48 protein-coding genes and 1 pseudogene are annotated in these 56,056 nt (G+C 69.0%); 28 read left to right on the top strand and 21 right to left on the bottom strand.

Annotation, left to right across the window (positions count from 1 at the left end; all coding sequences use genetic code 11):
- Positions 1-176 precede the first annotated feature (176 nt).
- The 7 genes from ACIP8W_RS28890 (at position 177) to ACIP8W_RS28860 (ending at position 6,362) form a co-directional block, all read left to right on the top strand.
- Positions 177-1,376 carry an MFS transporter gene (locus ACIP8W_RS28890; protein WP_402205322.1) on the top strand — a complete coding sequence of 400 codons (1,200 nt, stop codon included), beginning with the start codon at positions 177-179 and terminating at the stop codon, positions 1,374-1,376.
- Positions 1,345-2,517: an acetoin utilization protein AcuC gene (locus tag ACIP8W_RS28885; protein ID WP_402205321.1), complete on the top strand. Its 1,173-nt coding sequence runs from the start codon at positions 1,345-1,347 to the stop codon at positions 2,515-2,517. Before ACIP8W_RS28890 ends, ACIP8W_RS28885 begins: the two co-directional genes overlap by 32 nt.
- A 111-nt stretch (positions 2,518-2,628) precedes the next feature.
- Positions 2,629-3,444 carry a phosphatase gene (locus tag ACIP8W_RS28880; RefSeq protein ID WP_402151620.1) on the top strand — a complete coding sequence of 272 codons (816 nt, stop codon included), beginning with the start codon at positions 2,629-2,631 and terminating at the stop codon, positions 3,442-3,444.
- Between the two features lie 128 nt (positions 3,445-3,572).
- Positions 3,573-3,785: a helix-turn-helix domain-containing protein gene (locus ACIP8W_RS28875; protein WP_401952102.1), complete on the top strand. Its 213-nt coding sequence runs from the start codon at positions 3,573-3,575 to the stop codon at positions 3,783-3,785.
- A 170-nt stretch (positions 3,786-3,955) separates the two neighbouring features.
- Positions 3,956-4,054 (top strand): 30S ribosomal protein bS22, encoded by a 99-nt coding sequence (locus ACIP8W_RS28870; RefSeq protein ID WP_003948845.1) that lies wholly within the window; start codon positions 3,956-3,958, stop codon positions 4,052-4,054.
- Positions 4,055-4,252: 198 nt separating this feature from the next.
- Positions 4,253-5,299, top strand: coding sequence for an NAD-dependent epimerase/dehydratase family protein (locus ACIP8W_RS28865; protein WP_401952099.1), 1,047 nt, complete (start codon positions 4,253-4,255; stop codon positions 5,297-5,299).
- Positions 5,292-6,362, top strand: a complete 1,071-nt coding sequence (locus tag ACIP8W_RS28860; RefSeq protein ID WP_401952096.1) for a lysophospholipid acyltransferase family protein — start codon at positions 5,292-5,294, stop codon at positions 6,360-6,362. The genes ACIP8W_RS28865 and ACIP8W_RS28860 overlap by 8 nt, the downstream gene beginning before the upstream one ends.
- 140 nt (positions 6,363-6,502) lie before the next feature.
- Here the strand turns inward: ACIP8W_RS28860 and ACIP8W_RS28855 are convergent, their stop codons facing one another.
- The 3 genes from ACIP8W_RS28855 to ACIP8W_RS28845 form a co-directional block, all read right to left on the bottom strand.
- The gene (locus tag ACIP8W_RS28855; protein ID WP_401952093.1) at positions 6,503-7,750 is read right to left on the bottom strand and encodes a DUF5667 domain-containing protein; all 1,248 of its coding nucleotides are present in this window, start codon (positions 7,748-7,750) and stop codon (positions 6,503-6,505) included.
- A gap of 284 nt (positions 7,751-8,034) precedes the next feature.
- Entirely contained in the window at positions 8,035-8,829 is a 795-nt protein-coding gene (locus tag ACIP8W_RS28850) for an ECF subfamily RNA polymerase sigma factor, BldN family (RefSeq protein ID WP_401952091.1), read from the bottom strand.
- Between the two features lie 373 nt (positions 8,830-9,202).
- Positions 9,203-10,186: an HAD family hydrolase gene (locus tag ACIP8W_RS28845; RefSeq protein ID WP_401952088.1), complete on the bottom strand. Its 984-nt coding sequence runs from the start codon at positions 10,184-10,186 to the stop codon at positions 9,203-9,205.
- Positions 10,187-10,344: 158 nt separating this feature from the next.
- Here ACIP8W_RS28845 and ACIP8W_RS28840 point away from each other — a divergent pair, with 158 nt between their 5' ends.
- The 11 genes from ACIP8W_RS28840 to ACIP8W_RS28790 all read left to right on the top strand — a co-directional run bounded on the left by ACIP8W_RS28840 (position 10,345) and on the right by ACIP8W_RS28790 (position 26,346).
- Complete coding sequence (locus ACIP8W_RS28840; RefSeq protein WP_402205317.1) at positions 10,345-10,623, top strand: glutaredoxin family protein; 279 nt, start codon at positions 10,345-10,347, stop codon at positions 10,621-10,623.
- 366 nt (positions 10,624-10,989) lie between these two features.
- Complete coding sequence (locus tag ACIP8W_RS28835; RefSeq protein ID WP_401952083.1) at positions 10,990-11,769, top strand: redox-sensing transcriptional repressor Rex; 780 nt, start codon at positions 10,990-10,992, stop codon at positions 11,767-11,769.
- Positions 11,766-13,121, top strand: coding sequence for a glutamyl-tRNA reductase (locus ACIP8W_RS28830; protein WP_402205315.1), 1,356 nt, complete (start codon positions 11,766-11,768; stop codon positions 13,119-13,121). The genes ACIP8W_RS28835 and ACIP8W_RS28830 overlap by 4 nt, the downstream gene beginning before the upstream one ends.
- Positions 13,118-14,113, top strand: coding sequence for a hydroxymethylbilane synthase (hemC, locus tag ACIP8W_RS28825; RefSeq protein ID WP_401952077.1), 996 nt, complete (start codon positions 13,118-13,120; stop codon positions 14,111-14,113). Before ACIP8W_RS28830 ends, hemC begins: the two co-directional genes overlap by 4 nt.
- Positions 14,110-15,768 (top strand): uroporphyrinogen-III synthase, encoded by a 1,659-nt coding sequence (locus ACIP8W_RS28820; protein ID WP_401952075.1) that lies wholly within the window; start codon positions 14,110-14,112, stop codon positions 15,766-15,768. The genes hemC and ACIP8W_RS28820 overlap by 4 nt, the downstream gene beginning before the upstream one ends.
- 230 nt (positions 15,769-15,998) lie before the next feature.
- Entirely contained in the window at positions 15,999-16,988 is a 990-nt protein-coding gene (gene hemB / locus ACIP8W_RS28815) for a porphobilinogen synthase (RefSeq protein WP_402205312.1), read from the top strand.
- 399 nt (positions 16,989-17,387) lie between these two features.
- The gene (locus tag ACIP8W_RS28810; protein WP_402152831.1) at positions 17,388-18,065 is read left to right on the top strand and encodes a hypothetical protein; all 678 of its coding nucleotides are present in this window, start codon (positions 17,388-17,390) and stop codon (positions 18,063-18,065) included.
- A complete protein-coding gene (locus ACIP8W_RS28805) occupies positions 18,065-20,188 on the top strand; it encodes an N-6 DNA methylase (protein ID WP_402205328.1) in 2,124 nt (707 codons plus the stop codon). The genes ACIP8W_RS28810 and ACIP8W_RS28805 overlap by 1 nt, the downstream gene beginning before the upstream one ends.
- A gap of 61 nt (positions 20,189-20,249) precedes the next feature.
- Complete coding sequence (locus ACIP8W_RS28800; protein ID WP_402205310.1) at positions 20,250-21,863, top strand: type I restriction-modification system subunit M; 1,614 nt, start codon at positions 20,250-20,252, stop codon at positions 21,861-21,863.
- Complete coding sequence (locus ACIP8W_RS28795) at positions 21,863-23,107, top strand: restriction endonuclease subunit S (RefSeq protein WP_402205308.1); 1,245 nt, start codon at positions 21,863-21,865, stop codon at positions 23,105-23,107. Before ACIP8W_RS28800 ends, ACIP8W_RS28795 begins: the two co-directional genes overlap by 1 nt.
- Entirely contained in the window at positions 23,104-26,346 is a 3,243-nt protein-coding gene (locus ACIP8W_RS28790) for a type I restriction endonuclease subunit R (protein ID WP_402205306.1), read from the top strand. The genes ACIP8W_RS28795 and ACIP8W_RS28790 overlap by 4 nt, the downstream gene beginning before the upstream one ends.
- A 42-nt stretch (positions 26,347-26,388) precedes the next feature.
- On the opposite strand, the gene ACIP8W_RS28785 is transcribed toward ACIP8W_RS28790, so the two are convergent.
- A complete protein-coding gene (locus ACIP8W_RS28785) occupies positions 26,389-26,628 on the bottom strand; it encodes a DUF397 domain-containing protein (RefSeq protein WP_402205304.1) in 240 nt (79 codons plus the stop codon).
- On the bottom strand, positions 26,625-27,452 hold the full coding sequence (locus ACIP8W_RS28780; protein ID WP_402205302.1) for a Scr1 family TA system antitoxin-like transcriptional regulator: 828 nt from the start codon (positions 27,450-27,452) through the stop codon (positions 26,625-26,627). The genes ACIP8W_RS28785 and ACIP8W_RS28780 overlap by 4 nt, the downstream gene beginning before the upstream one ends.
- A 112-nt stretch (positions 27,453-27,564) precedes the next feature.
- On the opposite strand from ACIP8W_RS28780, the gene ACIP8W_RS28775 reads away from it, so the two are divergent.
- A complete protein-coding gene (locus ACIP8W_RS28775) occupies positions 27,565-28,020 on the top strand; it encodes an ATP-binding protein (RefSeq protein ID WP_401952064.1) in 456 nt (151 codons plus the stop codon).
- On the opposite strand, the gene ACIP8W_RS28770 is transcribed toward ACIP8W_RS28775, so the two are convergent.
- From ACIP8W_RS28770 to argS, 3 genes are all read right to left on the bottom strand, one after another.
- Positions 27,968-29,182 carry a methyltransferase domain-containing protein gene (locus tag ACIP8W_RS28770; protein ID WP_402205300.1) on the bottom strand — a complete coding sequence of 405 codons (1,215 nt, stop codon included), beginning with the start codon at positions 29,180-29,182 and terminating at the stop codon, positions 27,968-27,970. The two genes, ACIP8W_RS28775 and ACIP8W_RS28770, sit on opposite strands and share 53 nt — an antisense overlap.
- Before the next feature lie 267 nt (positions 29,183-29,449).
- Complete coding sequence (locus ACIP8W_RS28765; RefSeq protein WP_402205299.1) at positions 29,450-30,265, bottom strand: alpha/beta fold hydrolase; 816 nt, start codon at positions 30,263-30,265, stop codon at positions 29,450-29,452.
- A 19-nt stretch (positions 30,266-30,284) separates the two neighbouring features.
- Positions 30,285-32,045, bottom strand: coding sequence for an arginine--tRNA ligase (argS, locus tag ACIP8W_RS28760; protein WP_402205297.1), 1,761 nt, complete (start codon positions 32,043-32,045; stop codon positions 30,285-30,287).
- 187 nt (positions 32,046-32,232) lie between these two features.
- Here argS and lysS point away from each other — a divergent pair, with 187 nt between their 5' ends.
- Together lysS and ACIP8W_RS28750 are read left to right on the top strand one after the other, a co-directional pair.
- Positions 32,233-34,014, top strand: a complete 1,782-nt coding sequence (lysS, locus tag ACIP8W_RS28755) for a lysine--tRNA ligase (protein WP_402153711.1) — start codon at positions 32,233-32,235, stop codon at positions 34,012-34,014.
- 154 nt (positions 34,015-34,168) lie between these two features.
- Positions 34,169-34,375: a hypothetical protein gene (locus ACIP8W_RS28750; protein WP_401952050.1), complete on the top strand. Its 207-nt coding sequence runs from the start codon at positions 34,169-34,171 to the stop codon at positions 34,373-34,375.
- A 375-nt stretch (positions 34,376-34,750) separates the two neighbouring features.
- On the opposite strand, the gene ACIP8W_RS28745 is transcribed toward ACIP8W_RS28750, so the two are convergent.
- Positions 34,751-36,007, bottom strand: coding sequence for a DUF418 domain-containing protein (locus ACIP8W_RS28745; protein WP_402205294.1), 1,257 nt, complete (start codon positions 36,005-36,007; stop codon positions 34,751-34,753).
- 233 nt (positions 36,008-36,240) lie between these two features.
- Between ACIP8W_RS28745 and ACIP8W_RS28740 the strand changes: the two genes are divergently transcribed.
- Complete coding sequence (locus ACIP8W_RS28740; protein WP_402205293.1) at positions 36,241-37,428, top strand: sensor histidine kinase; 1,188 nt, start codon at positions 36,241-36,243, stop codon at positions 37,426-37,428.
- Positions 37,425-38,075 (top strand): response regulator, encoded by a 651-nt coding sequence (locus ACIP8W_RS28735; protein WP_401952042.1) that lies wholly within the window; start codon positions 37,425-37,427, stop codon positions 38,073-38,075. The genes ACIP8W_RS28740 and ACIP8W_RS28735 overlap by 4 nt, the downstream gene beginning before the upstream one ends.
- 105 nt (positions 38,076-38,180) lie before the next feature.
- Here the strand turns inward: ACIP8W_RS28735 and ACIP8W_RS28730 are convergent, their stop codons facing one another.
- Both ACIP8W_RS28730 and ACIP8W_RS28725 read right to left on the bottom strand, forming a co-directional pair.
- Positions 38,181-39,005, bottom strand: a complete 825-nt coding sequence (locus tag ACIP8W_RS28730) for a DUF3558 domain-containing protein (RefSeq protein ID WP_401952039.1) — start codon at positions 39,003-39,005, stop codon at positions 38,181-38,183.
- 129 nt (positions 39,006-39,134) lie between these two features.
- Complete coding sequence (locus ACIP8W_RS28725) at positions 39,135-40,061, bottom strand: DUF3558 domain-containing protein (protein ID WP_402205291.1); 927 nt, start codon at positions 40,059-40,061, stop codon at positions 39,135-39,137.
- Positions 40,062-40,257: 196 nt separating this feature from the next.
- Between ACIP8W_RS28725 and ACIP8W_RS28720 the strand changes: the two genes are divergently transcribed.
- Positions 40,258-41,451, top strand: a complete 1,194-nt coding sequence (locus ACIP8W_RS28720; RefSeq protein WP_402205289.1) for an RtcB family protein — start codon at positions 40,258-40,260, stop codon at positions 41,449-41,451.
- Here ACIP8W_RS28720 and ACIP8W_RS28715 read toward each other — a convergent pair.
- Both ACIP8W_RS28715 and ACIP8W_RS28710 read right to left on the bottom strand, forming a co-directional pair.
- On the bottom strand, positions 41,432-42,004 hold the full coding sequence (locus ACIP8W_RS28715; protein ID WP_402205287.1) for a GNAT family N-acetyltransferase: 573 nt from the start codon (positions 42,002-42,004) through the stop codon (positions 41,432-41,434). The genes ACIP8W_RS28720 and ACIP8W_RS28715 overlap by 20 nt on opposite strands.
- A 173-nt stretch (positions 42,005-42,177) precedes the next feature.
- A complete protein-coding gene (locus ACIP8W_RS28710; protein WP_402205285.1) occupies positions 42,178-43,185 on the bottom strand; it encodes a recombinase family protein in 1,008 nt (335 codons plus the stop codon).
- Between the two features lie 471 nt (positions 43,186-43,656).
- On the opposite strand from ACIP8W_RS28710, the gene ACIP8W_RS28705 reads away from it, so the two are divergent.
- The 3 genes from ACIP8W_RS28705 to ACIP8W_RS28695 are packed head-to-tail and all read left to right on the top strand — an operon-like array spanning position 43,657 to position 46,717.
- Positions 43,657-44,736 (top strand): tyrosine-type recombinase/integrase, encoded by a 1,080-nt coding sequence (locus tag ACIP8W_RS28705; protein ID WP_402154712.1) that lies wholly within the window; start codon positions 43,657-43,659, stop codon positions 44,734-44,736.
- Positions 44,733-45,068, top strand: coding sequence for a helix-turn-helix domain-containing protein (locus ACIP8W_RS28700; protein ID WP_402154714.1), 336 nt, complete (start codon positions 44,733-44,735; stop codon positions 45,066-45,068). Before ACIP8W_RS28705 ends, ACIP8W_RS28700 begins: the two co-directional genes overlap by 4 nt.
- Complete coding sequence (locus ACIP8W_RS28695; protein WP_402205283.1) at positions 45,065-46,717, top strand: hypothetical protein; 1,653 nt, start codon at positions 45,065-45,067, stop codon at positions 46,715-46,717. Before ACIP8W_RS28700 ends, ACIP8W_RS28695 begins: the two co-directional genes overlap by 4 nt.
- On the opposite strand, the gene ACIP8W_RS28690 is transcribed toward ACIP8W_RS28695, so the two are convergent.
- Both ACIP8W_RS28690 and ACIP8W_RS28685 read right to left on the bottom strand, forming a co-directional pair.
- Entirely contained in the window at positions 46,638-47,267 is a 630-nt protein-coding gene (locus ACIP8W_RS28690) for a class I SAM-dependent methyltransferase (protein WP_402205281.1), read from the bottom strand. The genes ACIP8W_RS28695 and ACIP8W_RS28690 overlap by 80 nt on opposite strands.
- A 275-nt stretch (positions 47,268-47,542) precedes the next feature.
- Positions 47,543-48,835, bottom strand: coding sequence for an alpha/beta fold hydrolase (locus tag ACIP8W_RS28685; RefSeq protein WP_402205279.1), 1,293 nt, complete (start codon positions 48,833-48,835; stop codon positions 47,543-47,545).
- A 112-nt stretch (positions 48,836-48,947) separates the two neighbouring features.
- Between ACIP8W_RS28685 and ACIP8W_RS28680 the strand changes: the two genes are divergently transcribed.
- Entirely contained in the window at positions 48,948-49,565 is a 618-nt protein-coding gene (locus ACIP8W_RS28680) for a TetR/AcrR family transcriptional regulator (protein ID WP_402205326.1), read from the top strand.
- A 5-nt stretch (positions 49,566-49,570) separates the two neighbouring features.
- Here the strand turns inward: ACIP8W_RS28680 and ACIP8W_RS28675 are convergent, their stop codons facing one another.
- From ACIP8W_RS28675 to ACIP8W_RS28650, 6 genes and pseudogenes are all read right to left on the bottom strand, one after another.
- Positions 49,571-50,137, bottom strand: coding sequence for a Tn3 family transposase (locus ACIP8W_RS28675; protein ID WP_402205324.1), 567 nt, complete (start codon positions 50,135-50,137; stop codon positions 49,571-49,573).
- Positions 50,138-50,164: 27 nt separating this feature from the next.
- Complete coding sequence (locus tag ACIP8W_RS28670) at positions 50,165-52,492, bottom strand: tyrosine-type recombinase/integrase (protein WP_402205277.1); 2,328 nt, start codon at positions 52,490-52,492, stop codon at positions 50,165-50,167.
- Positions 52,489-53,562: a tyrosine-type recombinase/integrase gene (locus ACIP8W_RS28665; protein WP_402205275.1), complete on the bottom strand. Its 1,074-nt coding sequence runs from the start codon at positions 53,560-53,562 to the stop codon at positions 52,489-52,491. Before ACIP8W_RS28665 ends, ACIP8W_RS28670 begins: the two co-directional genes overlap by 4 nt.
- A gap of 127 nt (positions 53,563-53,689) precedes the next feature.
- Positions 53,690-54,361 (bottom strand): annotated as a pseudogene (locus ACIP8W_RS28660) (Tn3 family transposase); the annotation flags it as partial.
- A gap of 56 nt (positions 54,362-54,417) precedes the next feature.
- The gene (locus tag ACIP8W_RS28655) at positions 54,418-54,828 is read right to left on the bottom strand and encodes a hypothetical protein (RefSeq protein WP_402205273.1); all 411 of its coding nucleotides are present in this window, start codon (positions 54,826-54,828) and stop codon (positions 54,418-54,420) included.
- Positions 54,825-55,901, bottom strand: coding sequence for a hypothetical protein (locus ACIP8W_RS28650; protein WP_402205271.1), 1,077 nt, complete (start codon positions 55,899-55,901; stop codon positions 54,825-54,827). The genes ACIP8W_RS28655 and ACIP8W_RS28650 overlap by 4 nt, the downstream gene beginning before the upstream one ends.
- Between the last annotated feature and the right edge of the window lie 155 nt (positions 55,902-56,056).

Here is a 56,056-nt window from a genome sequence, read left to right as displayed (position 1 = left end):
GTGGGAGAGTAGGACGCCGCCGAACAATTATTGTGGGAATGCCCCGTACCAGGTATCTGGTGCGGGGCATTTCTGCGTTCAGGACCTCTTTCGAGGCCGCGTGCGCGGATCCGGGCGCCGATCCGTTATGTGCTCTATCTATCCATAGGTAGTCGAGCGTCCTACGCTGTGCGGCCATGACAGATGTGCGGTTGCGGCACGGCCGGGTCTCGCTGGCGCTGAGTTTCTTCGTCCAGGGGGTGACCTTTGCCCTGCTGGTGACGCGTATACCCGCGATCCAGGACCGGTACGGGGTGTCCGACGGGCTCCTTCCCGTGTTTCTCGCCGCGGTGCCGGTGCTGGCCGGGGTCGGCAGCGTACTCACCGAGAAGCTGGTCGCGCGGGTACGGCCCGGGGCGGTGCTGCGGTGGGCGCAGCCCGTTGTCCTGCTGGCGCTTCTCGGGGTGGGGGCCGGGGACCGGACCTGGCAGCTGGGGTTCGCGCTGGGGGCGTTCGGGCTCGCGGTCGGTGCGCTGGACGCGTCGATGAACATGCTCGGGGTGAGTCTCCAGCGGGCGTACGGGCACAGCATCATGCTCGGGTTCCACGCGGCGTTCAGCCTGGGCGGGATCGTCGGGGCCTCGCTGGCCTGGGTGGGGGCGCACTGGGATCTGGCGCTGGTGGTGTCGTATCTGCCGGTCGTGGTGGTGCTCTCGCCGGCGGCGCTGCTCGGGAGCCGTTGGTACGTGGACGACGAGAAGGCGGGGCAGGAGACGGGCGGTCCGGGGGCGGGCAGGCCGGTCGCGTTCAAGCTGCTGCTGCCGCTGTGCCTGGTGATGACCTTCGCGTACATCGGTGACTCCACGGTGTCGAACTGGAGCGCCAAGTACCTCCACGACGTGCTGGGGAGTTCGGAGGAGCTGGCGACCGTGCCGTACAACGCCTATATGGTCACGACGCTGCTGGGGCGCGCGGTGGGGGATCCGGGGGTGCGGAGGTTTGGGCCGGTGGCGGTGGTGCGGTGCGGGTCGCTGCTGGCGGCGGCGGGGTTCGCGGTGGTGGCGCTGGCGGCGGGGGCGTGGGTGGGGATCCTGGGGTTCACGATGCTGGGGCTCGGGCTGTGTGTGATCGTTCCGCAGACGTTCGCGGCGGCCGGGAGGCTGTTCCCGGAGGGGAGCGACGTGGCGGTGGCCCGGCTCAATATCTTCAACTATGTGGGGTTTCTGGTCGGTTCGCCGTTGGTGGGGGCACTCGGCGACGCCTGGAGCTACCGGGGCGCGATGCTCGTACCGATGGTGATGGTTCTCGTCACGCTGGTGTATGCCCGCTCGTTCGGCGCGGAGCCGGGCAGATACGGTGGCGGACATGAGCGGCCGCGCACGGTTGATGTGGGATGACGCAGTAACGGGATACGACTTCGGCCGAGGCCACCCGATGGATCCGGTACGGCTGGCGCTGACCATGGGCCTGGTACGGGCCTGCGGGCTCGACGCCGAGGTCGATGTGGTGGCCGCGCCGCCGGCCGGGGAGTCGACGCTGCGGCTGGTCCACCGGCAGGAGTATGTGGACGCGGTCCGGCGGGCCTCGGCCGATCCGCGTGGCGCGGACGGGGCGTACGGGCTGGGTACGGTGGACGATCCGGCGTTCGCCGGGATGCACGAGGCGGCGGCGCTGATCGCCGGGCAGTCGGTCGGCGCGGCCGAGGCGCTGTGGCACGGCGGGAGCGCGCACGCGGTGAACTTCGCGGGCGGGCTGCACCACGCGATGCCGGGGGGCGCGGCCGGGTTCTGCGTGTACAACGACGCGGCGCTGGCCATCGCGCGGCTGCTGGAGCTGGGCGCGGAGCGGGTCGCGTACATCGATGTGGACGTACACCACGGGGACGGTGTCCAGGCGGCGTTCTGGGAGGATCCCCGGGTGTTGACGGTCTCGCTGCACGAGCATCCGCGGACGCTGTTCCCGGGGACCGGGTGGCCCGAGGAGACCGGCCACGGCGCGGGCGAGGGCGGCGCGGTCAATGTGGCGCTGCCCGCCGGTACGGGGGACGAGGGCTGGCTGCGGGCGTTCCACGCGGTGGTGCCCGAGCTGCTGGCGGACTTCCGGCCGCAGGTTCTGGTGACGCAGCACGGCGCGGACACGCACTTCGAGGATCCGCTGGCGCATCTGGCGGTGTCGCTGGACGCGCAGCGGGCGGTGCAGGAGTCCTGTCACGAACTGGCGCACGCGTACGCGGACGGTGGGCGGTGGCTCGCGCTCGGCGGGGGCGGCTACGCGGTGGTGGACGTGGTGCCGAGGTCCTGGACCCATCTGGTGGGTATCGCGGCGCATGCGCCGGTCGATCCGGAGTCGATGGTTCCGCAGTCCTGGCGGGACGAGGTGTACGCGCGGACGCGGCAGCCGGCCCCCGGGCGGATGACGGACGGGCGGACGCCGTCCTGGCAGCCGTGGGAGGCCGGTTACGACCCGGCGAACCGGCTGGACCAGGCGGTGCTGGCGGCGCGGCGGGCGGTGTTCCCGCTACGGGGGCTGCTGCCGTAACGCTTCGGCTCCCTGTGGGCCGTGGCGGGCGCGTACTGGTCGTTACGCCAACCGTGCGGTGTATCCCGGGTTCTGTTCCCGGCGGGGCTCGGAGGCGGAAGCATCGGCGGGGTGTTGAGCACCGGAGCGCTGCGGGCGCATCTGCTGGCGGCCAGGCTGGCCGGGCCCGTGGCCACGTCGCGGGAGGCGAGTCTGCGGAGTTACCGCCTCTTCGCGGCCAGGGATCCACGGGTGATGATCGGACTCGATCCCGAATGGGCATGGAACGAACAGGACTTGCTCCGGCTGATGGCCGACAAGTGCGGGGTCTCCGGTGATTCCGGTCAGGTGTCGGGCTCCGATGTCATCGACCCCGAGCGGACGATGGACGCGCTCGACGCGTTCGCGGGACGGCTGCGCGCCGTTGTGGCGCGACGGGCTCCTGTGCTGTTCGGCACGGGGCATCCGCACCGGCTGCTCGGGTTCTACGCCGATCTGGCAGACGCTTTGTCGGCGGCGGGATGCCTTGTTCTCACCCCTGCGCAGGGGAGATGTATCGACATGACGACCCGGTTCGGGGTACGTACGTGCCATCTCGACTACGTACGGGGAGTCGCGCTGGTGCGGGAACCCGGCGCGCGGCAAGCGGGGAATGGGACCGGCGCACACACCCACTCACCCCTGCCGGTGAGAGTGGCCCTGGACGGTCTGGTGGAGGCCGGCGGGCCACTGCCCGAGCTGGTCGTGGGGGACCACGGATGGGTCTGCGGCGCAGGTCAGCTGGGTATTGAGGCCATCGGGCTGGCTGATACGAACGACCCCGCGCTCTTCGTGGGGGAGGCGGAGGGGCGGGTGTCCGTGGCGGTTCCGCTCGACGACGGCGCCCGGTCCGCCCACTACCGGCCGCTGACGCGCTATGTACTCAATCGGGCGTGTCTGTCACAGTAGGTGGCCGGAGGTTGCTCCTCTTCCCCACTCGTATCACCCGCCCCTACTCTGGGATGTGAGCGCACAGCGACGAAGAGTTACCGGAGGGGAAGCCGGTGGCCGTCGGGTGCGGAAGGTACAGGTGGATCATGGTTGCTGGCAGCGAGAGGCCTCTCAACGAGGTCAAGTTCCTTACCGTGGCGGAGGTCGCCTCGGTGATGCGAGTGTCGAAGATGACCGTGTACCGATTGGTGCACAGCGGTCATCTGCCGGCGATCCGGGTGGGCAGGTCCTTCCGGGTTCCGGAGCAAGCGGTTCACGAGTACCTCCGCGAATCTTTTGTGGGGGTCGAGTCGGCATAGTGCTGTGACCGGCGGTATTCGCCCCTCCGAGGGGCGGATGCCGTGGGTCGGGGCACCGGGGACTTCCCTCGGATTACGTCCCTCACTCGGCGGCGGGTAGGCTAGGCCGACGTAGGTCGTGTGGGCCCAGACGCCCCGCACCGAGTGAAGAGAAGTGAGCGAGGGTAGTCGTGGGCTCTGTTATCAAGAAGCGGCGTAAGCGGATGGCCAAGAAGAAGCACCGCAAGCTGCTCAAGCGCACCCGCGTTCAGCGTCGCAACAAGAAGTAAGCGGCAGCTGTTCGTGTATTTCGTGGCCCTTCCACCGAACATGGTGGGAGGGCCACGGTGCATTGTGGCCGGTGCTTTTCGCCCTGCGGGGACAGGACGCGTACGGTCGTCGGAGCGCGATGCGGACCCGATACGGTGACGCGTACGGAGCCTTTTCCAGAGGGAGGCTCCAGAGGCTGCCAGAGGAAGGCGCTGATCTTGGGCAAGGTTGTGCTCGTTACTGGAGCGGCCCGGCAGCTCGGAGGCCGTTTCGTACGGCGCGTGCAACGCGACTCCGGTGTGGACAGGGTGATCGCGGTGGACGCGGTCGCCCCCGACCATCCGCTGGGCGACGCGGAATTCGTCCGGGCGGACATCCGCAGACCGGCCATAGCACGCGTACTGGCCGAGCACGGCGTCGACACCGTCGTGCATCTGGATGTGACGGCGACGCCCCTGGGCGCCGGTGGCCGCGCCTCGGCCAAGGAAGCCAATGTCATCGGCACGATGCAGCTGCTCGGGGCGTGCCAGAAGACACCGTCCGTCAAGCGGCTGGTGGTCAAGTCCAGCACCGGTGTGTACGGCGCGGCCTCCCGCGATCCGGCGGTCTTCACCGAGACCACCTCGCCCAAGTCGCTGCCGAGCGGTGGCTTCGCGAAGGACGCGGTGGAGGTCGAGGGGTACGTACGCGGGTTCGCTCGCCGCAGGCCGGATGTGGCGGTCTGTGTGCTGCGCTTCGCCAACATCCTGGGGCCGGGGGCGGATTCCCCGCTCGCCGAGTATCTGTCGCTGCCCGTCCTGCCAACGGTCCTCGGCTATGACCCGAGGCTCCAGTTCGTCCACGAGGACGATGTCCTCGACGTTCTGATGATCGCCTCGGACGAGCCCCGGCGCGGGACGCTCAACAGCGGGACGTTCAATGTCGCGGGCGACGGGGTGCTGCTGCTCTCGCAGTGCGCCCGGCGGCTGGGGCGGCCCACGATGCCGCTCGTGCTGCCCGCCGTCACCTGGGTGGGCACGGCGCTGCGGGCGGTCGGGATGACGGACTTCGCACCGGAGCAGATCAGGCTGCTGACCCACGGCCGGGTCGTCAGTACGGACCAGATGCGCGAGACCCTGGGCTTCGTGCCCTCGTACACGACCGCGGAGGCATTCGCGGACTTCGCGGGCAGCCGGGGTGCCGGGCTGTTCCCGCCCGAGACCGTGGCCCGCACGGTCGACCGGCTCTCCACTCTCGTCAGCAAGGAGCGCATCCGTCATGGCTGATGCCAAGGTCATCCCCTTCGGCGATGAACCGAGGTCCAGACGCGGGCCCGCCGCCGGCCGTCGGCAGCAGGTCAAGGAGGGTGGCGCGAAGCGCCCGCCGGGCCGCAAGCCGGGCCCGCTGACGCCCGTACCGGAGCCGCATGTGCCGGACGGGGAGACCGCGGGGGTACGGGAGCGGCCGGACCCCGCGCCGGGCGCCCCGGCGGCCGGGCGGGGCGACGGGGGCGGCTGGGAGCGGCGGATCGCGGGCGGGCTGGCGTTTCTGCGCCGCCGGGTCACCGGGAACTACGAGGTCGACGAGTTCGGGTACGACGAGGAGCTCACCGACCAGGTCCTGATGTCGCTGATCCGGCCGATCTACGAGAACTACTTCCGGGTCGAGGTGAAGGGCATCGAGAACATCCCGTCGGACGGCGGGGCGCTCGTGGTGGCCAACCACTCGGGGACGCTGCCGTTGGACGGGCTGATGATGCAGGTCGCCGTCCACGACAACCATCCGGCGGACCGGCATCTGCGGCTGCTGGCGGCCGATCTGGTGTTCATGCTGCCGGTGGTCAACGAGCTGGCGCGGAAGGCCGGGCACACGCTGGCGTGCGCGGAGGACGCGGAACGGCTGCTGCTGAGCGGTGAGGTCGTCGGGGTGATGCCGGAAGGGTTCAAGGGCCTCGGCAAGCCGTTCGGCGAGCGCTACAAGCTTCAGCGGTTCGGCCGGGGCGGTTTCGTCTCGACGGCGCTGCGGGCGGGGGTGCCGATCGTGCCGTGCTCGATCGTGGGCGCGGAAGAGATCTATCCGATGATCGGCAACTCGCGGACGCTGGCGCGGCTGCTGGGGGTTCCGTACTTCCCGATCACACCGACGTTTCCCTGGCTGGGGCCGCTGGGGGCGCTGCCGCTGCCGACGAAGTGGACGATCCAGTTCGGCGAGCCGATCCCCACGGACGGCTATCCGCCGGAGGCGGCGGAGGATCCGATGCTGATGTTCAATCTGACGGATCAGGTGCGGGAGCAGATCCAGCACACGCTCTACAAGCTGCTGGTGCAGCGGCGGTCGGTGTTCTTCTGAGACGTTCCGCCGTGTTCCGCGGTGCTCTTCCGCGCTCATCCGCGGTTGGGTTCTTCTGGGGCCGGTTCGTTTGGGGCCGAGGGTGGCTGGGGGCCGGACGGGCTTCGGCCTGTCCGGCCCCAGGGGTGGTGCGGCGTCCGTCAGTCCGCGTCCTCGGCCTTCAGGCCCAGGCCGGGCAGCAGGTCCGGGAGGAGCGGGGGGATGGTGATGTTCGGGGCCGGGCGTTCGGGGGTCTCCTTGCTGTTGCCATTGCTCTCGGACGGCGACGGGGTGGCGCTGCCGTCCGGTGGGTCGAGCAGCCTGCCCGTGGCCCCGCCGAGCAGGCCGTCCTCGGACGTGCTGTCCGAGTCCTGACCGGACGGCTTCGGGCTGTCGCTGGTGTGCGAACCGCTGCTGCCCGTGCTCTTCTCGCTCGCGCCGGGGGCGACGGGCGCCGGGGACTCCTGGGTGTGGCCGGGGCCGGTGGAGTCCTGGGTGGCACCTGGCCGGGTGGTCTTCTGGTGTTTCTCCGGCAGGCGCGGCAGCAGGGACTGGAGCGGGGCGATCTCTTCGTCTATGGCTTCGAAGACCGAGTTGACCTCCTGGCCGACATCCGTCAGCTGGACGGGGAGCCGGTCACGGAGCCCGTTCCACGCCTGGCGGTGCGAGGCCGAGAACGAGGAGAGGGTCGCGATCGGGCCGATCGCGCCGTCCCGTTCGTATGCCTGATGGAGCAGCCGGTGGCCCTCCGTCGCGTCGTGCTTCATTCCGCTCAGCGTGCGCCGGATCTCGCCCAGGGACTCGTGGTCGAGGGGGCCCGAGCGGCCGCGCTCCATCAGTCGGCGGGCTTCGCTGAGCCGGGTCGACGCGTGGTCGAGGTAGAGCTCGCCCCGGTCGGACTCGTCACCCGCCAGATTGAGCTTGATGTCCTCCATGCCGCGCTTCAGCCCGTACAGCGAATCACCCGGCAGGGCGTCGGAGCTGGCAGCGGCCACTCCGCCGAAGGCGCCCGCCGCCACACCCACTGTGAGCCCGCCGGCCGCGAGGCTCTTGGACCAGCGGGATCTGGGGCGCAGCTTCCGGAGCGGGGAGGCCCGGTGCGCGCCCCGGCCGGAGGTCCGCTGCTCGGGCACCGTAGGGCCCGAGGACACCCCCCCGGCAGCCGTGCCTTCCAGCAGCATGGCCTCCATGGCTGCCACGAGCTGTGCTCGCTGCACCATTTTGACCTCGGGGTCCAGCGTGGGTTTCGGTAGTTCACCGAGACCGCTCGCCAGGGCCAACAGCCGCCCCTGTTCGGCCGGTTCGGCCGACTCGGCGGGCTGTTCCGCCGCCGCGCCCTGGACCGTCTGGTCGTCCAGGGCCTGGGCGAAGGCGTTCGCCCGCCGGTGTGCCGAAACGTTCGCGATCACTGGCGGCACCTCCTCTCGTCATGACGATCGACTCCCCTGGGGGTCCGGAAGGTTGCACGCCGTGAGCGCCTCCACACGATTGAGTGAGTGGCTGCGGGCATGGCGTGACCGCAGGGAGCCTGCATCCCGCACAACGAGCGGCGCGGCACTTGGGTTACGCGCGAAGGATGATCGGACCAGTGCGTCATCGAGGCGTCACCGACTGTGAGTTGAGTCCGCGACGGAGGCGGGCCGGGTAGGGGCGTGCGGGGGTGGTGGGCGGCAGCGCGGGGCGGGGGTGCCGGTCAGCGGGCGTCTTCCGGGAGCAGCCTGGCCAGTGTGCGTACGGCCCGGTACTGCAAGGTCTTGATCGCTCCTTCGTTCTTGCCCATGACCCGGGCGGTCTCGGCGACCGAGAGGCCCTGGAGGAAGCGCAGTGTGACGCACTCCTGCTGCTGGGGGTTGAGTTTCCGTACGGCTTCGAGGAGCGCCGCGTTCGAGAGGGACTCCAGGACGGAGTCCTCCGGGCTGCGCTCGACCTCGTTGGCATCGAGCATTTCGCCCGTGGTCACTTCGAGCCGGAATCGGCTCGACTTGAAGTGGTCGGCGACCAGGTTCCGGGCGATGGTGACCAGCCAGGCGCCGAAGTCGCGCCCCTGATAGGTGAAGGTGGAGATCCGGCGCAGAGCGCGCAGGAACGTCTCGCTGGTCAGATCCTCCGCGGTCGCCTTTCCGCCCACGCGGTAGTAGATGTAGCGGTAGACGGTGTCGCTGTACTGGTCGTACAGCCGGCCGAACGCTTCGGCCTCACCGGCCTGGGCGCGCTCGACGAGTTCCATCATGCGGGCGCTGTCGCTGTCGGCGGTGGGCCGACGGGCGGTGGTCGAGGCGCCGGTGCTGCTCCGGCTTCCCCGTCTGCCGACCGCCGCACCGCCGTTCGCCAGGGCATAACAAGGACCGATAGGGCCGCTCACGGCAGGGGCCGGTGCGGCGAAGGCGGGGACGGCGTACGCGGTGGGGACGAAGCCGCGCAAGTGGTCGAGGACCGTTGCGCGCAGCGTAGCCAGGCCCGAGGCGTCAACCCCGACGTGTGGGTACACGGGACTCCCAGAGGCAGAGCTTCCATCACGTGCAGTGCGGGACCATTCACTCGTCGTAGCGACGGGTGGGTCCGGTATGCGTCTGAGGAGAATAACGCTTCGTACAGGCAGTGCTACACCCAGTTGCTCAAATCATCGATTACGTCGCTTCCGTGGCGTCTAAGCGACGTATCTAGTCGCACATCGTGACCGTTTGCTGATCGGATTGCGTCAAGATCTGCCTGCTCTCTGCTTGCTCCCGGGAGAGGGGCGAGCGCGGGCGGATCCGTCCGCGGACGAATGTCCGGTCATGTGTGCGGGCGCGCGTGCGTACGGCCCACGGGTGAGGTCCGTGGGCCGTCGCTGACGGGGTGGGTGTGCCGGGGGGCCGGTTCTAGCGGCGGCGGCGGTGCAGGGCCACGGCGGCGGCCGTACCGCCCGCGATGGCGCCGACTCCGGCGGCGGCGGGGATGCCGACCTTGGCGGCCTTGCGGGCGGTCCGGTAGTCGCGCAGCCGCCATTCGAGCCGGCGCGCGTGCTTGCGGAGCTTGTTGTCGGGGTTGATCGCGTACGGGTGCCCGACCAGGGAGAGCATCGGGATGTCGTTGTGGGAGTCGCTGTACGCGGCGCAGCGCTCCAGCTCGAAGCCCTCGGCGGCGGCCAGGGCCCGTACGGCCTCGGCCTTGGCCGGGCCGTGCAGGGGTTCGCCGACGAGTTTGCCCGTATAGACGCCGTCGACCGATTCGGCGACGGTGCCCAGGGCGCCGGTCAGGCCGAGCCTGCGGGCGATGATCGAGGCGGTCTCGACGGGCGCGGCCGTCACCAGCCAGACCTGCTGGCCCGCGTCCAGGTGGGCCTGGGCGAGGGCGCGGGTGCCCGGCCAGATGCGGTCGGCCATGTACTCGTCGTAGATCTCCTCGCCGATGGACATCAGCTCGGAGACACGGTGCCCCTTGACGATGGACAGCGCGCTGTCGCGGGCGTCCTGCATGTGTTCGGGGTCCTCGGTGCCCGCCAGCCTGAACCAGGCCTGTTGCCAGGCGAATCGGGCCAGCTCGCGGCGTTGGAAGAACTTCCGCTTGTACAGGCCCCGGCCGAGGTGGAAGATCGAGGCGCCCTGCATCACGGTGTTGTCGAGATCGAAGAAGGCGGCGGCGCGGGTGTCCCCGAAGACGGGGAAGTCCGGCACCTCGTCCTTCTTGCCGCGCTTCCCGCCCGTGGCGCCGGAGCCCTGCGGGCCCCGCGCTGCGTGGGTTTCCTGGGCTTCCTGGGCTTCCTGCGTGGACTTGAGTCCCGCTTCCGCTGCGGCCTCGCCCGCGAGCACGCTCCGTGCCGTGGCGGGGCGATTGCGACGTGTGAGCCATCCGAGTGCGGCCATATCGTGAGCATAGCCAGTCCGTTCGGCACGTTCCGACGGATGGGGGAGCGGCGGAGTGAAGTCTCTGCGGCCGATGTGTTAATGCGGTGATCGTTTGTACGGGCGGAGCTGTGGACAACCCGCCGCCCGGAGCGCGGCCCCGGGCGCAGAATGAGCCCATGAGTCCTCTGTTGTGGCGTACGACGAAGAAGAAGGCCGGCGAGCGCGTGGTGACGCTTGTCTCCAAGCCGGGATGCCATCTCTGTGACGACGCGCGCGCCGTCGTCGAGACGGTGTGCGCGGAGACCGGGGCGTCCTGGGTGGAAAAGGACATTTCCAAGGATGAGGAGCTGTACCGCGCGTACTGGGAGCAGATCCCGGTGGTGCTGATCGACGGCGAGCAGCACACGTTCTGGCGGGTGGACCCCGATCGGCTCCGACGGGAACTGGGGGGATGACCGAAAAGGCGGCTACCATCGTGGGCGCTTTGCTGGGTTCCCTCCGGTGATCATGATCCGCGCCGCGCCTGTGGCGCGCGGACCGCTGCCGGAAGTTCCGGGATCGGTCCCGGAAGAGCCCGGGAGGCGGTCCCGGGGGCGTATTCGTGAGGAGTGTGTACGGCTTTGCCCCCTTTGTGTGTGCAACGGGCTGAACCGGCCATCGGTTCCGTGATGGCCGGATCGAAGCGCGTGACCCCGGTCACTTTGCTCGGACAAAGCGGACACTATCTTTGTGCACGCGTTCACAAAGACATAGCCTGCATTCGACGGGGCGGTCCTGGGACACACGGCCGCCTACAGCCCCGCTCATCCCGCAGGAGCACCGTGGCAACTGGCCGAACTCACCGACCGGCGACCCGTAGCCGAGGAATCCCCGAGGCCACCGTCGCCCGGCTTCCGCTGTACCTGCGGGCGCTGACCGCTCTGTCCGAGCGTTCCGTGCCCACGGTCTCCTCCGAGGAACTCGCGACCGCCGCGGGCGTCAACTCGGCGAAGCTGCGCAAGGACTTCTCCTACCTGGGCTCCTACGGGACCCGAGGCGTGGGCTACGACGTCGAGTACCTCGTCTACCAGATCTCCCGCGAGCTGGGTCTGACGCAGGACTGGCCGGTCGTGATCGTCGGTATCGGTAACCTCGGCGCCGCGCTCGCCAACTACGGCGGGTTCGCCTCCAGGGGCTTCCGGGTCGCCGCGCTGATAGACGCCGACCCCGCGATGGCGGGCAAGCCGGTCGCCGGGATGCCTGTCCAGCACACCGACGAGCTGGAGAAGATCATCGAGGACAACGGTGTCTCGATCGGGGTCATCGCGACCCCGGCGGGCGCCGCCCAGCAGGTCTGCGAGCGGCTGGTCGCCGCCGGGGTGACCTCGATCCTGAACTTCGCGCCGACCGTGCTCTCCGTGCCCGACGGCGTGGACGTGCGCAAGGTCGACCTCTCCATCGAGCTCCAGATCCTCGCCTTCCACGAGCAGCGCAAGGCGGGCGAGGGCGCGGCCGCGGAGGCCGCCCTGGCGCAGACCGCCGACCGCGCGGCGGCCGTGGACGCCGCGGCCACCGGCCGGAAGGGCCCCGACGGGGACATCCCCGCGGTGATGCCGGCATGAGCCTCCTGGTCGTCGGACTGAGTCACCGCAGCGCGCCGGTGAGCGTGCTGGAGCGCGCGTCGCTCCCCAGGGACGCGCAGACCAAGCTGTTGCAGGACACGCTCGCCGCGGAGCCCGCGGCCGAGGCCGCGGTCCTCGCCACCTGCAACCGCATCGAGCTGTACGCCGACGTCGACAAGTTCCACGCCGGGGTCGCCGAGCTGTCCACGCTGCTCGCCCAGCACAGCGGGGTCGGCCTCGACGAGCTGACCCCCCACCTCTACGTGCACTACGAGGACCGGGCCGTCCACCATCTCTTCGCGGTGGCCTGCGGTCTGGACTCGATGGTCATCGGCGAGGGCCAGATCCTCGGGCAGATCAAGGACGCGCTCGCCCTCGGCCAGGAGCTGCACACCGCCGGACGGCTGCTCAACGACCTCTTCCAGCAGGCGCTGCGGGTCGGCAAGCGGGCCCACAGCGAGACCGGGATCGACCGGGCCGGGCAGTCGCTCGTCACCTTCGGACTGGAGCAGTTCGCCGCCGGCCGGGCCGTCGAAGCCTGGATCAAGGAGAAGCGCGCGCTGGTGATCGGCGCGGGCTCGATGTCCTCGCTGGCCGCCGCGACCCTCGCGCGCGCCGGGGCCGGGGAGATCGTCGTCGCCAACCGCACGCCCGCGCGCGCCGAGCGGCTCGTACAGATCCTGAGCCAGCCGGGTCCCGCCCGGGTGGACGCCCGCGCCGTCGACATGGCCGCCGTCCCCGGTGAGCTGGCCCGCGCCGATATCGTCGTGTCCTGTACGGGCGCGACCGGCCTGGTGCTGACCGTCGACGCGGTCGCGGCGGCGCTCCCGGACCGTACCGCTCCGCTGGTGCTGCTCGACCTCGCCATGCCCCGGGACATCGACGCCGCCGTGCACGGCCTCGCCGGTGTCAGGTTCATGGACATCGAGTCGCTGGCGAAAGCCGCCGCCGACGCGCCCATGGCCGCCGACGTCGATCAGGTCCGTACCATCGTCTGCGACGAGGTGGCGGCCTTCGGCGCCGCCCAGCGCGCCGCTCACATCACGCCGACCGTGGTCGCGCTGCGCGCCATGGCCGCCGAAGTGGTGAGCAGCGAGGTCACGCGCCTCGAAGGCAGGCTCCCGGATCTGGACGAGAGGCAGCGCGCCGAGGTCACCAGGACCGTGCGCCGCGTTGTCGACAAACTCCTGCACGCGCCCACCGTGCGGGTCAAGCAGCTGGCCAGCGAGCCCGGCGGCGCCGGGTACGCGGACGCGCTGCGCGAACTCTTCGACCTCGACCCGCAGACGGTCGCCGCCGTCAGCCGGGCCGACCTGAATGACACCGACGGTGTAGGCAGAGGGCGAGTATGACCGAGAAGGCACTGAGGCCCGAGCGGGCTTCGAGGCCCGAGCGGGCCTTGAGGCTCGGGACCAGACGCAGCGCGCTGGCCATGGCCCAGTCGGAGCTGGTGGCCGGGGCGGTGCGTGAGCTGACCGGCCGGCCCGTCGAGCTGGTCGAGGTCACCACGTACGGCGACACCTCCCGTGAGCACCTCGCGCAGATCGGCGGCACCGGCGTCTTCGCCTCCGCGCTGCGCGACGCGCTGCTGGACGGCGGGGTCGACTTCGCCGTGCACTCGCTCAAGGACCTGCCGACCGCCCCGCACGACGGGCTGACGCTGGCCGCCGTGCCGCGCCGGGAGGACCCGCGCGACGCGCTGGTCGCCCGCGACGGGCTGACCTTCGAGCAGCTGCCCGCCGGAGCCCGCGTCGGCACCGGCTCGCCGCGCCGGACGGCCCTGCTCAACGCGTACGCACGCAGCCACGGGCTGACCATCGAAACCGTACCGATCCGGGGGAACATCGACACCCGGATCGGCTATGTCCACAGTGGGGAGCTCGACGCCGTCGTGCTCGCCGCCGCCGGGCTGCACCGCATTGGCAGGACGGACGAGGTGACCGACTTCCTGTCGGTCGACACCGTGCTGCCCGCCCCCGGCCAGGGGGCCCTCGCTGTCGAGTGCGCCGCGGTCAACGTGGACCTCGCCGCTGTGCTCGCGGAGCTCGACGACCCGTACACCCGGGTCGCCGTGACCGCCGAGCGTTCCCTGCTCGCCGCCCTGGAGGCCGGTTGCAGCGCACCTGTGGGTGCGTTGGCCGACCTGCTGGCCGACGGACAGGTTGTCACCGAAATGCGCCTGCGCGGCGTCGTCGGCACGACCGACGGCTCGACGCTGGTGCAGCTGTCCACCACTGGTCCCGTACCCACGTCGCACAGTGACGCGTCCGCGCTCGGGCGCGAACTCGCGTCCGAGATGCTCGCCAAGGGTGCGGCCGGTCTTATGGGGGAGCGAGCACTTTGAGCCCCACCACCTCTGACCTTCCGGCCTGCTCCGCATCGGGGTACGTCACCTTCCTAGGTGCCGGACCCGGAGATCCGGGTCTGCTGACACTACGCGCCGTCGAGGCGCTCGCGAGGGCGGATGTACTGATCGCCGAGCCTGATGTGCTCGAAGTCGTACGCGGCCACGCCAGGGCGGGAGTGAGCACCCCTGCGCTGACGGTTGTTGACGATGTGTCAGCAGCCGCCGGGATCCCCGCGATCCGGGATGCGGCCAATATTGTCATGGAGGCCGCGCGCGGCGGCAGGCGGGTGGTCCGTGCTGTCATGGGCGACCCCGGGCTGGACTGTGACGCGGGTACGGAGATGCTCGCCTGCGCCACCGCCGGCATCCCCTTCGAGGTCGTCCCCGGCGTCGCCGCCGCGGTCGGTGTACCGGCGTACGCCGGAGTGCCGCTGCGCGACGCCCAGGGCACGGACATCCGTATCGTCGACGCCAGGACCGCCGGTGAGCGGTGCTGGGCCGAGGTCGGCGCCAGCGACGGCACGGTCGTCGTCTCCGCGACCCTGGAGACGATCGGCGCGGCCGCCGGTGAGCTGGTGGCCGCGGGCCGCAAGCCGGACACCCCGATGACGGTCACCGTCGCCGGTACGACCACCCGGCAGCGCACCTGGAACGCCACGCTCGGCACCCTGGCGCAGATCTTCAAGCAGACCAAGGTGCTGCCCTCCCCGGAGGGACACCGGCCCGTCATAGCCGTGGTCGGTGAGCGCAGCGCCGCCGCCCAGCGCGACCAGCTCGCGTGGTTCGAGTCCAAGCCGCTCTTCGGCTGGAAGGTCCTCGTCCCGCGCACCAAGGAGCAGGCCGCGTCGCTCTCCGACCAGCTCAGGTCGTACGGCGCGGTCCCGCACGAGGTCCCGACCATCGCGGTCGAGCCGCCGCGCACGCCCCAGCAGATGGAGCGCGCGGTCAAGGGCCTGGTCACCGGACGCTACGAGTGGATCGCGTTCACCTCGGTCAACGCGGTGAAGGCGGTGCGGGAGAAGTTCGAGGAGTACGGGCTCGACGCGCGCGCCTTCGCCGGGATCAAGGTCGCCGCGGTGGGCGAGCAGACCGCCGCCTCCCTGGTCGACTTCGGCGTGAAGCCCGATCTCGTACCGTCGGGGGAGCAGTCCGCGGCCGGGCTGCTGGAGGACTGGCCGCCGTACGACCCGGTCTTCGACCCGATCGACCGGGTGTTCCTGCCGCGCGCCGACATCGCCACCGAGACGCTGGTGGCGGGCCTGATCGAGCTGGGCTGGGAGGTCGACGACGTCACCGCGTACCGCACCGTGCGCGCCTCGCCGCCGCCGGCCGACACCCGGGAGGCGATCAAGGGGGGCGGCTTCGACGCCGTGCTCTTCACCTCCTCCTCGACCGTGCGGAACCTCGTCGGGATCGCGGGCAAGCCGCACAACGTGACGGTGATCGCGTGCATCGGCCCCGCCACGGCGAAGACCGCCGAGGAGCACGGGCTGCGGGTCGATGTCCTGGCACCGGAGCCGTCCGTGCACAAGCTGGCGGAGGCGCTGGCCGCGTTCGGATCGCAGCGCAGGGAAGTGGCGAAGGAGGCCGGTGAAACGGTCACTCGCCCGAGCGAGCGCCGTCCCGGCAGCCGCAGACGGCGTACGACCTGAGCCGCTGTACATATTGACGACCGTGCGGTCCGGCCACTTCGGTGACCGGGCCGCACGGCCGTTTACGCGGCTTCGCCGGTGGTCCCGCCGTGCTCCTGCCGCCACGCTCTTCCCACCGCGCTCTTACCGGTCTCGGTGTCGGTAAGGCGGCGGGACGGGCGGGGCTATCGTCGAAAGCGGTCCGCCGGGACCCAGGCCCCGGCAGAAGCACACCCAAGAGGCGAGAGACGATGACTGTGTACGGATCCTTCCCCGGCGCGCGCCCCCGGCGGCTGCGGGTCAACCCGGTGGTACGGCGGATGGTGGCCGAGACCCGGCTGCACCCGGCGGACCTGATCCTCCCCGCGTTCGTACGGGAGGGCATCGGCGCGCCCGTCCCCATCTCCGCGATGCCCGGGGTCCAGCAGCACACGCTGGACACGCTGCGCGCGGCGGCGGTCGAGGCGGCCGGGGCCGGGGTCTCCGGGATCATGCTCTTCGGCGTCCCCGAGGAGTCCGCGAAGGACGCGGCGGGCACGGCGGGCACCGACCCGGACGGCATCCTCCAGGTCGCGCTGCGCGCGGTGCGGGCCGAGGTGGGCGACGAGCTGGTCGTCATGTCCGACCTGTGCCTCGACGAGTTCACCGATCACGGCCACTGCGGTGTGCTCGACGCGGAGGGACGGGTCGACAACGACGCGACCCTGGAGCGGTACGCCGAGATGGCCCAGGTCCAGGCCGACGCGGGCGCCCATGTGGTGGGCCCCAGCGGCATGATGGACGGCCAGATCGGGGTCGTCCGGGACGCGCTCGACACCATCGGCCGGGAGGACGTGTCGATCCTCGCGTACACCGCGAAATACTCCTCGGCGTTCTACGGGCCCTTCCGGGAGGCCGTCGGCTCCTCGCTCAAGGGCGACCGCAAGACCTATCAGCAGGACCCGGCCAACGTCCGCGAGTCCCTGCGCGAGCTGGCGCTCGACCTCGAAGAGGGCGCCGACATGGTCATGGTGAAGCCCGCGCTGCCGTACCTGGACGTGCTGGCGCGGATCGCCGCCGAGACGGACGTGCCGGTCGCGGCGTACCAGATCTCCGGTGAGTACGCGATGGTCGAGGCGGCGGCGGAGAAGGGCTGGATCGACCGGGACGCGGCGATCCTGGAGACGCTGACGGGCATCAAGCGCGCGGGCGCCAACATGATCCTGACGTACTGGGCGACCGAGGTCGCGCAGACTTTGTGACCTTGTGAATAATAATCCCTCATCACATGTGGACATGGCGCCCCGTCGGCTCCGCCCCTTGCGGCGTGCAGGCGGGGCGTGTGTTTGTGGAGGAGGCCCAGAGTTTTCAAATAGGCGTTCTATCGCCTTGGTATCCGAGAAGGGTGCTTCTCAGGATCTATCCTTGCGCTAAAAGATCTGCTTCTACTAGAGTCTGAATCAGCCGAAGAAGCTGGGCGCGCTTCGTGAAGACCAAGCCGCTGAACGAAGGTGCTCCCGTGTCCGCCTGAATCGGGCGGGCGGACACGGGAGCGATCTTTCAAGCTGTGCCCCGGGCTGTGTGATTGTCGCAGTGACAGGACTCCAAGGCTTACGACGCGAAGCGTAACACGCTCGTGCACGACGGAAAAGGCGGCAGTGATGGCGGGGGACGAGACGAAGATCCTGGTCGAGGCGATCTCGGCTGCGCGGTTCCAGCCGTACGTAGACGACTGCGAGGGGGACCAGGCTGCGGCTCTGCGGCTCTACGCCTGGGACGGTGAGATCTCCCGGGCGTTCCAGGGTTCCCTCCGTGATCTTGAGGTGAGCTTACGTAACCGGCTCCACCGGCAGCTTGTCGGCCGGTACGGGCGGGAGGACTGGTGGAACTCTCCCCGGGTCCGGCTCAGTTACGCGAGCGAAGACCAGGTCCGCAGCGCCGAGGAGTCCCTGCACGGTCGGTACGGAGACGACTTCGGGCCGGACGACATGGTCGCGAAGCTGATGTTCGGCTTCTGGGTCGGGCTGCTCGGCAGGAGCCACAACTATGAGTTCCAGTTCTGGAGCCCGGCGCTGCGCCACTGTTTCCGTGGCTATACCGGACGACGGGCGCCGCTTCAGGAGCGGTTCGAAACTGTCCGTCTGCTGCGCAACCGCATAGCTCACCATGAGCGGATCTGCCACCGTCGCCGTCTGGACGAAGACTTCAGGGCCGTTGTCACTCTGATGAGCTATCTCTCTCCGGAGATGGCCGCGCTGCACGACAAGTACAGCCAGGTTCCGCAGGTTCTGGCGCGCAGGGCGAGGGTGCTTTCCGGAGAGGAGGAGATCAGGCTGTGATGGAGGAGAAGGGGGAACGGCGACCGGACCGGGTGACGCTGGGCGAGATCAAGGAACTCGCCGAGGTCGGCCGGCCGACGGTCAGTAACTGGCGTCGCAGGCATGCCTCCTTCCCGAGGCCGGTCGGAGGCACCGAGAGCAAGCCGCTGTTCGACGCCGAGGCGATCGCCGAATGGCTCGACGCGCGGCCGGTACCGGACGGTAAGTACGACGAGAACGGTCGGCCGGAGACGTACGGAGACCGGTTCCGCCAGGCTTTGAGGATGCGGCGGCTGGTCGCTCTCAAGCACGAGGGCGAGTCCGCGGGGCGGCTGATCAGGGGAGCCATGGCGACCATCGCGATGGCGGGTGAGGGAGACAACTGGGTACCGGAACTCCTGCCTGATGAGTTGCGCGAGGACATCCGTGGTGCGGACCCGCGGGTAGTGCAGGCAGCACGTGACTTGGTCGGCGAACGGGGGGCGCCAGGGGCAGCCGATGAGGTACTCAAACTTGCCGAGCGTCTGGAGTCCGACCTGGCCATGGATACGACACCACCGGTCCTGGCGGAACTGATCGGTTCCCTGGCCGGTTCGGTCATGGCGGGTCCCGGCCAGCCCTCGGTGATCAACCTCTGCGCGGGTCTGGGCGAGTTGTTGTTCGCCCTTGATGACATCTCGGGCCGCACGGAGATGGTGGCCGTGGAGCCTGATCTGCTACGGCGCACGCTTCTGCTGTACCGGCTCTTCGCGTACGAAAGCACAGGGGTGGACCTCTGCGCGCACCCGGAGGAGCTGGACACCCTTCGGCCTTCGGAACAGGGGGGGGCCGCGTCCGACGCTCCCTGGGGGTTTCCCTCGGCCGACATCGTTCTCGCCGATCCGCCGTACGCCTCCGGGGAACGCGACCGTGACGAGGACGGGCCGCTGAGCTGGGCGCTCGAAGCCGTACGGCGTCTGAGGCCCGGCGGGCGCGGATATGTCGTCGTACCGTCCTGGACCCTGACCCGGCCACGGACCACCGTCGTCACCGCAGCCGTACGCATGCGGGAGGAGTTGCTGGCGCAGGACGCGGTGTCGGCGATCGTGCAGCTGCCACGCCGGATCCATCCGTTCCGTACGGGAGCGGAACACGCGCTGCTCGTTCTGCGGTGCGATCCAGCCCCGGAGGACAAGGGGCGTGTGCTGCTGGTCGACGCGGACCGGATCGCGCGGCGGGTGGGCGGCGCGTGGATCGCGTACGTCACCGAACTGCTGCGCGGCGGACGGCCGCCGGTGGCGGAGGAAGCCGGGTACGTACCGGTGGCGGCGTCGGGGCCACGTGCCGACGCCCTCCTCGACGGGCGCTCGGTGCTGCCCGCGCACCGGCTCGCCCCTCCGGAGAAGGGGCTGGACCACTTCGAGGCGGTCGGCGACGCCCGCCGCGAGGCGTTCGCCGTGCTGCCGCAGCTGAAGAAGTGGATCGGCGATCTCGGTGTGGGTAAGCGGGCTGGTGGGCTGCGGCACCGGAAGGTGGGCGAGCACATCAAGGCCGGGCAGTTGAAGCACCTGCCCGGCCATCGCATCCGGGAGTCCGACATCGGGGACACCGGGCTGGTGGTCATCGGCCGGGAGGAGATGCTCGGCGCCCTGCCGGTGGGGCGGCGGCGGATCGATCTGGAGGATCTGGCCCAGTATCCGCAGGCGGTGACGACCGAGCGCGGCGATGTCTTCCTGTTCACCGAGCACGGGGTACGAACACGGGTGGACGACGCGGGGGGATGCGTGCTGCTGGCGCCGGTACAGGGGCTGCGGATCGCCGCGTACCGGAAGTATCTGACGGCGCTGGCGAAGGGGGAGCCTGTGCGGCCGGAGAGCCTGTGGATACGGCCGCACCCGCTCGCCCAGCTCCTCTCCGCGCCTCGGAACCAGGGGCGCGTGAGCGGGTCGCTGGTTCCGAGGGTGAGCCTGCGGGACATGGATCTGCCCGAGCTGCCACCCGAGGAGATCGAGGAACTGGAGGCGGTGCTGGCCGAGGCCGACCGCCACAGGACCGAGGTACGCCGTCAGCTCGACGCCCTCGACACACTGGCCGACCGGCTGGCGGCGGGTGTCGCGGACGGGGCGCTTGCCCTGCGGCGACGGCCCCCCGGCCCTGCTGCCTGACCCGTACGAAGTCCGTAGCACGAAGACCGAACAACGAGAACGACGAGAGAGGCGAGGCCCCGTGCCGCCACGGAAGAAGAAGGCGACCGAACCCGAGGACATGAAGTCCATCCTCTGGAAGTCCGCCGACAAGCTGCGTGGCAGCCTGGACGCCGCCGAGTACAAGCACTTCGTGCTGGGCCTCGTCTTCCTCAAGTACGTCTCGGCGGCGATGGCCGAGAAGCGGCAGCAGCTGGAGAGCGAGCTGCGCGAGGAGGGCGGCTGGAAGGAGGCCGACCTCCTCGCCACACTGGAGGAACGCCGCGAGTACACGGGCGCGGGCATCTTCTACGTACCGCCGACCGCGCGATGGGAGAGCATCCTGGAGCGAGCAAAGGGGTCGGTGGACGGCGAGAGCGTGGGGGAGGCCATCGACGGGGCGATGCGCGCGATCGAGAAGTTCAACCCCGCGCTGAAGCAGACCCTGCCGAAGATCTACAGCAGCGGTCGGGTGGACGACCAACTCCTCGCCGAACTGGTCAGGCTGCTCAACCGGCTTGTCTTCCAGGAGCAGTTGGGCGACGACGGCAGGCGCAAGGGCGCGCGGGACCTGATGGGCGAGGTGTACGAGTACTTCCTCGGCCAGTTCGCGCTTCAGGAGGGCCGCAAGGGTGGCGAGTACTTCACACCCGCGAGCGTGGTGAAGCTGCTGGTGGAGATCCTGGAGCCGGAACAGGGCGAGCGGGTGTACGACCCGGCGTGCGGTTCCGGCGGCATGTTCGTCCAGGCGGAGAAGTTCATCGAGTCGCACGGTGGCAACCCGCTCAATGTCGCGGTGTACGGCCAGGAACTCAACCTGACCACCTGGCGGTTGGCCCATATGAACCTCGCCATCCACGGTGTGGAGGCGCAGCTGGGGGACGAGCCCGCTGATACGTTCCGCAACGACCAGCACCCCGAGCTGAAGGCCGACGTGGTGATGGCCAACCCGCCCTTCAACATCTCCGACTGGGGCGGGGAGTTGCTGGGCATGGACAAGCGCTGGATGTACGGCACCCCGCCGGTCGGCAACGCGAACTACGCCTGGCTCCAGCACATGATCAGCAAACTCGCGCCGAGCGGGCGCGCGGGTGTGGTGCTGGCCAACGGCTCGATGAGCAGCAAGCAGTCCGGCGAGGGCGAGATCCGGCGCGCGATGGTCGAGGACGACCTGGTCGCCTGCATGATCGCGCTCCCGGGCCAGTTGTTCCGGTCCACGCAGATCCCGGCGTGCCTGTGGTTCCTGGCGGAGGGCAAGGGCCGGCACTCGGACTGGGTACGGGGGCGCCGGGGCGAGGTGCTGTTTATCGACGCGCGGGAGCTGGGCGTCATGGAGAACCGCACGCTGAAGGTGCTGACGGAGGAGGAGATCGTCGGACGGATCGGCGACACGGTGCGGGCTTGGCGTGGCAAGGAGGGGGCCGGTGCGTACGAGGACGTGCCGGGCTTCTGTGCGAGCGCGCCGCTCGACGTCATCGCCGAGCACGACTTCGTTCTGACGCCGGGGCGGTACGTGGGTACGGCCGAGGCGGTCGTCGACCCGGACGCGGAGCCGGTGGAGGCGAAGATCGCGCGGCTCACGGGGCTGCTGCGGGAGCAGTTCGCGGAGTCGGAGCGGTTGGCGAAGGTTGTGGACGATCAGTTGGGGAGGGTGTGATGAGCTTTTCGACGTGGCGTGAAACCGTCTTCGGTGAGTTGGCTTCTTCGGATCGGTCGGCGTTCTCGATGGGGCCGTTCGGGTCAAAAATTACTAAGGAGAACTATATTAAATCTGGAATCCCTGTGGTGCGCGGCGGAAATTTGTCCGGAGGGATCTTCTTGGACGATGATTTTGTCTACATCTCTCCAGAGAAGGCTGATGATCTTAAATCTGCCAACGTTGAGCCCGGTGATCTGATTTTTACTCACCGAGGAACTATTGGGCAAGTTTCTATGATTCCAAGAAACCCTAGATATTCGCGTTATGTGATCGGTTCAAGTCAGGTCAAGTGTCGATTGGATGAGTCTCTTTCGATTCCCGAATTCTATTACTACTGGTTCCAGTCGCATCAGGGGCAGAGAAGTATTTTGGCGCATGTGTCGACTGTTGGCGTGCCGGGAATTGCTACGCCATTGACCAGTATTCGTGGATTGAAGGTGCCTTGTCCGTCGCGTGGAGAGCAACAGGCCATTGTCGAAGTGCTCGGCGCACTTGACGATAAAATCGCTGCAAATAGGCGAATTATCGTCACTGTTGAAGATCTGTTGCAGTCCAGATTCGCGCAGTGCGGCCTCGATCGCGAAGTGGTGTCCTCCGCTGATTCGGTGATGGTCGAAGAGCTGATCGAGTTCAATCCCAAGGTTCCGAAGCCGCATGTGAGCGAGGCGGTCTACGTTGACATGGCGGCGCTTCCGACTGTGTCGGCTCGGGTGACTCGTTGGGGGGTGAGATCCCCCAGTGGAGGGGCGCGGTTCGTGAATGGTGACACGGTTATGGCTCGTATCACTCCCTGTTTGGAGAACGGGAAGACCGCTTTTGTTGACTTCATGAAGTCGGGTGAAATTGGGTTCGGTTCTACCGAGTTTATCGTCATGAGGTCTCGGGCTGGTATTCCCGAGCATTTCTCGTACTTGTTGGCGCGTAGTCCACGTTTTCGTGCGCACGCAATCGCAAGCATGACGGGATCATCTGGGCGTCAGCGTTGCCAGGTGGATCGGGTGGTTAGATTTTTGATGAACCGTCCCAAGCTGGAACTGCTTGAGGAATTGAGAACTCAATGTGACTCGTCGTTCCGGATGATGAAGTCCCTGGATGCGGAGTCCGATTCACTAGCCGAACTCCGCGACACCCTCCTCCCCCTGCTCATCTCCGGGAAGCTCCGCGTCAAGGACGCCGTCCGTACCGTAGAAGAGGCCGTATGACCGACGCCCCGAGCAACCACCCACTTGCTGAGCCGCCCATAGACAAACTCACCGAGAAGGAACTCGAACTCCACACCCTCGGGATGCTCGCCGAGTACGGGTGGCAGCACATCCCCGGGCCGGAGCTGGGGCCGTCGAAAGGCGTGCGTACGGACTGGGAGGATCTGGTCCTCTATCCGCGTCTGCGCAAGGCCATCAGCAGCCGCTATCCCCAGCACGACGCACAGGTCATCGACGACGCCATCCGCCAACTGCTGGAGCGGCTCACCCGGAACGATCTCCGTGAGAACCACCGGTTCTACGAGCGGCTCGTCTACGGCGTCACCGTGCCGTACACCGACCCGGCCACCGGCGAGGAGCGGCACGCCCGGATCCAGCCGGTGGACTTCCGGGAGCCGGGTGCCAATGATCTGGTCGCCGCCGAGCAGGTCAGGGTGCGCAGCATCAAGGGCCGGACGTTCGTCTTCGACATCGTCCTGTACGTCAACGGCCTGCCGCTCGCCGTCATCGAGCTGAAGAAGGCCGACAGCCAGGACGACGCGCGTACCGCCTACGACCAGATCCAGGGCTACCGGCGGGAGCTGAAGGAGACGGGGACGTTCGCGACGTTCCTTATGGCGCTCGCCACCGACGGGATAACCGCCCGCCTCGGCACCCCCTTCACCCCCTGGCAGCACATGGCACCCTGGCACGCTGACGAGCACGGCCAGCTGCTGCGCAAGCACGAGCGCGAGGACGGGCGGGCGCTGGAACGGATGGTGTACGGCGCGTTCGAGCCGGGGCACTTCCTCGACCTGGTCGGGAACTTCCTGTCGTACTCGGCGGAGAACGTCGGCGCGGTCAACACGGTGAAGCTCGCCAAGGCACACCAGTACCTCGCCGTCAACGAAGCCGTACGCGCCACCGAATCCGCCGTGGCCACCGATGGCCGAGCGGGCGTGGTGTGGCATACGCAAGGCGCCGGGAAGAGTGAGGAGATGCTCTTCTACGTGGGGAAGGCTGCCCGCACCGACGAGCTGTCCAACCCGACGTTCGTGCTCCTCACCGACCGTATCGACCTCGACGATCAGCTCTATGGCACCTTCGTCGCCAGCCGCAGCCTGGAGCGGGTGATCACCGGCGCTCCGGTCAAGGCCGAGGACACCGGGCAGTTGCGGCAGTTGCTCACCAGCCCCACGAGCAACGGCGGGGTCATCTTCACCACGCTCCAGAAGTTCCGGCTCACCGTCGAGGAACGGGAGGCGGGGGCACGGCACCCGCTGATCTCACCCCGCCGGGACATCATCGTGGTGGTGGACGAGGCACACCGCAGCCACTACGACTTCATCGACGGCTACGCCCGCAATCTGCGCGACGCGCTGCCCAACGCCACCTTCATCGCGTTCACCGGCACGCCCATCAAGGGCCGGATCGGCAGCACCTGGGGGGTGTTCGGCGACAACATCCACACCTATGACCTGACTCAGGCCGTGGACGACGGCGCGACCCTCCCCGTCTTCTACGAGCCGCATCTCGTCAAGGTGGACCTGCTGCCCGACGCGGATCTCGACGAGCTGAACGCCCGGGCGGAGGGGGTGATCGAGGGCCTGTCGGAGGAGGAGAAGCGTAAGGCCCGTACGCAGTTCGGGAAGTACGAGAACCTCATCGGCGCCCCGGAGCGGATCAGGGAACTGGCCGGGGAACTGCTCGCGCACTGGGACGCGCGGAGCGAGGAGATGTTCAAACTCACTGGGCACCGGGGCAAGGGCATGGTGGTCTGCGCGTCCCGGTTCATCGCCGCGCGGCTCTTCGAGGAGGTCGTACGCCGTCGGCCGGACTGGGCCGGGGAACGGGACGCCAAGACCGGGCTGCTCACGGACACCAGCGGCCGTATCCGGGTGGTCTTCACCGGAAACCCGGCCAAGGACGGCCCGGAGGTCTCCGACTACATCAGGACGTCCACCCAGCTGAAGCCGATTCAGAAGCGGATGGTCGACGCGGACGACGAACTGGAACTCGTCATCGTCCAGTCGCTCTGGCTGACCGGCTTCGACGCCCCGCCCCTGCACACCCTCTACCTGGACAAGCGGATGCAGGGCACCGCGCTCATGCAGGCCATCGCCCGCGTCAACCGCACCTGGCCGGGTAAGCCCTCAGGGCTGGTCGTCGACTTCCAGGGGGTGATACGGCAGATCAAGGAAGCCCTTGCCGAGTACTCCCCGGAGGAACAGAAGAACCCGATGCTCGGGGCTGACCTCAAGGGAGCCGTCCAGCTGGTACGGGAGAGCCATCAGGCCATCGTCGAGGTGCTCGGCGGCTGTGCCTGGCGGGCGACCCGGGACACGGGAAGGCCGAGCGCCTACCGGGAGGCTCTGACCGGTGTGCTGGAGTATCTGAGCATTCCCGAGCGGGAGTTGCCGCCTGGGAAGGCGACGCGGAAGCAGCGGTTCATGCATCACGCGAACCTGTTGCGCAATGCGTTCTCGCTCTGCCCGACCGACTCTCGTGTGCAGGATCTGCTGCCTGACATCCGCTTCTTCGAGGCGGTGCGTACGTCGCGCGAGAAGCTCACCGCACAGGAGAGGGAAGACCAGGGGCTGGCCACGGCCGCCGATGTCCAGCTGCTGATCGAACAGCTCAACGCGTCCGTCGTGGCGGCCGACGGAGTCGTCGACATCTATGACGCGGCCGGCCTGACCAAGCCCGACCTGTCGCACCTGGACGAGTCCGTGCTGCGTGATCTCCGGACCGGCCCGCATCCGAACCTCGCCATCGAGGCGCTGCGCCGTCTGCTGATGAAGGAGATCAAGGACGCCCATCCGCGAAACCTCACCCGTCAGGGCATCTTCACCGAGAAGATGAAGGCCGCCATGAACCGCTACACCAACGGGCTCCTCACAGCGGCCGAGTTCATGAAGGTGCTGGTCGAGCTGGCCAAGGAAGTGTCGGCCGACCGTGGACGGGCGAAGGAGCTGGGGCTCTCGGAGGACGAACTCGCCTTCTACGACGCGCTCGCGGCCGATACGTCGGCTGCGGAGGAGATGGAGGACAGCCTCCTCGCCAAGATCGCGCACGAGCTGTACGAGCAGATCAGGACGGACGTGACCGTCGACTGGAAGGTCAAGGAGCAGGCCCGGGACCGGATCATGGCCCGGGTGCTCCGGCTGCTCCGTAAGTACGGCTATCCGCCCGACCGGCAGTACGCCGCGATCGAGCGCGTACTGAAGCAGGCGGAGGACATGGCGGAGGCGCTGGCCTGAGCTGCCTTGCCTCCGCGCGTCACTGCCGTGGGCCGGGACCGGTCAGCGAGTGGTGACGTGTCCGGTGAAGGCGGCCCAGGTGGTGGGGGCGAGGGTCAGTATCGGGCCGCCGGGGATCTTGGAGTCCCGGATGTGGACGGCGGCGGGGTGGGCGGCGATCTCTACGCACTCGCCGCCTTCGCTGCCGCTGTAGCTGGACTTGCGCCAGACGTAGGCGACTTCGAGGCAGGCGCCGCCTTCGTCGCCGCTGTAGCTGGACTTGAACCACTCAAGTGCGCTCATTGCTCTCCTCTTAGCAGCCGGTCCAACAGGTCCTTGGTGTCCTCGGAGTTGAGGGCCTGCGTCCGCAGCATCGCATATTTCTGGGCGAGGATACTCACCTCGTCCGGGTCGGAGACGATCTGGCTGCCGCGTTGAGTCTCGGTGTATCCGAGGTGCTGGTGGTCCGGTGTTTCCAGAAGGATGAAGGGACCGTTCAACCCGGCATGGGACTGGCGGCCGAGTGGCATGACCTGGAGGGCGATGCCCGGGAGGTCGGCGCAGGTACGGAGATGGCGGAGGGTCTCCTTGTGTACTTCGTCGCCACCGAGACGGTCGAGGAGGATGGCCTCGGAGATGATGAAGCTGGCCATCGGAGGCACACTTCGGCGCAGGATCTCCTGGCGTTCCATGCGGGCGCTGACCTGTGAGTTGATCTCTTCTTCGCTGAGGACGGGTACCTTGCTGCGGAAGACTTCCCGCGCGTAGTTCTTCGTCTGGAGCAGCCCCGGCAGCACCTGGTTCTCGAACCACGACAGCGCGATCGCCTCGCTCTCCAGGTCCATGTACTGCTCCGCCCACGCCGGGATCAGGTCGACCTCCGGCATGTTCTCCACCGCCGTCTCCAGCGCCCCTTTCGTGTCCAGCAGCTGGTCCAGCACGTGCGCCATGTCCGGTTTGAGTGGCCTTCTGCCCTGCTCGATGGAGGCGATCGTCTCCTCGTGCGTGCTCACCCGCTCGGCCAGTTCGCGCTGGGTGAGCCCCGCCGCTTCGCGGAACCGGGCCACCAGCTTGCCTACGAGCTTCATCGCCGACGCGTTCTTGCGCGGCCGTTTTCTGGGGTGCATGCCTGTCCAACTCCCCTTCCTTACCCGTACGTCACGCGAGGCCGCCCGTACAGTTTTGATGTACGGGTCCACGCACTGCACCACCATAGTCACCCACAGTGACAATCGTCTCGTGAACGAGACGATGCAACACCATCTCCTGCGCGAGCGTTTCTACCGGCGTGAGCGTCAGTCCGTCCCCGCTGCCAGGGAGTTCGTCCGCGCCGCCGTGGAGGAATGGGGCCTCGGCGCGCGGTTGGACGATGTACTGCTCTGTGTCAGCGAGTTGACCACCAACGCGCTCGTCCACGGCGTTCCGCCCGGGCGCGGGTTTCTGCTGCGGCTGTGGTGGTGCGAGGACGGGCCGCTGCGGGTCGAGGTGCATGACAGCGGGGGCGGGCAGCCCCGGGTGAGCGGGCCGGGCGGCGAGGCCGACGAGGAGTCGGGGCGTGGGTTGCTGCTGGTGGAGGCGCTCGCCGACATGTGGGGTGTCGGCGAGCGGGATCCCGGCAAGATCGTGTGGTGCGAGTTCGACGTCAGAGCGGACGGTCGGGTGTGTCCAGCCAGAGGTGTTGGCCGACAGGGGTGACCGTGAGGCCGAAGCGGGTGCGCTCCGGTGATCCGGCGTTCCGCCACCAGTCGTACGCGGCCTCCACCTCGCTCCAGAGGGCGCGGGGGCCGTACTGCCGGAGCGGATGGTCTGCGGAGGAGGCATTGGGGCGGTAGTCGACGCTCGCCCAGGAGCCGGTGGTGTGGTCGGCGAGCCAGAGGGTGAACTCGCCGCCGGGGCCGTGGCCGACGCTGTAACGGCAGTCGGGGACCAGGACGCCGGCGGTGAACGTGGCGTCCTCGTCGCCGAAGACGAGCCGTGGGTCGAGGCCGGTGCGCGTGGCTGTGGCCGGGGCTGTGGTCGGGGCCCGGTCGGCCTGGTTCTGGCCCTGGTCCTGGCCCTGGCCCTGGTTCTGGCCCTGGTCCTGGCTCCGGCCCCGGTTCTGGACGGTGGCCATGACGTCCCGGCGCGGGGTCTCGTACCTGTTCCACATGAAGGCGGAGTCGCCGATGACGGGTCCGGTCGCCGTGCCGTCCTCGCCCGTGGTGAGGCGCAGGAGGACGCCGTTGTACAGGCCGGTTCCCCACGGCAGCACGATCACCCCGCCGGGTGCGGTCTGTTCCACCAGGGCGTACGGGACGCTGTGGAGGGCGTAGGTGACGATGGTGCGCTCGTACGGCGCGTGCGCGGGACAGCCGAGGCCGCCGTCGCCGGTGATGACCGTGGGGGAGTGGCCCGCGTTCTTCAGCGTGGCCCGCGCGGTGTCGGCGGTGCGGGGATCCACCTCGACGGAGACCACCTGCTGGTCGCCGAGCCGTTCGGAGAGCAGGGCGGCGTTGTAGCCGGTGCCGGTGCCGACCTCCAGTACGCGCATGCCGTCGGCCACGGTGAGCGCGTCGAGCATGGTGGCCACGACGCGCGGCATGCTCGCCGAACTGGAGGGGACGAGCGCCGCCGTATCGACGCCGTCGTCCTCGACCCGGGTGACCAGGGCCCGGTCCTCGTAGGCGAGCCTGTGCCAGCGGTCGGGGTCGGTGACGCGGTCGAGCGGGTGGTAGCCGTCCTCGCCCTGGATCCAGACGCGGTCGGGGATGAACCGCTTGCGGTCGACCTGGGTGAACGCCTCGCGCCACGCGGGCGCGAGGTGTCCTCCTCGGGTCAATTGCCGGGCGAGGGCGGCCGGGGAGCTTTCCTCGCTCACCTCTTCGGCGTCTCGGGACGTTTCGGATCGGCCGGAGGGATGGGTTTGTTGGGTTTGTGTCCGTCGCTCTCGGCCGTGTCGGGTTTGCCGCTGTGGCTGCCGCTCATCGGATCACCTTTCCTCCGCTGCGAAGCGTTACTTTCTGTGACAGGAAGGTAGCCGAAGAGAGTTGGCGAGAGGGAGGGGGCGCAAGAAGCACAGGGGGACGCAGTGGGGACGCAGTGGGGGCGCGGAGGCCGTGGAGCGTGGTGGCCTCCACGGGTGCTGTTACGGCTGTGGCTCGGCGAGCGCGGCGGCGATGACGGCCTGCGGGTTGTCCCGGTGGACGGAGTGGCCCGCGCCCTCGACCACCGACCAGACGAAGTCCGGCTTGCCGCTCTGGACGCGGCGGGCCTCGTCCGCGGTGAAGGCGGGGCCGCGGCCCGGGTCGGCGGCGAGGACGGTGACGGTGCCGGCGTAGGCGGTCAGGGCCTTCTCGTACGACCAGGGGATGTTCTGCCGCAGGATGCTGTCCACGACGTACGGGCTGGTCAGCCTGGCTGCCGCGAGCTTCAGCGTGACGTCCTCCGGGTGCCAGGCCGGGTTGTTCTCGCGCAGTGCCTCGGGGGTGGCGTTCAGCCCGGCGATCATGGCCTGGACGATGGCTTCGTTCAGCTCGCCGGTGATGCTGAGCGCCGGGTCCACCAGCAGCAGGCGCTTCGCCCAGCCGGGCTCGGCGGTCACGGCCGCCGTCGCGACGGCGCCCCCGAGGGAGTGCCCGACGACCAGGTCCCAGCCATCGGAGCCGCCGGAACCATCGGAGCCGCCGAGGCCGGCGGTCGAAGCGGGCGTGAGCGGCAGTACGTCGGCGGCGAACCCCGCGATGTCGTAGCGCCGGGTCCGCGGCGCGTGGCCATGGCCGCGCAGATCGGGTGCGGTGACGGACCAGCCCGCCCCGGCCAGCGCGTCGGCCACCTGCCACCAGCAGGCTCCCGACGAGGTCAGACCGTGCAGCAGCAGGGCCCGCCGGTCTGCGTCCGGCGGGCCCCACTTCAGGAACGGGAGCTGTACGGGCGCGACGGATGTGTCATGAAGGGAGTCCATCGCGTCATCCAAGCACGGCTCACAGCCGCTCGGGAGACCTGATCCCCAGCAGCGCCAGCCCCTGCTGGAGCGTGCGGGCCGTGAGGGCGCAGAGGAAGAGGCGGTTCTCCACCAGGGCCGGAGGGTTTTCGTCGCTGAGCACGTGGCACTGGTCGTAGAACGTCGTGTAGAGCGACGCCAGTTGGTAGAGGTACGCGGTCAGCTTGTGCGGTTCGTACGCCGCCGCCACCTCGGCCAGGACCTCGCCGAACTGGTCGATGTGCAGCCCGAGCGCCCGCTCGGCCGGGGCCAGCTCCAGCTCCGGGTGGGCGGTGGCGGTGGTGTCGCCCGCCTTGCGCAGGATCGACTGGATACGGGCGTACGCGTACTGGATGTATACCGACGTGTCGCCGTTCAGCGACACCATCTGGTCCAGGTCGAACTTGTAGTCCCGGGCGGCGGACGTCGACAGGTCGGCGTACTTCACCGCGCCGATGCCCACCTGCTTGCCGCGCTCGGCGATCTCCTCCTCGCCGAGGTCGCGCGCCTTCTCCCGGACGACCGCGGTGGCCCGCTCGACGGCCTCATCCAGCAGGTCCACCAGCCGTACGGTCTCGCCCTCACGGGTCTTGAACGGCTTGCCGTCCTTGCCGAGCACCGTGCCGAACGCGAGCTGGACCGCGCGGACCTCGTCGCTGAGCCAGCCGGCCCGCCTGGCGGTCTCGAAGACCATCTTGAAGTGCAGCGACTGGCGCGCGTCGACCACGTACACCAGCGTCGACGCGTCGAGGTTGCGCACCCGGTCGCGGATGGCGGAGAGGTCCGTCGCCGCGTATCCGTAGCCGCCGTTGGTCTTCTTGACGATCAGCGGGACCGGGTTGCCGTCCGGGCCCTTGACGTCGTCGAAGAAGACACAGAGCGCGCCCTCGGAGCGGACGGCGACGCCCGTCTCCTCCAGGATCCGGCAGGTCTCCTCCAGCATGTCGTTGTAGCCGGACTCGCCCACGACGTCGGGGTCGCGGATCTCCATGTCCAGCTGGTCGAAGACCGAGTAGAAGTAGATCTTCGACTCGTCCACGAACCGCTGCCAGAGCGCGAGGGTCTCGGGCTCGCCCGCCTGGAGGGCCACCACCCGGTCCCGCGCCCGCGCCTTGAACTCCTCGTCGGAGTCGAAGAGCGCCCGCGAGGCCTTGTAGAGGCGGTTGAGGGAGGACATCGCCTCCTCGCCGGAGGCTGCGGCGCCCTTGTGGTCCAGCTCGTGCGGGTGCTCGATCAGATACTGGATGAGCATGCCGAACTGGGTGCCCCAGTCGCCGATGTGATGGCGCCTGATGACCTTCTCGCCCGTGAACTCCAGGATCTCGACCATCGCCGCGCCGATCACCGCCGACCGCAGATGGCCGACGTGCATCTCCTTGGCGACGTTCGGCTGGGCGTAGTCGATGACCGTCGTGCCCGGGTTCGGCTCGAAGGGGACGCCGAGCCGGGTGTCGGCCGCACGGGCCGCGAGGGTCTCGATGATCGCCCGGTCCGTGACCGTGATGTTGAGGAAGCCGGGCCCGGAGACCTCGACCTCCTTGATCACGTCACCGGCGGGGAGCGTGGCGACGACCTGGGCCGCCAGCTCGCGCGGGTTGCCCTTCAGCTTCTTCGCGAGCGCCAGGAGTCCATTGGCCTGGAAATCGGCCCGGTCGCTTCGGCGGAGCAGCGGATTGGCGGAACCGGCCTCCGGCAGAGCAGCCGAGAGGGCGTCCGCGATGCGCTGATCGACGGTCGAAGCGAGGGAAGTGACCGAGGCCATGGGCTGGTGCCGTTCCTGTTGAGGTGGGGTTTTTGCCAAACGGGAAACTCCCTCAGTATCCCATGCGCTATCAAGTCGTTTTCGCTCTGCCGTACGGACCTGGGAGAATGGCGGATGCCGGTTCTGTCGGCGTCTGCCGGGTCACGAGAAACCCGGTTCTGTTGGGCGTACGAGAAAGAAGAAGGACGTGCCGATCGTGGCTCCGAACACCGAGGCCGACTGGGTCTCCCGTTTCGCGGACGATGTCATCGCCGAGTCGGAGCGACGCGCGCCTGGCAAACCGGTCGTCGTCGCGTCCGGACTCTCCCCCTCCGGCCCCATCCACCTGGGGAATCTCCGTGAGGTCATGACCCCGCACCTGGTCGCGGACGAGATCCGCCGCCGGGGGCACGAGGTCAGGCACCTGATCTCCTGGGACGACTACGACCGCTACCGGAAGGTGCCCGCGGGCGTCCCCGGTACGGATCCGTCCTGGGCCGCGCACATCGGCAAGCCGCTCACCTCGGTGCCCGCCCCGGCCGGCTCCGCGTACCCGAACTGGGCCGAGCACTTCAAGGCCGCGATGACCGGGGCGCTGGCGGAGCTGGGCGTCGAGTACGACGGCATCAGCCAGACCGAGCAGTACACGGCCGGGGTGTACCGCGAGCAGATCCTGCACGCGATGAGGCACCGCGCGGACATCGACGCGATCCTCGACCGGTACCGGACCAAGGCCAAGGACACCGGCGCGGCGGGCGCCCCGCAGGGGCCGGGTGCCAAGCAGGGCCAGGGCGTCAAGCAGGGCCAGAAGAAGCCCGACGAGGCCGAGCTGGAGGCGGCCGAGGGCTCCGGCGCCGCCGCCGAGGACGACGGCAGCGCGGGAGGCGCGGGCTACTTCCCGTACAAGCCGTACTGCGGCGGCTGCGGCAAGGACCTGACCACCGTCACCTCGTACGACGACGAGACGACCGAGCTGGCGTACACCTGCGCGGAGTGCGGCTTCTCCGAGACCGTCGCGCTGAACGAGTTCAACCGCGGCAAGCTGGTCTGGAAGGTCGACTGGCCGATGCGCTGGGCGTACGAGGGTGTGATCTTCGAGCCCTCGGGCGTGGACCACTCCTCGCCGGGTTCCTCGTTCGTCGTCGGCGGGCAGATCGTCCGCGAGATCTTCGACGGTACGCAGCCGATCGGCCCGATGTACGCCTTCGTGGGCATCTCCGGCATGGCGAAGATGTCCTCCAGCAAGGGCGGCGTCCCGACCCCGTCCGACGCGCTGAAGATCATGGAGGCGCCGCTGCTGCGCTGGCTGTACGCGCGCCGCAGGCCGAACCAGTCGTTCAAGATCGCCTTCGACCAGGAGATCCAGCGGCTGTACGACGAGTGGGACGCCCTGGAGCGCAAGGTCACCGACGGCTCGGCGCTCCCGGCCGACACCGCCGCGTACGGCCGCGCCGTCGCCACGGCGGGCGGCGAGCTGCCGAGGACGGCGCGCCCGCTGCCGTACCGCACCCTCGCCTCGGTCGCGGACATCACGGCCGGCGCCGAGGAGCAGACCCTGCGCATCCTCAGCGAGCTGGACCCGGAGCACCCGCTGACCTCGCTGGACGAGGCGCGCCCCCGGCTCGACCGCGCGGAGAACTGGATCACCAGCCAGGTGCCCGCCGAGGCGCGCACGATCGTGCGCGCCGAGCCGGACCAGGAGCTGCTGGCCACGCTGGACGAGCAGGGCCGCGAGTCGCTGCGGCTGCTGCTGGACGGGCTGGACAGCCACTGGTCGCTGGACGGGCTGACCACGCTCGTCTACGGAGTGCCGAAGGTGCTGGCCGGGCTGGCGCCCGACGCGAAGCCGACGCCCGAGCTGAAGACGGCGCAGCGGTCGTTCTTCGCGCTGCTCTACCAGCTGCTGGTGGGCCGGGACACGGGGCCGCGACTGCCCACGCTGCTGCTCGCGGTGGGGGCGGACCGGGTGCGGAAGCTGCTCGCCGGCTGAGCTTGATGGAGTGTGTGACGAAGGGGCTCTCACCTTGCTCGGGGTGGGGGCCCGTTTGTTCTGTACGGCGCTGTGCGGACTGCATCCTTCGGCCTACCGCCGTTTCGTGCGGACGCAGGATGCCCGGGGTCCGATCCGGCGGGACCGTGGACGTATGAGAGAAACGATCGCGGTCATCGGCTGGATCACCTGCGCCCAGGGAGCGCTGGGCTTCGCGGGGTTGACGTTCGGCGACAACGACTGGGGGATGCTGCACCGTTGGTTCGAGCTGTCCAACGGCGCGTATCTCGTCGTCGCCGTCGTCGGGCTGGTGGTGGCGCTGGCGGGTGAGTCGGCGCGCCGGGCGAACAAGCTTGGTTGAGACGGGGCTTGGGCTCACGTGGCTCAGGCTGTGGACTCGGCGTCCCTCTCGGACGGGTAGCGGTCCCGGAGGTTCTTCGGATACGTCCGGAGTGAACTCCCGCTCAGCGGACGGCCACCAGCGGAGCGGCGAACCACGGGCTGACGGAGGGTCGGGGACGGGCGCGGGTGTCCGCTCGACGGGGGCCGTGTCGGCAAGCGGTACGCCGTACTTCGCGAGCGGTAGCGGCATCGGTGTCTCGATGGGCGCCCACGCACCGTGGAACTACGTACCCCCTGAACCTGCTGAACCTGCTGAATCGGCTGAACCACGGAGACGGCGGTGCCCGGAGCTGATACGGGCACCGCCGCCCCCTTTCCCGGACCGGGCCGGCACCTACGCCGCCCGGCCCAGTCGTTGGGGCGCCACATAGGCCCAGTTCCACACGAGTTCCAGCGGCCCCCGGCTGAACCCGCGCATCCACAGCGTCGACAGCACCATGAACGAGCCGACGATCGCGGTCCAGGCGAGCACCGGCCACCACGGCCGTGCCCAGCCGAGTTCGGTGGCGAGCCCCAGCCCCCAGCCGTAACAGAGCGCGGCCGCCACCAGATTCTGGAACACGTAGCAGGACAGGGCGCTGCGGCCCACCGCCGTCACCCCGCGCCGCAGCACACCGTGCTCACCGGTCATCCGGTGCGCCAGCGTGGTGACCAGCCCCAGCAGGCCGAGGGCGACCAGCGGCGGCAGCAGATACCGGTCCACCACGAACCAGTGCGGCCCGCCGAACGCGGTCAGCAGGTTCAGCGGAGCGCCGACACCGAGCCCGATCAGCATCAGCCGGCCACGGATACGGGCCCCCCGCTCGCTCTGCTCGAACGCCCCGGCCCGCAGCAGCCGGGAGCCGATCAGGAAGAGCACCACGCCCATCGGGACCACGAAGAACGTCTCCAGGCGGTACAGCAGGAACCGGTCCAGACGCAGCGCGATCTGCTCCCCGTACCCGCCCACCGCGTAGATGTCGGCCTTCCCCATCGTGCCGACCGAGCCCGACCCGGTGCCGGTGGCGGCCATCGCGTAACTGAGCGCGGCGACCAGCAGCAGATGGAGGGTGCCCATGGCGATGATCCAGGCGCGCACACAGCGCTCGCCCCGCCCCACCAGGTAGACGACGATCAGCGAGATGAACACGTACCCGATGAGCGCGTCGAACTCGAAGACCAGGACGAAGTGCAGCGCGCCCTCGACGAACAGCAGTGCCGCCCGCCACAGGTACCAGCCGGGCCACCGCCTCCCGCGCCGCTTGGCCGACTGGTACTGGAGCTCCAGCCCGACGCCGAACAGGATGGTGAGCAGCGCCAGGAACTTCCCGTTCGAGAGGTACCGCAGCGCGACCTCCACCGCGCCGCCCGCCGAGTCCGCCCCCGGCATCCGGAAGAAGAGACTGGGCGGCCCCAGCGGATGGGTGAACAACCAGATGTTCGTCCCGAGCGTGCCGATGATCGCCACACCGCGCAAGATGTCCAGAACCTCGATACGACGCCCGGCGGCCCCGGCGCCCGGCGCGCTCCGTTCCGCCGGCCGGTCGGGCCGCGCTAGGGGTGACTGTGCCGTGGCCGTGGTCTCGGCCCCACTCCTGGGTCGCTGTTTCATCCCCCCAGCCTCGCGGCGCGTACGGCCCCTTGTCTTCGGTGCTTGGTAGGAGCGGACCTCACCCCTTCGAAGGGGTGCACGCGGCACTCTCCCACCTTCGATGGAGATACCTTCGGAGCAGTCGATTCCGCGCCAACTCCCCTGGCCAGATGTGGTTTTATGAATTCATGGCGGGTCTTGGAGTCCTACGGGACCGGAGCTTTCCCTCCGACCGGAAGGACGTCCTGCCGGCCGTGGGACTGTTCGCGCTGGGCACGTTCCTCTACGTCGCCGGGTGGTACCCCTTCTTCCGGGACGTGCACACGCTCGCCCTGTGGAACCTGCCGATCGGCTGGCGGCTGATCCCGCTCTTCTGCGCGTGTCTCGCCGTGCTGGTCCGCAGACACCTGCCGCTCCCCGCCCTGGGCGCGGGCCTGTTCTGCTGCGCGGTCGACGTACTGATGGGCTTCAGCATCTCCATGCTGCTCGTGGTCTCCGAACTGCTCTACAACGCCACCCTGAACGGCTCCCGGCGCGCGAGCCGCACCCTCATCCGTACGGTCATCGCCCTGGCCGTGCTGATCACCACCGCGCTGCTCTGGTCCGTACGCGACTGGCAAGTGGTCTTCCTGCTCATCCTGTTGATGCTGTCGATCGTCTTCGTGCCGGTCTGGTGGGCGATGACGGTACGTCAGCAACGCGAGGAGGCCGAGGCGGAGCGCACCCGCGCGAGACAACAGGCCAGGATCGCCGAACTCGACCGCCGCACCGCGGTGTCGGAGGAGCGGGCACGGATGGCCAGGGACCTGCACGACGTGATCGCCGGGCATCTGTCGGCCATCGCCATCCAGTCCGACGCGGCGGGCTCGATGCCGAGCGACGATCCGGCCGTGAGCACGGTGCTGCGTTCCATACGGAAGAACAGCGTCGAGGCCCTCACCGAGATGCGCGCGATGATCGAGCTGCTGCGCGGCCAGAACGCGGACGAGCAGCAGCTGTCCCAGGCATCCCCGGCCCGCCTGGCCGAACTGCACGTCCTCCTGGACTCCGCCCGTGCCACCGGTCTGGAGGTAACCCTGACGCCCACCCTCACCACCACCGTCGGCCCTCCCGTCGACCTGCCCCCCGGCATTCCCGCGTCGGTGGACCTCGCCGCCTACCGGATCGTGCAGGAGGCGCTGACCAACGCGGCCAAGCACGCCGCCGGGTCCCGCGCCCGGGTCGCGGTGCGCGCCGAGGACGGCGACCTGCATGTGGAGGTGGTCAGCGAACTGGCCGACACCAGGAAACCCGTACTCCCCGGAACCGGCACCGGCCTGCTCAACATGCGCGAACGCGCGGCGGCGATCGGCGGAACGGTCTCGGCGGAACCCGACGGCGGCTGCTGGCGGGTCCACGCGAAGCTCCCCCTGGGGCCGGAGAAGGAACGCGAGCACTCATGAGCATCAAGGTCCTGGTGGCCGACGACCACGCCGCGGTCCGGGCAGGTCTGGTCCTCGTACTGGAACAGGCGGGCGGCATCGAGGTGGTCGGCCAGGCCGTCGACGGTACGACCGCGATACACATGGCCCGCCAACTCCGCCCCGACGTAGTCCTGATGGACGTCCGGATGCCGGGCGGGGGCGGCATCGCGGCCACCCGCGTCCTCGTCCAGGAGAACGTGTGCCAGGTCCTGGTCCTGACCACCTTCGACCTCGACGAGTACGTCTATGCCGCCCTCCAGGCCGGCGCCGCCGGATTCCTCATCAAGTCGATCGAGGCCCTGCGCCTGGTCGAGGCGATCCACCTGGTCGCCCAGGGCGACGGCGTACTGGCCCCCCAGGTCACCCGCCGCGTGATGGCCCACTTCGCCGGCACGAGCAACGCGGTGCAGTCCCACCCCGAGGGCCTCGGCCGGCTCACCGACCGCGAACGCGACGTCCTCGACTGCCTCGGCGAGGGCCTCTCCAACCAGCAGATCGCCCACCGCCTCTACATCACCGAGGCCACCGTCAAGTCCCACGTCTCCCACATCCTGGCCAAACTCGGCCTCCGCTCCCGAGTCCAGGCAGCCATCCTGGTCCAGGAACACGGCCGCACCGAGCGCTGACCGGGCGTGGTGCGCTGACCCGGGAGGGGCCGGGCCCGTGGGGGCCCGGCCTGGGGGAAGTCGGGGGAGAAGGTCCGGGTGTCCGGGCGGGGCGGGGCTGTCCGGTTATTCGGGCTTGGCCGATTCCTTCGTCGGCTCGGATTCCTTCGCGGACTCCGAGGCCGAGGGGGTCGCCTTCGGGTCGGTGGTCTTCGAGGGGCTCGGCGACTCCGTCGCCAAGTCGCCGCCCGTACCGCCCGCGATGGACGCCACGGCCTCCTCGGCCGTCTTCACCGCGTCCTTCGTCATCTCGGCGACGGTCGGGGACTTGGCGCCCGCGAGGCCGGCGCCGTTGTAGTTGAGGGTGACGACGACGTTCTCCGTACGGGCCACGACCGTGGCGTACGCGAAGTCCGACTTCGACTTCGTGAGCGTGTAGGTGACCGTGGTCGACTTGTCGCCGATGCCGGTGCCCGGGGCCGTCTTGAGGTCCTTCGCGCCCTCGGTGCCCTGCGCCCCGGAGACCTCCTTCGTGTAGTACTCGTCGGCGCGCTCGGCGCCGCTGCCGAGGGTCACGTCGGAGTCGTACCGCATGAGGGAGATGTCGAGCCAGCGGTACTGCGAGCCCTTGACGCCGTTGTCGTCCAGCCCGTTCCAGGAGCAGCTGCCGCGCGTGGTGAGGTCGCTGGACTTGCCGGCGGTACCGCCCTTGGCCTTGGCCTTGGGGACGAGCGACTCGACCGTCTTGCGGCTGATCGTCTTGCAGGCTTCGGGGAGCCCGGCGAACTTCGCGGGGGCGACGGTCGGGGACGGCGCGGCGCTCGGGCTCGTGGAGGCGCCGTCGGCTTCGCTCTTGTCGCCGGAGTCGGACGAGCAGCCGGCGACGACGAGCATCACCGGAACGGCTGCGCAGGCGAGTATGCGGGTGAGTCGCGAGGCTGATCGTTGCATGGTTCCTTCAGGGTGGGCGTCGTACGGTCGGTCCGATCGGCCACGGTAACCGCCGGACCGGGTCCATGGGCCCCGGGCGCCGGACTCGCCTGTGCACGCGGGGTGACCGGGGGAGGGGCGCGGGGGCCGCTACTCGTTGAGCTGGTCGACGAGTGTGCGGGCCAGCCCCCTTGCCTTGTCCTGTAGTTCTTGGCTGTCGGGGACCGTGACGGAACGGGCCGGCTGCTCGGTGTATCGGACGGTCACGATCACATTCGATGTGCGGAACACCACGCTGACCGTACGGCGCTGGGCGGTCGATCCGGAGCGGGTGAGGACGTCGTCGAGGAACGCGGCGTCGCCGAGCCCGTCGAGGACGCGGGGCTTCAGGCCGTCGCTGGTGCCGGTGGTGCCGGTGGTGCCGGTGGGGGTGGGTGAGGCGGAGCCGTTCTTGGCCGCCGCGCCGTCCTTGCCCGTACCCGTACCCGTACCCGTACCCGTACCCGTACCCGTACCCGTACCCGTACCTGTACCCGTACCCGTACCCGTGTCCGGGGCCGCGCTCGCGTTCGTGCCCGACGCGGAGGGGGAGGGGGAGCCGCTCGGCGTCGTGGGGGCCGCGGTGAGCGGGACCGAGGCGCCGGCCTGCTTCTTCGCGTACACCTGCTGCGCGCGGTCCGCGTCGCTGACGGCGGGGTCGTACGACACGACGCGTTCGAGGTCGATCACCAGCTGGTGGGAGGCGTCGGGGGAGTCGGCCTTCCAGCTGCAGCCGACGCGCCGGTCGGTGTCGTACGTGACGGCCGCCGTGCCCCGGTACGCCTTGGCCTGCTGGTCCTCGGGGAGCGAGGCCGCGCCGGGGAGCAGATCCTTGAGGGTGGAGGCCGGCACGGAACCGCAGGCCTCGCGGAGCGTGCGGTATTTACCGGGCTGCGCGACGCCGGTGCTGGTGGGGCCGCCCGGCTTGGCGTCGGAGGTCGAGTCGTGGCCCCCGCCGCCGCCCGAGCAGCCTGCGACGGCCACCAGGAGGAGCGCGGCCAGGCCGGGTACGTACGCGTGACGCGCTTTTGGCTGCACGGTCCCGGGCTCCCTTCTGTACGGGTGTTACGGGGTTCGCCGCGGGGATCCGCGCGAAAACCGGTTGCCGCCCGAAGGCGGCCGATGGACACAATGTCTATCGCACGCGATGCCGTCGACGCTGGTTGGCTGTCTCTTATGACAGCCCTGGTTCCGGTTTTTGCGTTTTATGAACTTTCGGGGGGATTGAGGGCTTATGTCGTATGTAGAGGTGCCGGGGGCGAAAGTTCCCATCCGGATGTGGGCCGACCCGGCGACGGTCGAGGACGTCGCGATGCGGCAGCTCCGGAATGTGGCCACGCTGCCCTGGATCAAGGGCCTCGCCGTCATGCCCGATGTGCATTACGGCAAGGGCGCGACGGTCGGTTCGGTGATCGCGATGCAGGGCGCGGTCTGCCCGGCGGCGGTGGGCGTGGACATCGGCTGCGGAATGTCGGCGGTGAAGACGTCCCTGACGGCGAACGATCTGCCGGGCGATCTGTCCCGCCTCCGCGGCAAGATCGAAGAGGCCATTCCGGTGGGCCGCGCGATGCACGACGACCCGGTCGACCCGGGACGGCTGCACGGCTTCCCGACGACGGGCTGGGCCGATTTCTGGGGGCGGTTCGACGGGGTCGCGGATGCGGTGAAGTTCCGCGAGGAGCGGGCCGTCAAGCAAATGGGGACGCTGGGATCGGGAAACCATTTCATCGAGTTCTGCCTCGACGAATCGGGTTCCGTCTGGCTGATGCTCCATTCCGGCTCCCGGAATATCGGTAAGGAGCTGGCGGACTTCCATATCGGACAGGCCCAGAAGCTGCCGCACAATCAGGGGCTGATCGACCGGGACCTCGCCGTCTTCATCGCGGACACTCCGCAGATGGCGGCGTACCGGAACGACCTCTTCTGGGCGCAGGAGTACGCGAGGAACAACCGGGCGATCATGATGGGGCTCTTCCAGGACGTGGTCCGGAAGGAGTTCAAGAAGGCCCGGGTGACCTTCGACCCGGTCATTTCCTGCCATCACAACTATGTGTCGGAGGAGCGGTACGACGGGATGGACCTGCTGGTCACCCGTAAGGGCGCGATCCGGGCCGGGAGCGGCGACTTCGGCATCATCCCGGGCTCGATGGGCACCGGTTCGTACATCGTGAAGGGCCTGGGGAACGAGGCGTCGTTCAACTCCGCCTCGCACGGCGCGGGCCGGAAGATGAGCCGGAACGCGGCCAAGCGGACGTTCTCGACGAAGGACCTGGAGGAGCAGACACGCGGCGTGGAGTGCCGTAAGGACTCCGGTGTCGTGGACGAGATCCCGGGTGCGTACAAATCGATCGAGAAGGTGATCGATCAGCAGCGGGATCTGGTCGAGGTCGTCGCGAAGCTGAAGCAGGTCATTTGTGTGAAGGGATAGGGCTGGCGCTGGGGATAGGGCTGGGCCTTTCGAGCGGAAGGGCGGCCAGCATGACGGCGAACAGCGGGGAATCGGGAAAGGGCCGGCTCTCTCCGACCTTGCGGTATCCCCATGACTCGTACAGCGCCCGAACCCTGGGGTGCTCGGTGTCCACGGTGAGCACCGCCAGATCCTCGTCCCGGTGGGCGAGGAGCGTGTGATGGAGCTGTACGGAGGTTCCGGTCCCGCGCCACCTCGGGCGCACCATGAGTTCGGACACGGCGAACGTCCGGGTGTTCTCCGGGGCGGGGTCCGCATGGCCGCGCCACCACTCCCGCCCGTCCGCCGCGGGGGCGCCGTAGGCGTAGCCGACGGGTTCGTCCCCGTCGTAGCCCATCACGCAGGCGAAACCGGCATGGCCGCCCCAGTGGTCCACGAACCACGCGAAGCGCTGGTTGAACGGGGAGTCCATGGCGTTCGCGTAGGCGTCGGCATGGACGTCGAGCAGGGTCTGCCGGATCCGGGGCAGATCCTCGTGCGTGTAGTGCCGCAGGTGCAGGGGAGTGGTGATCATGACCTGATCCATTCGGGTCGGTGACACTCTCCGCATCCTGCCCCGGGCGCTCCCGTCGACGCGTGCTGCCCCGGCGTTCCCGCCGATGCATCCTGCCCCGACGTTCCCGCCGATGTGCGCCGCCGCCGTGCTCGGCCCTGTTCTCCCGAAGCTGCCACGAAGTGACAAGTAACTCAGGGTGTCGTTAGGGCCTTGGTTTCCGTACGGGGTTCTGGAACTTCGGGGCCGGCGAGGGTAGCGAAGCCGGCGTGAGCCTGCTCGACGGCTTCTGGGTACGCCTCGCGCTTGGCGTGCTCGGCGAGCGCTCGGTAGATGCTGGCCACCGATGGGCTCTGCCCCTTGCGCTTGCCGGTGGGGATGATCAGGTCGGGCTGGATCTGCTCGACGGACTCGCCGCCCGCGCGGCGCCGCAGCACGGTGTGGAGCATGTCGTCGGTGATGACCGGTGGCCGGCCGCCGTGCTTGCCCTTGCGTGCTGCGGTGTCGAGCCCTTCGAGTGTGGACTCGCGGATGTTCTCCCGCTCGGTCTCCGCCATTGCGGCGAAGAACGCGAGCAGCAGCTTGCCGGGGCCGGTGGGGTCGTAGATGCCGGGCAGGGGCCCGGCGAGCATCTCCAGGACCAGGCCGTGGGCGGTGAGATGGTCGGCGAGCGCGGTGAGTTCGGCGGCGTCGCGGCCGAGGCGCTTCATCTCGTACACGGTGAAGATGACCCGGCAGTGCGGAGCGTGCGTCTTGACCTCCCGTGCGGTCCGCAGCGCCTCCTCGAACTTGGGCCGTACGCGGATGCGGGTGCTGATCTTCTCGCTGAAGATCTTGTCCCTCGGGATGCCGTGCTTGGCGAGCGCGTCGAGCTGGGAGTCGAGTTCCTGCCCGAGGGTCGAGCAGCGGGCGTAGCCGATGCGGATGTCCGCGCTTGGCAGGTCGGGGTCGATCGGTGCCGGGGGCGGGGTGCCCAGCCGCCAGGGCCGGCCCGGACCGCGGTCGGCCGGGGTCGGTACCCGCAGCGCCTTCTTCAGCCGGGGCACCAGGGTGAAGCGGCGGGTGTGGTAGGCGGAAGCGACCGCGCCGCCGCGCGAGCGGCATGGCGAGCCGGGCTGGGCGTCACACTTCGGACAGGCGTGCTGTTCGACGTCGTCCGCGTCCGACCGGTCGGTTGGCGAGGGCTGCTGAGGGGCCGTCATGGGCCCGGATTTTCGCATAATGCAAGTCTCAGAAGGGGTCCGTCCCACTCTTGAGTGAGAACGGGTTCTGAGAGCGAATCCGGGATCGACGAGGGTCCGGCGGCTCACAATTGATCTTGCTCGCGCAAAGGACCGTTTGTGAGAGACGCGTAGCGTCTCCGCCGCTACCGATAATGCCTGTCCGGCGGATCTAACTGCCGCCAATTGCATCAGATGCGAATTCGCGACGGTATGCGAACCGCCCTGGGCGAGGGCGTCAATCGCGCTGCGATCCGGTGGAGTTGGGCGCCGACGTTACCGGTGACGATATCGGTCGGCATGGCCCTGGTGCCACTCACCCAAGGGGCTGACCTGCGGGTTCTCTGGTGGCTCGCATAGGATGCGGTTTTCTCGCATCTGATGCGAGTCACGGAGAGTGGTGGATCAGTGGGGTTCAACGGTTCGATACCAGGGGCGGCGAGACTGCTCCTGGTGGACGGGGTCGCGCTGCTGCGGCCGGAGGAACAGGTCTTCACGGCGATGCTGACCGGGTTCGCCAATCAGCAGCTGGCGCGGAACCTGGCCCGCACGACCGTGGAGGGCCGGGAGAATACGGTGAAGGCGTTCACCGCGTACGTGAACACCTACCCGTGGAACTGGACGCCGGCGATGGTCGACGAGTGGCTCGGAGATCTGCGCTCTCTGCGCGACCTGAAGCGCTCGACGATCCGTTCGTACTCCGAGGCCGTCCGGTCCTTCTGCCACTTCGTGACCGACCCCCTCTATGAGTGGACCGCGACCTGCGAGGAACGCTTCGGCACTCACCCGGTCCAGGTGGTGCACGAATGGAACACAGCGGTGCACGTCCAGGACAACGAGTCCGACCCGAAGAAGCGCGCGTTCACCAAGGCTGAACTGCACGCCTTCTTCGCCCACTGCGACGACGAGGTCGCCCGCATCCGCTCGCTGGGCCGCAAGGGCTGGCTGCCCGCGTTCCGCGACGCCACGGTGTTCAAGACCGCCTACGCCTACGGAACCCGACGCAACGAGACACGGATGCTCGACGCCGCCGACTTCGGCCGGAACCCGCACGGCACAGAGTTCGGCGAGTACGGCCGGTGCCAGGTGCGGTTCGGCAAGGCCAAGAAGGGCTCGCCGCCCAAGCGCCGCGGAGTGCTGACCGTGTTCGACTGGACCCCTGACGTCCTGGACGAGTGGTTCACCGAGGTCCGGCCGCAGTTCGGGACCGACGGCAATCCGGCCGCCTGGCCGTCCGAACGGGGCCTGCGGATCGGCTGCCAGCGGATCAACTCCCGTTTCAAGGCATACCGCGAGGCCCTCGGCCTGGACGACGGACTGGACTTCCACTCGCTGCGAAGGTCCTACGTCACCCACCTGATCGAAGACGGCTGGGACCCCCGCTTCGTCCAGGAACAGGTCGGTCACGAGCACGCCAGCACCACCTCCATCTACACCTGCGTGTCCTCGGACTTCCGCACCCGCACCCTGCGCCGACACCTGGATACCACCATCGCCGCGGCCCTCCAGGCCCAGAGCGGGAGGCAAGCATGAAGCGCAAAGTCGGCTACACCTGGCAACTGCGCGAGGTGATGGCCAAGCACCGGATCTTCACGGCCACCGAGCTGGTCCCACTGCTGCGCGAGCGGGGCATCGACCTGTCCGCCTCCCAGGTTCACCGCCTGGTCTCCGGCACCCCGGAACGGCTGTCGTTGCAGGTCATGGCCGCGCTCTGCGACATCCTCTCCTGCACCCCGGCCGACCTGGTGGCCACCACCGCCGAGAACGCCGGAGTCCGCAAGACCGCCACCGACGACCTTCCGGCCCTGTCCGCGAACGTCGCCAAGTTGCGGCCTCGCGCGGCCCGAATCCTGCCCGACGCATGAGCCGGACCTACGCAACCGACGAGCAGTACGAACGCTGGTTCCTGGCCGAGTGCTGCCGTTGCGGACACCGCAAGCACAAGGCCGGCACCTGGCCGGACGGCTACGTCTGCCGCACCTGCTCGGACCGCGCGGTGCGGACACGGGGCACCTGCCCGGGATGCGGCCAGGACCGGGCTCTTCCCGGTCTCCGTCCCGTCGATGGCGCCGCGATCTGCACGACCTGCGCCGGCTTCTCCCAGACCTTCGACTGCTCACGCTGCGGCTTCGAGGGAAAGCTCCTGGGCGGACGGCTCTGCGAACGCTGCACGCTCGCCGACCGGCTCACCGCTCTCCTGGACGACGGCACCGGCCGCGTTCGCCCCGAACTGACGCCGCTGTTCGACCTGCTGGTTGCCATGGACAAGCCCAGCAGCGGGCTGGCCTGGCTGGCCCTGCGCCGCGATCAGCCGGGAAACGCCTCTGAGCGACTGCGGCAGCTCGGCCTCGGGCAGATCCCGCTGACCCACGACGCCTTTCACGAGCTCCAGCCCTGGCGGTCAGCCGCTCACCTGGAAGAACTCCTGATGGCAAGCGGGGTCCTGCCCGCCGTCGACAAGTACATCTGCTCCTTCCAGCGCTGGCTGCCCGGCCATCTGGCCGATATCGCCGACCCCGAACACGCGAAGACGATCAGACTCTTCGCGAGCTGGCGGGTCCTTCCCCGGCTGCGGGCACGAGCCGACCGGGGCCACATCACACCCAGCATCCGCCGCTTCGCAGCCGAGCAGATCAAGTACGCGACCGCCTTCCTCCAGTGGCTCGGCGAGCGCAACACCACCCTCGCATCCTGCGGCCAGATCGACCTCGACGCCTGGTGGGCCGAGAACAGCGATCACGGCCGCAACTGCTTGAGAGCATTCCTCAACTGGGCCATGCAGAGCCGCCACTGCCGACGCTCGCTCTCCATACCCGCGATGAAAGCCACCCGACGAGCCGCGCTGAGCGAAGACGAACGCCTGGACGCCCTCGGCCGGCTACTGACCGACCCGGACATACCGAAGAACCTCCGCGTCGCCGGCGTCATCGTGCTCCTCTACGCACAACCCCTCACCCGAATCGTCCGGCTCACCGTCGACGACGTCGTGCACGACGGAGAAGCAGTACTTCTCCGGCTCGGCGAACCGGCCTCACCCGTCCCAGAGCCGGCCGCTTCCCTGCTGCTGGACTACATCACCGAACGCGACAACATGAACACCGCCACCAACCAGGCATCCTCCTGGCTGTTTCCCGGCCGCCGGGCGGGCCAGCCCTTCCGCCCCGACCACCTGTCCGCACTCCTCAACGAGATCGGCGTCCCAGCGGCCGCCGCCCGCGGCGCCGCCATCCGACAACAACTCCTTGAGATGCCCGCTCCCGTGGTCGCCGACGCCCTCGGCTACCACAACAAGACCACCACCCGCCTGCTCAACGAGACCGGCGGAACGTGGAGCCGATACGCCGCTGGCGACCACACACGGTCACCAGCAGGCTGGGCGCCACGGGGACCTGGCGACGGTCGAATACGAGAGCCCACCAGTAGAAGGCCATGCTCTAGCGGAGTCGGGCCAGCAAGTGGGCGTCGAGGAAGCCCCGCTCAGAGGATGGGTCGTGGAACAGCCGGGCGAACGTGACGAGCCCGGCCCGGTCCAGCAGCTCGGCGAACCGGTCCGCCGGCCAGCTATAGGCGGGCGTCACCTGGTGTTCGAAGCGGACCGGCTCGGGCCCGTCGGTCGCGAAGAACGAGACCAGGAGCAGGCCCCCTGGTGACAGGACACGCGCCTGCTCGGCGAGCAGCGCGGGTAGTTCCCCCGGCGGGGTGTGGATCATTGAGTAGTGGGCCAGCACGCCGCCGAGCGCGCCGTCCTCGACTGGCAGGGCTTCCATCCGCGCCTCCTCGAACCGCAGCGCCGGATGGGCCCGCCGGGCGTGGTCGACCATGGCTGGGGAGAGGTCGAGCCCGAAGGCGTCCAGTCCCAGGTCATTCAGCATGGCCGTTAGATGTCCGGGCCCGCAGCCGACATCGGCTGCCCGCGGGTTCCCCGCCCCGAGCACCAGCTCGGCAAAGATGCCGATCATGTTCCGCGAGAACGGCTGCGTCTCCAGCCGATCAGCGAACATCGACGCATACAGCTCGACGACCCCGTCATAGGCCGCCCTGGTCTCATCCTGGTGCTCCACCACGGGAAGGAAGCTAACACCCGCCGTTCGCAGCTGTTCTCCCGCCCCGGTGCCGAATCCCGCTCCCGTCTCCGCGAACGCTCTCGGCTGCCACGACAAGACCACCACCCGGCTCCGGAACGAGGTCGGTGGGACCTGGAGCCGATACGCCGCTGGAGATCACACACGGTCACCGGCAGACTGGGTTCCACGGGGAACTGGCGACAGTTGAATACGAGAGCTCACCAGTACGCCAACTCATCCCTGCAACTTGGATGCGTCGCCCAGAGGCTGCCCGCTTACTCGTGGTTACGGAGGAAGGCCGGGATGTCGGCTCGGGTCGGGTAGTCGGGCAGCGGTGCGGGCTCTTCTTGGAGGAATGCGGTGATGACGGCTGCTGCTCGTTGGTCGTTGTCACCCAGGCCGTTCCACATGTGGTGGCCGACGCCGGGCATGTACTGGGTGCGCTGGACGGCGGGGTCGTTCGCGAGGATGGTTGTCGCCCACTGCCGGACCTGGGAGGAGCACTCGGCGACCATCAGCATCGAGGGTGTCCGGGAGCGCCTCAGCTGAGAGGCGATGGAGGGGGAGTCTTTGACCGTTTGCTGGATGCGGAGGCTGGCGGCGGCGCTGAAGGAGAAGTTGCGCGCCGTGTCCTCGACCGGGATGCGGTGCGCATCTCGCGCGCAGTAGGCGGACGCGGTGTCGCTGCCGAGATCGGCGGCGGTGAAGGCATTGTCGCCCTCCGCCTGTCCTACCAGCCCGTTGTCCGGGCTGAGCAGTCCGAGCCGCATGAGGCCGAACGCGACCGCGTACCGCGGGACGCGTGTGGAGCGCGGTCCGGTCATGGCCGGTGCGATGCCGCGGGCCGACGGTCGGCCCTTCTGCCCCGCGATCCGGGCAGTGGGGCCGTCCATCGGGCCCGGCTCGGCAATGACCGCCCGGCGCAGGTGGGCGGCGGTAGCCGGGTCGGCCAGCGCGCGGGTGAGCACGACCGCGCCCGAGGAGAATCCCAGTACGTCGACGTGGCCTTTGCCTAACTTGCCGACGAAGGCGCCGAGGTCACGGACGGACCGGGTGATCGAGTACTGATCCATGGGCAGCAGGTCGCTGCGTCCCCCGCCGGCCTGCTCGTAGGCGTACACGTCGTAACCCTGTCCCGCGAGCCGCTGCAGGAAGTGGTGGTCGAGCACCGAGATGCCGCGCACCGGCCCGCCGTTGAGGTAGACGAGCGGAACCCGATGCCGGGGGCCGTTGCCGGTGGGCGGGTAATGGTAAACCGCGACCCGGCTGCCGGTGGACAGGCGCCAGTGCTCGGTGGTCACGAACGCCAGGGCGGACGGGTAGCGGCGCGTCGTGGGAACGGTGGGGACGCACACCGACAGCGTCACGGCCGCTGCGACGAGCACCGGCAGGAACGGCACCAGCCGTCCCCGCCAGGAGCGGCGGCGGCCCCGCCACGCCGCCGCGACGACCGCGACCCCGACTGCCGCGGACCATGCGGCGAACCCCGATCCCGCGCCGTCGGTGGCGACGACAAGCGCCAGGAAGAAGGCGACCAGCCCCACCACCGCGGCGGTGGCCGCCAGCAAGAGGCCGACGAAACGCAAGGGACGTATGGCGGATGGCGGCATAGCGATCTCCCCACTTTTTTTGAAACGCCGTTTTGAAACGATGTTATCAGTCACGAGTACACTGCTCCCCGTGGGAAGGCCGAGAACGAACGACGCCGCCGTCAGAGAACGGCTCGTGGCATGCGCGACCGAGATGTTCGCCACCCGTCCCCAGGAATCGGTCACCGTCCGCGCGCTGGCCACCGCCGCCGGAACGTCGACGGCGGCGGTGTACACGCTGTTCCAGGGCAAGGACGGACTGATCCGCGAGGTGCGCGACCAGGCGGTCGCCGGCCTGTTCCAGGACCTGACAGCTGTTCCCAACTCGGAGGCCGCCCTGGAGGATCTGTACGCGCTGGCTGCGGCGTATCGCCATTGGGGACGTGAACACCGCCACCTGTACAGCGTGTTGTTCGGTGGCGCACAGTCCTTCGTCCCGTCGACCCGGATCGGCGACCGCGACCCGGTGCGGCCGCTAGTCGCGGCGATCGACCGCGCCGTGGCGGACCACATCCTCGCCGGCGACACCACACTCATCGCCGTCTCGTTGTGGGTCGCCCTGCACGGGCTAGTGACCCTCGAACTCGCCGGCGCCCTCAACGGCACCGCAGCCGAGACCGCATTCCGGTCAACGATTGATGCCGTACTGCGCGGCTGGGCAACCCCCTCCGCCTTCCCTGGCATTCGACGCACATGCCCGACACCGTGAAGCGGTTACTCCATGAACGCACGAACCCGACCGGCAGAGGACCGATTCGATACGTACGCACCCCGGCTGGGCAGTAGCGGCCGAGGAAGTTCATGTGGTCGTACTGGAGCAGGGAGAGCCGGGCGGCCGGGCCTGGCGACTTCAGGCGGAGCCTGGCCAGCCACCCGCCGGCTGGGCAGTGGGCGCTCCGGGCGTGGTACGGGGCCGGGAACCCTGGCCGCGGCCGTGGCCAGGTCGAGGTGGGAGTTCATGTCCAACTCGAACCGGCCGTAGGGGTTCACGTGAGTCCAGAACAGCGGGCTCAGGGCCCGCCGGTCGGCGTCGGTGAGCCGCTTCCGCCACTTCTCCTCGCTCAGGATGTCCTGAAGCAGCAGGGTGTTGACGTGCACCAACGCGGACTGGAGCAGGTGCAGGGCGAGCATCGAGACCTCCTGGGACTCCTTGTCGGAGCCGGTCAGGTCGCCGTCCTTGCCGTAGAACAGGTCGTGGTTGGCGGAGTTCCAGTTCTCCACGACCTGAAGGCCGTCGTTGATCTCGCGCCGCAGGTCGGCGTCGGCGAGGTAGTCGCAGATTCTGTGGAATCTGATTTGTCAAGTAGTTCAGCCTTTGCCCTGGTTGACGGCGACGATCGGCAGGAGCGTCGCGGTTGCCGGGACGCCGATCTTGCGGGGTGTCGCGCCATCTGGAGTGGGGACGTCGACCAGCCGCTCAAGCAGCTGGTCGAGCGCGGCCTGACCATCGTCGACAGCGGCGCGTTCCTCGTCGCTGAGCGGGACGCTTGCCAGCATGCGCTGAAGGTTGTCCTTGGCCTCGAGAAGCTGGCCCTTGCTGGACGTCTTGGGCGTGTAGAAGTCGCAGCGAGCGCAGGCCATGCGGTGCGGGCACTGCTCGAAGAACGTGTAGGTGCAGAACCCGTGACCGAGGTCGTAGTACTGCCACGGCTCGCCCGACGCGGCCGCTCCGGAGGTGACCGCGTCCCGGTCGACCAGGACCTCGATGGTGCGGACGTTGCGCTCGAAGTATCCGGCGTCGTTGTAGGCCCTGGCCAGCTTGTTCGGGGTGATCTTGGCGTAGTGCTGCGTGGCCTCGGGGCTCCGGTGACCGAGCCAGGCTTGCAGCTCGAAGAGCGTCATCGGCTCTTTGGCGTTGTAGAGCTGACTGGCGATCGTGGACCGGGCCCGATGGCTGGTGATGTTGCCCCGGACATCGGCGGTCGGAACGCCGGCCTTGCGGCAGAGTGATGGGATGACCGCGGTGTTGATGTAGGTCTTGGCGAGGCGCTTGGCCCGGTGCGCGAACAGGAAGTCCACCTGCTCAGCGGTCTTGCGATCCAGCATCTTCGGCTGCTGCGGCCGGAGCTCCTGCCATGCCTCGATCGCCTTCCCTAGCAGGGGATCGACGGGTTTGGTGAACGAGGTGCCGGTCTTGTGGGTGGGGACGTCGAGCAGGCAGACGGCGTCCCGCGCCAGCACCTCGTCGGAGTCGCCGGGGATGGGGAATCCGTCGTGCTGCCAGCGGATGCAGCCCATGCGGAGGCGGGCTATCTCGTCACTGCGCAGGCCGCTGAACAGCCAGGTCAGAGTGACAGCCCGGATGAGTTCGATCGGGTAGCACAGCCCGTAGGTGTTGGTCGGGAAGTCCTCGGGATCGACGTTGAGCCCGGCCCACAGCAGCTTCGCCCATATGTCGTCGGCGATCACCCGGGGGTTCGGGCCGATCAGCGCCGCGACGCTCTTGGGCGTGGCAAGCGCGCGAACGGGGTCGAACCGGCGGGGAATCCACTCCCACTCCTGGCAGTCCCGGAAGAACGTCCTGGTCGCGGTGAGGTAGCCGGCCTTCGTGCGAGGCGAGAGCGGTTCGCCGCCGCGCTTGTCGACTCCGGCCTGGCGCTGCACGTACTCGCCTATGGTCATCCGGTCCAGCGCCGCCACCCAGGCAGCACAGGTCTCGCGCGTCCACTGGGCGGGTTCGATGATCTGGGGATGCTCAGCGGCCAGCCATCGGCCGGCCTTGGCCATGACGGACCGGAACATGCCCCTGACCTTCGGCGTGAGCGTCGATGTGTCGTGCCACCGCTCCACCGCCGCAGCCCAGGGGCCGGGAACACCTTCGAGGTCGGGCATCACGCCGTGCGCAGGTCTGGGGGGCGGGTCGGCGTAGCCGAGAGCGGCGATCGCCCGGTGAACACCGTGGAGGTGTCCGCGCCTGGCCCCAGACGGGAGCGCGGGGCTCTCGCGAGCCCGTTGCAAGGCGTCGGTGGTCATGTCCACCAGGAGCGGGCTTCGGTTGATCAGCATGATCTGGACCAGTACGGTGCGGAACTGGCCGAAGGCACCGTTCGACGGGTGGTATCCCCAGCCCTGGAGGGTGGCCGCCACCTGCGCAATCGTCTCCTCGACTGGCTCCTGGCCGAAGACGCGCCAGGCCAGCGAGCGGCGGATGAACCCGCCGATGCGGTGGAAGTCGGTGAAGCCGCCGAGCAGGTAGGCGAAGGCGGCCACGTAGGGCCGGACCGTGCCGTCGATCCACCCGGGCCAGGCGGCCTCGAACTCCTTGTGACCAGGGGCGATGAGGCGAACCCAGTCGTCTGCCGACCACGCCCAGAACGAGGTGCCGTCCTCCAGACAGCGCCGCAGAATCAGGCCGACGGCGTCGGTCACGGACCGGCGATGGGCGGGTGTGTCCGGACACCACCGAAGTGCGGCTCGTGCGTCGTCGAGCGGGCGGAGCAGTCGGGAGACCGCTCGCCATTCGACCCGGCCCGGGTCGTAGCCGCGGCGTCGGCGAACCTGCCAGCCCAGACTGGCCAGTGCCGTACGTTCGCGTTCGCTGAGCTCGGGTCGACGGTCGTATCGGGCCAGGTCGATGGGCCAGGGCCAGGCAGGGGCCGAAGCCGTCTCGGCGGCCGCCGGTATCACCGCGGTCACAGCGCGGCCGTCCCGGTCGCCTGCTCGCCGAGGCGGGCCAGCATCTGCACCCGCCAGCCGTGGATCTGCTCCATGCCGCGACTGAGCTTCTCGGCCAGATCCCGGCCGGACAGGTGGATGTAGGTGAGCGTGGAGTCGGTGTGGCGGTGGCCAGCGAAGGTGGCGATGGCGTGCAGTTCCCAGCCCATCCGGGCGAGGTCGGTCAAGCACAGGTGTCGCGTCGTGTGTGTGGAGAACCGCGGGACATCGGCGGCCAGCGCGATCCGGCGGACCACCTTCGACCAGGTCCACAAACTCAGCGGCTGCGCGTAGTTGCGCCGGGATTCCGACAGGAACAGCGGACCGCGCGCCCGGCTGATCCTGGCCCGGTGCGCGAGGTAGCCGGACAGCAGGACACCGGTCGGCGCGGAGTACGGCACGACGCGCTCCAGCCGGTTCTTGGTCGTCTCAGCCCTCACCCGCAGCGTGCGGTGAGCCGGGTCGAGGTCGTCGGTACGCAGCGAGCACAGCTCCTCGCGGCGCAGGGCCGCGTCGTAGGCGAGCGCGAGCATCACGCGGTTGCGGACCGGCTCCCCGGCGGCGGCCTCGAGGACGTCCATCCACTGCTGCTCGGTGGGTATCCACGGCAGCTTCGTGAGCCTCGGTACGAGGCCGCGCTCGTGGCCGCCGAGTCGGCGGCCGGGTGTGTATCGGCCCCGGCCGACCGGGTTGGAGTCGCGCTGTCCGTCCTCCATGAGGAAGTCGTAGAACAGCCGGACCGGCACCAGGCGCTGCTGAATGGTGGCGTTGGCCAGGCCCGAGCCCGAGTCGATTGAGACCACGTTCGCACCCCGGCGGCTCGGCCGAGAGGTCAACTCCCGTACGTAGACGGCGATGTGGGCCCGGTTCGCGGTCAGTGGGTCGACGTTCTCCCGCTCGCACATCTCCAGGTACTCGGCCAGCCCCCGGGCATAGGCGTCGATGGTCCGGGGCGCCCGGCCCAGGTCGCTCCACACCTGCAACCACCCGGCCGCCCGCTCGTGCCTGCCGAGCACCGGCCACTTCTCTTCCAGCACCACCGTGCCCAACACATCTCCTCAGTCCGTGGTCGTACCGCAGGGAGATGATCTCCGCTGCGGTCAGATTCCACGTAACTGATATGAACGCCGTACGCACCGCGCGGCCCAGCTCCTCGATCGCCCGGTAGGTGGGGTGCTTGGGCCCGCCGCGGGTGAAGCGCCGCAGGACCTGCTCGGCCTCAGCGGTGCCCAGGCGCAGGGCGGTGGTGTACTTCACGATCTGGTCGTACTGCTGGCGGATCAGGTCCCAGTCGATCGTCTTGGCCGACAGCACCGGCGCCAGGTGCGGCCACTTCTCGTCCTCCCCGGCCGCCGGCCGGTACAGGCGCGCCGAGCCGACGTTCTTCAGCCTGGGCAGCAGGTTGAAGCCGAGCATGTGGGCGAAGGCGAACCCGACGATGGAGGCGCCGTGCGTGTCGGTGTACTGCCGGTCGATCTCCACGTCCGTGCAGTGCCGCAGCCTGCCCTCGATCATCGAGGCGGCCTCGGAGGCCGAACAGGACTTGAGCTGGCTGTAGACGCACAGCGACTTCTTCTCGACGTGCCAGTAGATCATCACGCCGGGCCCGCGGTACCGCTGGTGCCACTCCGTCATGAAGTTGCTGGACCAGGAGCCGAACTTCTTGGAGTCGCTCGCGCATGCGGTGCCCTCGCCCCACCACGCCTGATCGCGGGCGGCGAAGGTGTCGTTGACCAGCCGCACCAGCGCCGCGCGCAGATTGGTCCGGTTGACGAACAGGTGCCGTACGCGGCGCAGGACGGCCTCGCTCTCGCCGTGCTTGCCAGTGACCGCGACCCGCTTGATGCCCATGTTCGTGCCCAGCGCGAACAGCTTATGTCGGGGGTTTGTGCCTGTCCGTTGTCCACTCACGTAGGGGCACGACGGGCGGGGAGAACGGTGACCTTGGCGGTGGCTTCGAGTTCCTGGCGGAGTTGGTGGTTCTCCAGGGTCAGCCTCTGGATGTTCGCCACTGCCAGCGCGAGGTGTTCGGCCAGCTCGGTGTTGGCGCGTCGGAGTGCGGCGTTCTTCTTCAGCAGCTCGCCATAGTGGTCGGCTCCCCGGGCCCCGGGTCCTGCGGGACGGTGGGACCGGGCTGCCTCGCGTACTTCCTCGGCGATGTCGGGGAAGTGCCGCCAGAAGGTGGCGTTGGCCAGCCCGAGCTGGCGGGCGAGACCGAGAACGGTCGGCTGTCGCCCAGTGGCCTCGGCCTCGGCGGTGCATTCGGCCAGGGCCTGGCGGACTTGCTCTTCGCTGGGGAGGGCGACTTTGCGGCTCACGGAGTCTCCGGGCGGTGGCGGGCGAGGAAGCGTCCGAGTTCGTCACGGCGTTCGCGAAGCTGGTGCTCCAGGAGCGGTGGCAGCGGCGGGCGAGCGGAAAGCCGTTCGTCGATGCGCTCGATCTCCTTGTCCCAGGCGGTGGTGTTGTCCGTGGTCAGGGCGACGTTGCGGCACTGGAGCGGACGGCATGTTCCCAAGTCGGGTCGGTCACGCCCCGCAGCGTCACGTCGCGGGCGGCAGAGCGCTTTCGCGTGGTCATGGACGCAAGTGACGTAAGTGCCGGGATAGACAGCTGGGTCCCCCCGTTCCATCAGTCGCTTCAGCCGACGCCGGTCGGTGACGACGGTGCCGCCGAATCTGGCGCGGTCGGTGAACTCTTCCAGGCGCCGGGCAGCTTCCTCGGCCGACGGGCCGGCCAGGCCCGTGTGCTCGTGGGCGTCGGTCATGGCCAGCAGATGTTCGCCGCGGGCCAAGGCTTGTTCGCTTTCGACCTCGGCGCGGAAACCGCTGTCGCTGGTCCCGGCATAACCTTCAAACATTTGAACGCTCAAGTGCCGAAAAGCGATGGCTCCGGCGACCGTGCCGCCGGGGCGGCGCGCGATGAACCAGGCGAGAGACCTGCGGAATTGCCGGGTGGAGAGCTTCCATCTGTTGGAGTTCACGGTCGGGATGCTGTCGGGTCGGTCGTGGAGTGTGCAGTAGTCGTTGATCCAGGTGACGAAGTCCTTGAGCTGATCGTTGGTGGTGGACGAGCCGAGAACCTCATTGCTGCCGCGGGCGGCCGGACCGCTGCCGGGCCCGTTCACCACGGTGAACAGCCAGTCGGTGTCCGGGGGTTGAAGACGTTCGAGGACGGTGATGGCCCGGGCTGCGGGTGCCCCGATGACCCAGGTCGCCTCGACCCCTGCTGGGTCGTCCTCGCCTTTGAATGCCAGGCTGGTGACCTTCCAGCGGTAGGCGGTGCCATCCGGGTTCCGCTCGGCCTGGAGACAGCCGCGCCGAAGGTGCTTGATCTCGCTGTCTCTTATGCCGCTGAGGAAAGCCAGGGCCGTATAAGCCGCGGTCTGGAGCATCCGCGTCAGAGCGGCCAGGCCGTAGGCGTATCGGTGGTCGGAGGCGATTGCCTTCAGCCACTGTCAACGGCCTCGTAGTGCTCCCCGTGGGCGGCCAGTGATCTTCCCCGCTGGTGGCCTCGTGGGTGTCCCTGGTGGCGGCCAGATAATCTCCC

Origin of the sequence: Streptomyces sp. NPDC088554 (assembly GCF_044752945.1) — a bacterium.
Taxonomy (GTDB): Bacteria; Actinomycetota; Actinomycetes; order Streptomycetales; family Streptomycetaceae; genus Streptomyces.
Note: the sequence above shows the minus strand (reverse complement) of the source record. Positions and strands in the feature narration are given on the sequence as shown.

Bases quoted from the DNA above. Each gene is read 5' to 3' on its own strand.
- ACIP8W_RS28890 (WP_402205322.1), top strand. From the start codon at position 177: ATGACAGATGTGCGGTTGCGGCACGGCCGGGTCTCGCTGGCGCTGAGT.
- ACIP8W_RS28885 (WP_402205321.1), top strand. From the start codon at position 1,345: ATGAGCGGCCGCGCACGGTTGATGTGGGATGACGCAGTAACGGGATAC.
- ACIP8W_RS28875 (WP_401952102.1), top strand. From the start codon at position 3,573: ATGGTTGCTGGCAGCGAGAGGCCTCTCAACGAGGTCAAGTTCCTTACC.
- ACIP8W_RS28860 (WP_401952096.1), top strand. From the start codon at position 5,292: ATGGCTGATGCCAAGGTCATCCCCTTCGGCGATGAACCGAGGTCCAGA.
- ACIP8W_RS28845 (WP_401952088.1), bottom strand. From the start codon at position 10,186: ATGGCCGCACTCGGATGGCTCACACGTCGCAATCGCCCCGCCACGGCA.
- ACIP8W_RS28840 (WP_402205317.1), top strand. From the start codon at position 10,345: ATGAGTCCTCTGTTGTGGCGTACGACGAAGAAGAAGGCCGGCGAGCGC.
- ACIP8W_RS28830 (WP_402205315.1), top strand. From the start codon at position 11,766: ATGAGCCTCCTGGTCGTCGGACTGAGTCACCGCAGCGCGCCGGTGAGC.
- hemC (WP_401952077.1), top strand. From the start codon at position 13,118: ATGACCGAGAAGGCACTGAGGCCCGAGCGGGCTTCGAGGCCCGAGCGG.
- hemB (WP_402205312.1), top strand. From the start codon at position 15,999: ATGACTGTGTACGGATCCTTCCCCGGCGCGCGCCCCCGGCGGCTGCGG.
- ACIP8W_RS28810 (WP_402152831.1), top strand. From the start codon at position 17,388: ATGGCGGGGGACGAGACGAAGATCCTGGTCGAGGCGATCTCGGCTGCG.
- ACIP8W_RS28805 (WP_402205328.1), top strand. From the start codon at position 18,065: ATGGAGGAGAAGGGGGAACGGCGACCGGACCGGGTGACGCTGGGCGAG.
- ACIP8W_RS28795 (WP_402205308.1), top strand. From the start codon at position 21,863: ATGAGCTTTTCGACGTGGCGTGAAACCGTCTTCGGTGAGTTGGCTTCT.
- ACIP8W_RS28790 (WP_402205306.1), top strand. From the start codon at position 23,104: ATGACCGACGCCCCGAGCAACCACCCACTTGCTGAGCCGCCCATAGAC.
- ACIP8W_RS28785 (WP_402205304.1), bottom strand. From the start codon at position 26,628: ATGAGCGCACTTGAGTGGTTCAAGTCCAGCTACAGCGGCGACGAAGGC.
- ACIP8W_RS28780 (WP_402205302.1), bottom strand. From the start codon at position 27,452: ATGCACCCCAGAAAACGGCCGCGCAAGAACGCGTCGGCGATGAAGCTC.
- ACIP8W_RS28765 (WP_402205299.1), bottom strand. From the start codon at position 30,265: ATGGACTCCCTTCATGACACATCCGTCGCGCCCGTACAGCTCCCGTTC.
- argS (WP_402205297.1), bottom strand. From the start codon at position 32,045: ATGGCCTCGGTCACTTCCCTCGCTTCGACCGTCGATCAGCGCATCGCG.
- ACIP8W_RS28750 (WP_401952050.1), top strand. From the start codon at position 34,169: ATGAGAGAAACGATCGCGGTCATCGGCTGGATCACCTGCGCCCAGGGA.
- ACIP8W_RS28745 (WP_402205294.1), bottom strand. From the start codon at position 36,007: ATGAAACAGCGACCCAGGAGTGGGGCCGAGACCACGGCCACGGCACAG.
- ACIP8W_RS28735 (WP_401952042.1), top strand. From the start codon at position 37,425: ATGAGCATCAAGGTCCTGGTGGCCGACGACCACGCCGCGGTCCGGGCA.
- ACIP8W_RS28730 (WP_401952039.1), bottom strand. From the start codon at position 39,005: ATGCAACGATCAGCCTCGCGACTCACCCGCATACTCGCCTGCGCAGCC.
- ACIP8W_RS28720 (WP_402205289.1), top strand. From the start codon at position 40,258: ATGTCGTATGTAGAGGTGCCGGGGGCGAAAGTTCCCATCCGGATGTGG.
- ACIP8W_RS28715 (WP_402205287.1), bottom strand. From the start codon at position 42,004: ATGATCACCACTCCCCTGCACCTGCGGCACTACACGCACGAGGATCTG.
- ACIP8W_RS28710 (WP_402205285.1), bottom strand. From the start codon at position 43,185: ATGACGGCCCCTCAGCAGCCCTCGCCAACCGACCGGTCGGACGCGGAC.
- ACIP8W_RS28700 (WP_402154714.1), top strand. From the start codon at position 44,733: ATGAAGCGCAAAGTCGGCTACACCTGGCAACTGCGCGAGGTGATGGCC.
- ACIP8W_RS28695 (WP_402205283.1), top strand. From the start codon at position 45,065: ATGAGCCGGACCTACGCAACCGACGAGCAGTACGAACGCTGGTTCCTG.
- ACIP8W_RS28650 (WP_402205271.1), bottom strand. From the start codon at position 55,901: ATGCTCCAGACCGCGGCTTATACGGCCCTGGCTTTCCTCAGCGGCATA.